This window comes from Clavibacter californiensis, assembly GCF_021952865.1.
Classification (GTDB): Bacteria; Actinomycetota; Actinomycetes; order Actinomycetales; family Microbacteriaceae; genus Clavibacter; species Clavibacter californiensis.
Map to the genome: position 1 here is coordinate 3,102,801 of NZ_CP040792.1, position 57,671 is coordinate 3,160,471.

Sequence of the window (57,671 nt, forward strand, 5' to 3'; positions counted from 1 at the left end):
GGCCTTCCCGTCGAGCTCGTAGCGGGCGCCGCGGATCCGGTTCGGCCACGGCACGAGGACCATGCCGGCGCCCATCGGCGCGACGACGTCGTCGCCGTAGGGCTCGACGAGGTCGACGCCGTCGAGGGTGAGGCCGCGGATCGCGGCGGCGAGCTGCACGACCGTGGCTCGGAGCTCGCCCGACGGGCCGGCGTGGACGAGGTGGTGCTGCTCTCCGGTGACGGGTCTCATGGGATCCACGTTACGGCCGCGCGGCCGCGGACGGCCCGCCCGCCGCGGCGACGACGCGCAGCCCGGCGTCGCGCAGCCGGCGGACCTCGTGCCGATCCGCGTCGGCGTCGGTGAGCAGCGTGTCGACGAGGTCGAGCGGCGCGACGGATCCGAGGTGCGTGCGCCCGAGCTTGGCCCCGTCGGCGACGACCACCGTGCGGGCGCTCGCGGCGACCATCCGCCGCTTCACCTCGGCCTCGGGCAGGTTCACGTTGGTGATCCCCCGCTCCACGTCGACGCCGTTGCAGCCGATGATCGCGAGGTCCGGGTGCAGGCGGTCGAGCACGACGGTGGCGAGCGGATCCACGAGGCTGTGCTGCAGCGCCCGGAGCGTGCCGCCGGTGACGACGACGGTGAAGCGCGGCATGGCCCGCTCGAGCTCGAGCGCCAGGGTGAGGCCGTTCGTGATGACGGTGACGTCGACGAGGTCCTCACGCGCCACGAGCGCGCGCGCCACCTGGAGCGTCGTGCTGCCGACGTCGAGCAGCACGCTCTGGCCGCTCTCGACGAGGTCGGCGGCGGCCCGGCCGATGGCGCGCTTGGCGTCCGCGGCCGACTCGAGCGTCACCTCGAGGCTCTGCTCACGCGCACCGAGGCCGGAGCGGAGGACCGCGCCACCGTGCACGCGCTGGACGGCGGCGGAGTCCGCGAGCGCGTCGAGGTCGGCGCGGATCGTGACGGCGGAGACGCCGGCGTCGGCCGCGAGCTCGGCGACGGTCGCGAAGCCACGGTCGGCGAGCCGCTCGAGGATGCGCGACCGGCGGGTCGCCGCGGGGACGGATGCGGTGTCGTCGGCCATCCCGCGAGCCTCGCCCACCGCTTGCAAGAACGCAAGCGGGCCCTTTCGCCGACGCAGATCCGACGCCCGCGAGCCCGTAGGATCGAGGGATCATGCATGCCGACCAGACCGTCACGACGTCGCCGTCCGGGATCACGCAGCGCCGCACGCTGCTGTCCGACGGCCGCGAGCTCGTCTACTTCGACGACGCCGACACGGCCCTCCCGCCCGAGCGCGCCGCCGACGCCCGCCCCGCGGCACCCCGCCCGCCCACCGCGACGATGCGGCAGGACGTGCTCACGGGCGAGTGGGTGTCCATCGCCGCCGCGCGCCAGAATCGCGCGCACCTCCCGCCGGCGGAGCTGGATCCCCTCGCCCCCGCGAGCCCGACCAACCCCTCCGAGATCCCGAGCATGTACGACGTCGCGGTCTTCGAGAACAAGTCGCCGTCGTTCGGCCCCGCGCTCGCGGACGCGGAGGGCGTGGACGCGCCCGTCGACGACGACGACCTCACGTCCATCGGCTTGGAGCGCACCCGCACCTCGGTCGGACGCTGCGAGGTCGTCTGCTTCAGCCCCGCGCACACCGGCTCGTTCAGCGGCCTCACGCCGTCGCGCGCCCGCACCGTGGTGGAGGCGTGGGCCGAGCGCACGCGCGCCCTCTCGGCGCTGCCCGGGGTCCGCCAGGTGTTCCCGTTCGAGAACCGCGGCGAGGCCATCGGCGTCACGCTGCACCACCCGCACGGGCAGATCTACTCGTACCCCTACATCACGCCGCGCACGCGCCGGCTGGTGGAGTCGATCGAGCGGTTCGGGCCGGGACTGTTCCGACGGATCCTCGAGACCGAGCAGGCGTCCGAGCGCGTCGTGCTCCGCGGCGAGCACTTCACGGCGTTCGTGCCGTTCGCGGCGCGCTGGCCCGTGGAGATCCACATGCTCCCCCACCGCCACGTGCCCGACCTCGCCGAGACGACCGAGGCGGAGCGCGACGAGCTCGCGACGATGTACCTGAAGCTGCTGCAGGGGATGGACCGGCTCTACGACACCCCGACGCCCTACATCTCCGCCTGGCACCAGGCCCCGGTGGACGCGCACCGCGACGAGATCCGGCTGATGCTGCAGATCACGTCGCCGCGCCGTGCGGCCGACAAGCTCAAGTTCCTGGCCGGATCCGAGGCGGCCATGGGCGCCTGGATCGGCGACGTGCCGCCGGAGAAGGCGGCCGAGATGATCCGCAAGGCAGTGGAGGACGCATGACCGACATCCGAGACGACGTGCGCGAGGGCTTCCGCGCCCGCTTCGAGCGCGAGCCGCACGGCGTATGGTCCTCGCCCGGGCGCGTGAACCTCATCGGCGAGCACACCGACTACAACGAGGGCTTCGTGTTCCCGTTCGCGATCGACCGCCGCACGGTCATCGCGCTCGCGCCGCGGGACGACGACCGGATCCGCCTCGCCAGCTCCTTCTCCGACGAGGTGGTGGAGTCGCGCCTCGCCGACCTCACCGGCGAGCGCATCGACGGGTGGCAGGCGTACCCGCTCGGCGTCGCGTGGGCGCTCGGGCAGCGCGGGGCCGACCTCGCCGCCGTCCCCGGCTTCGACGTGTTCATCGACAGCGACGTGCCCGTGGGCGCGGGGCTGTCCTCGTCGGCCGCGCTCGAGGGATCCATCGCCCTCGCGCTCGACGACATCTGGCGCCTCGGCCTCGACCGGCAGACGCTCGCCGCCGTCGGGCAGCTCGCCGAGAACGAGATCGTGGGCGCGCCGACCGGGATCATGGACCAGTCCGCGAGCCTCCTCGGTCGCCAGGACGCGGGCGTGTTCCTCGACTGCCGTTCCCTCGACGCCGAGGTCATCCCGCTCGGGCTCGAGGCGGCCGGCCTCACGATCGCCGTGATCGACACCCACGTCGCGCACGCGCACGCCGACGGCGGCTACCGCGCGCGCCGCGAGTCGTGCGAGAAGGGCGCGCGCCTGATGGGCGTGTCGTCGCTGCGCGACCTCGCGGTCGACGACCTCGTCCGCGCCCGCGAGGTGCTCGACGACGAGACGTTCCGCCGCGTGCGCCACATAGTCACCGAGAACCAGCGCGTGCTCGACACCGTGCGCGCGCTGCGCGAGGAGGGCCCGCGCGCCATCGGCGAGCTGCTCGACGCGAGCCACCGCTCGATGCGCGACGACTTCGAGATCAGCGTCCCGGAGCTCGACCTCGCGGTCGAGGTCGCGCAGAACGAGGGCGCGATCGGCGCGCGGATGACGGGCGGGGGCTTCGGCGGATCCGCGATCGCGCTCATCGACGTCGACTCGCTGTCGCGTCTCCAGGTCGCCATCGACGGCGCGTTCGCGGAGCACGGCTACACGGGGCCGACCGTCTTCACGGTCACGCCGTCGGACGGGGCGAAGGCGGAGCAGTAGGGGCGGGCCTCCCCCTAGGCTCGGCGGCATGCGACCACCGGCGGGACTGACCGAGATCGCTGACGACCGGGACGGGGACATCCGCGACATCGCGCGCGCCCTGTCCACGTGGTTCCCCGCGTCGACGCACCCCGGAGGATTCGCGTGGGAGGCATCCACGGGGCAGCTACCGGAGCGGATCGCCGTGGTCCGCGACGACGCGGGCGCCGTGATCGGCTGGGCCGCCTACTCGGCGGACGACGCACGCGTCGAGTGCGCGCCCGGCGACGACGGCACGACCGACCTCCTGGCAGCGTGGCTCCTCGACGCCGCCGGGGACGCGCCCGTGAGCATCGCCGTGCACCGCAGCCAGGACCGGCTGCGCGGGATCCTCGCGGCCCGTGGCTTCGTGGACGAGGCGATCCCGCTCGCCGGGCTCCGTCACGCCGCCCGCGACACGGGAGCGCGCCCGCCCGCGGGGTACCGCATCCGCCCGGTCGCGGAGGGCGAGGAGCAGGCCAAGGTCGACGCGCACCGCCGGGCCTGGAAGCCGGTCGAGCTGCCCTTCACCGACGGATCCGGCGAGGGCATCGACCCGGATGCCGAGAGCCGCTTCGACGCCGACGGATATGCCGCCATGCAGACCGCCGCCGTGTACCGGCGCGAGCTCGACCTCGTGGTCGAGGCCCCGGACGGCACGCTCGCGGGGACGTGCACCGCGTGGCTCGACCCGGCGACCGGCTGGGCGGAGCTCGAGCCGCTCGGCATCGTGCCCGCGCACCGCCGCCTGGGGCTCGCGCAGACCCTCGCGCTCGACGTCTGCCGCCGCGTCGGCGAGCTGGGCGGCCACGACGTCTTCATCAACGCCTCGCCGCTCCCCCACTACCGCGCCCCGTGGGACGCCTACGTCGCCGCGGGCTTCGCGCCGATGGAGCGGGGCACGCGGATGCGCCCGCGCGCCTGACCCCGCGGCCTACCCTGTCGGCATGACCGTCGATCCCCAGGCCACCGTCCGCGCGCTCCCCGGATCGCCCGCGCCCGACATCGCGCCCGACGCCCTCGTGGCGGCGGGCGCGCGCATCGTCGGGCGGGTGACGCTCGCCGCGGGATCCAGCGCGTGGTTCAACGCCGTGCTGCGCGCGGAGGCCGCCGACATCGCGATCGGCGCGGGCTCGAACCTCCAGGACAACGTGAGCTGCCATGTCGACGAGGGCTTCCCGCTCACGGTCGGCCGGGGCGTGAGCGTCGGCCACAACGCGGTGCTGCACGGCTGCACGGTCGAGGACGACTGCATCGTGGGCATGTCCGCCACCGTGATGAACGGCGCCGTCGTCGGCCGGGAGTCGCTGCTCGCGGGCGGCACCGTCGTGCTGGAGGGGCAGGTGATCCCGCCGCGCTCGCTCGTCGCGGGCGTGCCCGGCAAGGTGCGGCGCGAGCTCACCGACGAGGAGGTGGCGGGGCTCCGCGCCAATGCCGCGCACTACGTCGAGAACGCGCGGCTGCACGCGGGCGCCATCCCGACGCCGGCGGTCCTGCTCGGCGCGGCCCCGGGACGCGAGGAGGGGACGGCCTGACCGGCCGTCCCCTCCTCCGTCACCGCCGCACGCTCGAGTCGAGCGCTGTCGCGGCGAGCGCCGTCAGCCGCGGAGCTCGGCGGCGAGGCGCGCGTCGCGCTCGGCGGCCTGCACCACGTTGGCGAGCAGCATCGCGCGGGTCATCGGCCCGACGCCGCGCGGGTTCGGCGACAGGTGCCCGGCGACCTCTGCGACGGCCGGGTCGACGTCGCCCGTGAGGCGCGCCTTGCCGGTCTCGGGATCCACGACGCGCGTGATCCCCACGTCGAGCACCGCGGCGCCCGGCTTGACCCACTCCGGCAGGATGAGGTGCGCGACGCCCACGGCCGCGACCACGATGTCCGCCCGGCGGACCTCCTGCTCGAGGTCGCGCGTGCGGGAGTGCGTGAGCGTGACGGTGGCGTCGAGGCCCTTGCGCGTGAGCAGCAGGCCGAGCGGCCGGCCCACCGTGAGGCCGCGCCCGACGACGACCACGTGCTGGCCGGCGATCGGCACGTCGTAGCGCTGGAGCATCTCGACGATGCCGGCGGGCGTGCACGGCAGCGGCGAGGTCAGCTCGCCCTGCACGCCGAGCACCAGCCGCCCGAGGTTCGTCGGGTGCAGGCCGTCGGCGTCCTTGGACGGGTCGATGAGCTCGAGCATCGCGTTCTCGTCGATGCCCGCCGGGAGCGGCAGCTGCACGATGTAGCCCGTCACGGCCGGATCCGAGTTGAGCCGCTCGATCGCCAGGCGCACGTCGGCCTCGGTGGCGTCGGCCGGGAGGTCGACGCGGATGGACTCGATGCCGACCTCGGCGCAGTCACGGTGCTTGCCGGCGACGTAGGAGCGGGATCCCGGGTCGTCGCCCACGAGGAGCGTGCCGAGGCCGGGCACGAGGCCCTGCTCGCGGAGGGCGCGGATCCGCACGGCCAGCTCGGACTTGACGGCCGACGCGGTGGCGACGCCGTCGAGCACGACCGCGGTCACTGGGTGAGGCCCTCGTAGAGCGGGAAGCCGTCGGTGAGCGTGAGCACGCGCGCACGCAGGGCGGCGAGGTCGCTGCCGGGCTTCAGGGTCTCGGCGATGATGTCGGCCACCTCGGTGAACTCGGCCTCGCCGAAGCCGCGCGTCGCGAGCGCGGACGTGCCGATGCGGACGCCGGACGTCACCATCGGCGGGCGCGGGTCGAACGGCACCGAGTTGCGGTTGACCGTGATGCCGACCTCGTGCAGCGCGTCCTCCGCCTGCTTGCCGTCGATGGGCGAGTTCCGCAGATCCGCGAGCACGAGGTGCACGTCGGTGCCTCCCGTGAGGACGGAGACGCCGGCCTCGGTGGAGTCGGCCGCGACGAGGCGCTCGGCGAGGATCTGCGCGCCCTGGATGGTGCGACGCTGCCGGTCCGCGAACTCCTCGGTGGCCGCGATCTTGAACGCCGTTGCCTTGGCCGCGATGACGTGCATGAGCGGCCCGCCCTGCTGCCCCGGGAAGACGGCGGAGTTGAGCTTCTTGGCGAGCGCGGTGTCGCGGCTGAGGATCACGCCGGACCGGGGGCCCGCGAGGGTCTTGTGCACCGTGGAGGAGACGACGTCGGCGTACGGCACGGGCGAGGGGTGCACGCCCGCGGCGACGAGCCCGGCGAAGTGCGCCATGTCGACCCAGAGCTTGGCGCCGACCTCGTCGGCGATCGCGCGGAACGCGGCGAAGTCGAGGTGGCGGGGGTAGGCCGACCACCCGGCGATGATCACCTGCGGGCGGTGCGCGAGCGCCTTCTCGCGCACGACGTCCATGTCGATGAGGAAGGTGTCGGGATCCACGCCGTACGCGGCCGCGTCGTAGAGCTTGCCGGAGAAGTTGAGCTTCATGCCGTGCGTGAGGTGGCCGCCGTGCGCGAGCTCCAGGCCGAGGATCGTGTCGCCGGGCTGCGCGATGGCGGCGAGGACGGCCGCGTTCGCGGTGGCGCCCGAGTGCGGCTGGACGTTCGCGAACTCGGCGCCGAAGAGGCTCTTCGCCCGGTCGATGGCGAGCTGCTCGGCGACGTCGACGAACTCGCATCCGCCGTAGTAGCGGCGGCCCGGGTAGCCCTCCGCGTACTTGTTGGTGAGCACGGATCCCTGCGACTGCAGCACCGCGCGCGGGACGAAGTTCTCGCTGGCGATCATCTCGAGGGTGCCGCGCTGACGGCCGAGCTCCTGCTCGAGGACCGCCGCGATCTCCGGGTCGACCTCGGAGAGGGGGGCGTTGAAGGACTGGTCGACGGGCATGGGACTCCTTGAGCACGGTGGACGAATGGATGCGTCGTGGCCCAGGCGTACGGCCACCAACCGTGTGAGTCGCTCCCCGATGGTGACCCATCCGAACGCCAGTCGCGACGGGTCCGATCCTACCCGTGCGGGCGCGCGCCCGCGAGGCGCGCGTGCGCTCGCGGGCCCGCCGCCTGGCCGCGGGGCGAGGGGATCCGGTGTGCCCGAAGCGTTCGGGCGGTCATGCGCCCCGCCCGCCCGTAGGATCAGGGAGTCGGGCGACGGTGCCCGGAGGATGCCGAGGAAGGACCGAGCATGGAGAGCGCAGCGCTCAGTACCGATCCCGCGGCAGTCGGAGACGACCGCTCCCCTGACCTCGCCCCCGCTGACGCGGCCTCCGCGCCCCCGATCGACCGCGACGCCCTCGCCGCCGACCTCCGCCCGCTCGCGGGCGACGACGCCGATGCGCTGGCCGACGCGCTGGCCGCCGACCTCGGCGACACGCGCCCCCGCAGCGCCTCGGCCGCCAGCGCCCCCGCCGACCTCGACCTCGCCGGCCGCACGGGCGGCGTCTGCTACGTCGACCGCTACGCCGACGACCTCCGGGGACTCGTCGCGCGGATCCCCGCCCTCCGCGACCTCGGCCTCACGCACCTGCAGATCACCCCCGTCGCCGCGCGCGCGGACCACGGCGCCGATGCCGACGGCCTCCTCGCGCCGGGCGTGCGCGTGCGCGCCGGCCTCGGATCCGCGGCCGACCTCGGCGACCTCGCCGACGCCCTGCACGACGCCGGCCTCACGCTCGCGGTCGACCTCTCCCCCGCCGACGCCGACGCGCCCCTCGCCGACCGGATCCGCGGCGCCGTCCGCGAGGCCGTCGCCCTCGCCGCCGTCGGGGCCGACGTGATCCGCGTGGATTCCGTCGACGTCCTCGGCGAGCACCGCGACGCCGACCGGGCCGCGCTCCTCCGCGTCATCGCCACGCTCGGCCGCCGCGCCTCCCCCGCGCTCGCGCTGGCCGTCGTCGCCGATGCCGACCCGCGCGGATCCGCGGAGCTGCTGGACGGCGACGCCGTGCGCCTCGCCGACGACCCGGCGCTCACCGCGCTCGTCTGGGAGGCGCTCGCCACCCGATCCGCCGCCCTGCTCGCGCGCGCCCTCGAGCGCCGCGGCGACGTGCCCGCCGGCTCGGCCCGCACCGCGCGCGTCCGCAGCCACGACGCCCTCCGCTTCTCCTTCGACGACGGCGACGCGCGCGCCCTCGGCATCGACCCCGACGAGCACCGCCGCTTCCTCGCCGAGTACCACGTGGGCGGGTTCCCCGGCAGCCACGCGCGCGGCATCCGGCACCCGGGCGGCGCGGTCGCCGGCACCACGGCGTCCCTCGCGGGCCTCGAGCAGGACGACCCGGGCGCCGTCGAGCGGATCCTGCTCGCCCACTCCATCGCGCTCAGCACGGGCGGCCTGCCGCTGATCGTGCTCGGCGACGAGGTCGGCCAGCTGAACGACTACGGCTACGACGACGTCCCCGCCCACGCCGACGACAGCAGGTGGGTGAACCGCCCGCTCTACCCGTTCGAGCGCTACGACCAGCGCGACGACCGCACCACGAGCACGGGCGTCATCCACGCCGGGATCCGTCGGCTCGTCGCGGTCCGCCGCGCCACGCCCGCGCTCGGCGGCACGCGGGTCGTCGGCTTCGACGCGAACGACCCGCACGTGCTCGGCTACCAGCGCCCGCACGACGACGGCACGGTCCTCGTGCTCGCGAACCTCGGCGACGAGCCGGCGACGGTCTCCGCGGAGACGCTCGGCGGGTTCGCGGAGCACGCCGTGGACCTCGTGCGCGACGAGCGGCTCCGCCTCACCAAGGGGATCGTCCTCAGCCCGCGCACGTTCGTCTGGCTCCAGGCGACTCACGACCTCGCGTGACACACTCGCGGTCACTGGCGGGTCGGCACGGAGGAACGGCATGAGCGACGAGGGACGCGGCACGGACGAGCCCAGGGAGGGCGCGCGCGCCGCATCCGGGTTCGCCTGGCCCATGTGGGTCAACATCGGCTGGATCGCGCTCGGCGCGTGGCACGTGCTCGCTCCCGTCAACGACGCGTCCGGCTGGCTCGGCATGTTCCAGATCGGCGTGGGCGCGTTCGGCATCATCGCCTCGCGCCGCCGCGCGCGCCGGCTCGCCGAGGCGGAGGCCGAGGCGCTGCCGCTCGAGGCGGCCACCCGGATCCCCGCCGACGTCGACGACGAGCGCGCCCGGCTCGACGAGGCCGCCGCCGCGCACGCGGAGCTGGACGCCCGGCTGCGCGCGCTCGCGATGCAGCTCGAGCAGCCCGGCACACCCGGCGCGGATCCCGACAAGCCCGAGCCGCCGCACCAGCCGACCGGCCGGGGCCGCGGCCGTGGGCGCAGGGACCGTGCGCGCGAGGCCTGGCCCGACGACCTGCCGCCCGTCGCCCGCTGGTAGCGGCGGCCACCACTCGTCAGCTCACGCCGGTCAGCTCGCGCGCGTCACCCCGCGCGACATGATCGCCGAGGTCAGCGCCTCGATGGACGCGCGCGGCCCGGCGGGGTTGTCCATCAGCACGTAGTCCACCTCGTCGAGCTCGGGCAGGCCGAGCCGCGATGTCACCTTCACGAGGTCCGTCGGGATCAGCGCCTGCGGGAGCACCGCGACCCCCATGCCGGCGCGCACGGCGGCGAGCACGCCGTTCACGTCGCGCGTGCTGCACGTGATCCGCCAGGTGCGGCCCGCCCGCTCGAGGGCGTCCATCGCCATCTGCCTGCTGATGCTCGGCGCGCGGTACGCGATGAGCGGCACGGTGGCGCCCGGCTCCACGAGCGTGCGCTCGAGGCCCACCCACACCATCCGGTCGCGGCCCACGAGGCGCGCGGTCGGCTGCTCGTCGACCGTGGTCTTGGTGAGGATCAGGTCGAGCTGGCCCGCGAGCAGGCGCCGGTGCAGCGGCCCGCTCTGCGTCACCGTGAGCTCCAGCTCGATCTGCGGGTGCAGCTGCCGGAAGTGGCGGAGGATCCGCGGCAGCTGCGTGATGGCCAGGTCGTCCGCGGTCCCGAAGCGCAGGCGGCCGCTCACCTCGGATCCGCCGAAGTAGCTCTCCGCCGCGCGGTGCGCCGCGAGGATCGTGCGCGCGAAGCCCGCCATCGCGTCGCCCGCGTCGGTGAGTCGCATGGCGCGGGTGTCGCGCGCGATGAGCGTGCGGTCGACGGCCCGCTCGAGTCGCCGCACCTGCTGGCTCACGGTCGGCTGGCTGATCCCGAGGCGCGCTGCCGCCTGCGTGAAGCTGCGGGTGTCGGCGACGGCGAGGAAGGTCGCGAGCAGGGTCGGATCGAGCACGGCGCCTCCGGTCATTCGAGGATGTGATGGGACTCATCATGTCGAGACGGGATCCGAATGGGAAGCCGGCGGGTAGCGTCGGTCGCGGCTCGACGCCGAGCCGCATCCATGCAGAACCGACGCCACCCATACGCAACCGCCACCGCAGGAACACCGTGACCCCGCCGAACGCCTTCCCCCCGACCGCCCCGCTCCCGATCCAGACCCGCCGCCCGCCGTGGCGTCACACGCTCATCGCCCTGAGCGTGCCGAACTTCCGCCGGTTCACGGCGTCCAACGTCATCGCCATGACCTCGGGCTGGATGCAGCGCATCGCCCAGGACTGGCTCGTGCTCGAACTCACCGGCAGCGTCACCGCGGTCGGCATCACGGTCGCGATGCAGTTCGCGCCGATGCTGTTCTTCGGCCTGCTCGGCGGCGTCATCGTCGACCGGTGCTCGAAGCGGATGCTGATGATGATCACGCAGGGCACCTACGCGCTCCTCAGCGCGCTCCTCGCCGTGCTCACGCTCTCGGGCGCGGTCGAGGCGTGGCACATCTTCGCCATCGCGTTCGCGACCGGTCTCGTGACGGTGATCGACAACCCGGCGCGCCAGGTGTTCGTCACCGAGATCGTGGGGCAAAAGCACCTGCGGAACGCCATCAGCGTCAACTCGTCGGCGTTCCAGCTCGGCGGCATGGTGGGGCCCGCGCTCAGCGGTGTCCTGCTGCTCGCGGTCGGCGCCGGCTGGTCGTTCGCGATCAACGCGCTCGCGTGCGTCGTCGTGGTCCTCACGCTGTGGAGCCTGAGGACCCGCGACCTGATCCGCATCCCGCCCGCCCCGCGCCGCCGCGGCCAGCTCGCGGAGGGCCTCCGGTACGCGCGCTCGAAGCCGACCATCCTGTGGCCCGTCGTGCTCGTGGCGGTGTTCAGCGTGTTCGGGCTCACCATGCCCGTGCTCCTCGCGGCGTTCGCGAGCCAGGTCTACGACGTGGGCGCCGGAGGCTACGGGTTCTTCAACTCGATGGTCGCGATCGGCGCGCTCACGGGCGCGCTGCTCTCGACCCGTCGCGCGACCGTGCGGCTGCGGACCATCGTGGTCGGCGTCGGGATCACCGGCCTGCTGCAGGCGGCCGCGGGGCTGATGCCCGGGATCGCGCCGTTCGCGGTGCTGCTCGTCACGGTCGGCATGGCGTCGCTGCTGTTCCAGACCGCCGCGAACTCGCTCGTGCAGCTCTCCAGCAACGTCGCAATCCGCGGACGCGTGATGAGCGTCTACGTGCTCGTGCTGCTCGGCGGCCAGGCGATCGGCGGTCCGCTGATGGGCGGGATCGTCGAAGCGTGGGGTGTGCACGCCGGCATGGTCGTGTCCGGTGGGATGCCGGCGCTGGCCGCGGCGGTGGTGGCCGTGATCCTCGCCCGCCGCGGCCAGCTGACCCTCGAGGTCGTGGTGCGCCGGCACGTGCCGCGCGTGCGGATCACGCCCCGGGAGCCGGGTGCCGGCCGCCCCCGCGTCGCCGGAGCTGGCGAGGGGACGACCGGCGGCGGGCTCAGCCGCGCACGTCGATCGCGCGGTGGCGCTGCTGCACGCCGGCCGGGCCGTACGGGTAGTCGGACACCACGGGCGCGCTCACCGCGCTGAGCGACGCGATCTCGTCGGCCGTGAGCTCGAGGTCGGCCGAGGCCATGTTGTCCTCGAGCTGCTCGACGGTGCGGGCGCCGAGGATCACGCTGGTCACGGCCGGCTGCGCCTCGAGCCACGCGAGCGAGACACGGGCCGAGCTGGATCCGTGGGCGTCGGCGACCCGGCGCACCTCGTCGAGGATCGCCCACGTGCGCTCCTGGCCGTTCCGCGGCGTGAACGCCTCCATGCCGCGCGCCGGGTCCTCGCCGAGGCGGGTCGCTCCGGTGGGCATCTCGTCGCGGCGGTACTTGCCGGTGAGCCAGCCGCCCGCGAGCGGCGACCAGGGCAGCAGGCCGATGCCCGCATCCAGCGACGCCGGCACGATCTCCGACTCGATCTCGCGCACGAGCAGCGAGTACTGCGGCTGCAGTGTGACGGGCGGCGTGAACCCGAGCGCCTTCGCGAGCCCGACGGCCTTCGTCAGCTGCCAGCCCAGGTAGTTCGAGAAGCCGTAGTACGAGATCTTGCCGGCGCGGACGGCGTCGTCGAGGAAGCGCAGGGTCTCCTCGAGCGGGGTCACGGCGTCCCAGGCGTGCATCTGGTAGAGATCGATCGTGTCGACGCCGAGGCGGCGGAGCGAGTCGTCGAGCGCGCGGGTGAGGTGGCGGCGCGAGGTGCCGACGTCGTTGTTGCCCTCCCCCATCGGGAAGCGGCCCTTCGTCGCGACGACGAGCTGGTCGGCCTCGGTCGGGTGCGCCTGCAGCCAGCGGCCGACGATCTCCTCCGAGACGCCCGACGTGTAGACGTCCGCCGTGTCGATGAACGTGCCGCCGCCTTCGACGTACGCCTCGAGGATGCGCCCCGAGGTCTCCTCGTCGGCCTCCGCGCCGAAGGTCATGGTGCCGAGCGCGTAGGTCGAGACGACCGCGCCGCTGTTCCCCAGATTCCGGTAGTGCATGTGGTTCCTCCATCGGATCCGCCGCGGGCGTCGCTGCCCGCGGTCCCGTCCAGCTTGCACCGCCCGGGCACGCGGCGTGACAGCGGGCCCCACCGGGCCGCTCGGTACCATGGAGGCATGTCCGTCGACGAGCTCTCCAGCGCCGCGCAGGACTACCTCAAGCTCATCTGGTCGGCGACAGAGTGGACCGACCAGCCGATGACCGTCAGCCGCCTCGCGGAGCGCCTGGGGATCCGGCCCGCGACCGCCTCCGACGGGATCCGCCGCCTCACCGCGCAGGGCCTCGTGGAGCACCGGCCGTACGGCAGCATCGAGCTCACCGACGACGGCCGGCGCCACGCGATCCAGATGGTGCGCCGCCACCGCCTGCTCGAGACGTTCCTCGTGGAGGTGCTCGGCTACGGCTGGGACGAGGTGCACGACGAGGCCGAGGTGCTCGAGCACGCGGTCTCCGACGACTTCGTGGCGCGCATCGACCAGCACCTCGGGCACCCGTCGCGGGATCCGCACGGCGACCCCATCCCCTCGGCCGACGGCGAGCCGCACCTGCCGGACGCGACCGTTCTCGCGGACGCGGCCGCCGACCGGCCCATGCGCGTGCGCCGCATCTCCGACGAGGACCCGCGTCTGCTGCGCGAGCTCGCCGAGCACGGCATCGGGCTCGACGCGACGCTCGTGCGCGAGGCCGCATCCGGCTCTCCCGGCGCCGTGCGCGTGACGGTCGACGGATCCGCAGCGAGGCGGCTCACGCCCGCCGCCGCCTCCGCGGTCTGGGTGTCCGACGCCGGCTGACGCCCGGCCGACCCGCGTGCGTCAGCCCGTGAAGGTCAGCACCACGAGCGCGACGTTCAGCACCACCACGAGCGACACCGCGACCCACGCCGCGATGCGCGTGAGCGGCCGGTCGACGTGCTCGCCCATCACGCGGCGGTCGCCCGTCAGGCGGATCAGCGGGACGAGCGCGAACGGGATCCCGAGGCTCAGGACGACCTGGCTGGTCACGAGCGCCGTGGTCGGGTCGACGCCGACGGCGAGGATCGCGAGCGCGGGGATCAGCGTCACCACGCGGCGCGCGAGCAGCGGCACCTTCACGTGCAGCAGGCCGCCCATGATCGCCGCGCCCGCGTAGGCGCCCACGGACGTCGACGCGAGCCCCGACGCGAGCAGCCCGACCGCGAACACCACGCCGACGACCGGCCCGAGCGACGCCGTGATGGCCGCGTGCGCCCCCTCGATCGAGTCGGTGCCGGGCACGCCGCCGAGGCTCGCGGCCGCGATGAGGAGCATGGAGATGTTGACGGCGCCGGCCACGGCGAGCGCGGTGATCACGTCCCAGCGCGTCGCGGTGAGGAGCCGCCTCAGCACGCCCGGGTCCCTCTGGACGCCGTGCCGGTCGCGGCTGAGCGACGAGTGCAGGTAGACCGCGTGCGGCATCACGGTGGCGCCGAGCATGCTCGCAGCGAGCAGCACGCTGTCCGGCCCGTCGAAGCGCGGCACGAGACCGCCCGCGATGCCGGATCCCGACAGCGGGCTCACGACGAGGCCGGTGAGGAAGCCCACCGTGATCACCACGAGGAGCGCGCCGATCACGAGCTCGAACGGTCGCTGCCCGTGCCGCGACTGCACGGCGAGGAGGCCGATCGAGATGAGGCCGACGATCACGCCGCCCGCGACGAGCGGGATCCCGAACAGCAGGTGCAGCGCGATCGCCCCGCCGATGACCTCCGCGAGGTCGGTGGCCGCCGCGATCAGCTCGGCCTGCACCCAGAAGGCGCGGCGACGCGTGGCCGGCAGCCGCTGGCCGAGGAGCTCGGGGAGGCTGCGGCCCGTGACGAGCCCGAGCTTCGCCGACTGGTACTGCACGAGCACGGCGATGAGGTTCGCGGCGACGAGCACCCACACCAGCAGGTAGCCGTAGCGCGCGCCCGCGGTCAGGTTCGCGGCGACGTTGCCGGGATCCACGTACGCGATGGCCGCGACGAACGCCGGTCCCAGCAGGAGCACGAGCCGCGGGCCCGTGACGGGCCGACGCGCGCGGGCGCGCTCGGGGGCGGTGCGGGTCATGGCGGCCTCTCCATCGAAGTGTTAGCCGAGGCTAACATCCGTTCGCGCGCACGCGGAAGGGCCCGTCCGGAAGCGGACGGGCCCCAGGGTCCTGCGGGTCGTGCGGGGCGCAGCGAACGCCCGGTCGGATCAGCTCGCGCCGCGCCCCGGCGCGAGGAACGCGGAGTCGTCATCGGCCTCGCCGCGCACGATGCGCACCCACTGCGCGAGCAGCGCGGCGCCCGCCTCGTCGTGGATGAGGTCGCCCGCGGTGAGCACGGGGTACGGCGTCGCGGGGATCCCGTCGGCCGGCCGCACGTCGACGTGCGCGACCTCGTGCCCGTTCTCGTGCAGCCACCTGGCCATCGCGTAGTCGGTGCGCGAGTCGCCGACCGTGCGCCAGCGCAGCGGCAGCGGGCCGCTGTCGGCGAGGAGCTCCAGGGCGCGGGCGGCGCCGAGGTCCTTGCCGAGGCGGATCGACTCGACGTCGGTCGAGATGATCGTCGGGTCCACGCGCACCTGCACCTCGCCGTGCGCGTCCGGCACCTCGACGCCCTCGAGCACCGAGCCGAGGCCGTGCGCCGTGAGGATCTCGACGGCGCGGGCGTCGAGGTCGGGCTGCAGCCGGAGGTAGTCGGCGGACGGGACGCTCGTGAGCTGCTCGACCGAGACCATGGCGTGCTTGGTGGTGTCGAAGAACATCGAGTCGGCGAAGCGCTCGGCGACGAGCCGCTCCATGTCGCGCATGTACGCCTCGGGCAGCGCGAGCGAGCGGTCGACGTGCACCTCCCCCGCGCCGTCCGCCGTGATCGAGAACCAGGACGCACCCTTCTCGCACACGGCGTGCACGCGGGCCCCTGCGGGGAGACCTGCCGCGAGCAGCGGGCCGACGACCTGCTCGCGGATGAAGGCATCCGAGCGGCCCGTGTTGAAGACGACCGGGACGCCCGCGGCCGCGAGCTCCACGAGGTCGGCGGCGATGCTCGGGATGGCGAGGGTGCGGGTGATCGGGCTGGCGATGGGGCCGTCGACGTCGAGGAGGAGGCCGAGGGGCGCGGGGGTCGTGGTCACGGCTCCCATCCTCCCGCAGGCACGAGGCACCCTGTTGCGACTGGGGAGGGCGGACGGCCTCCCCAGGCCGAGGGCGCCCCGATGCGACTGGGGACACCGACGGCCTCCCGCAGGTGCCCGGCCTCAGGCAGCCTCGCGCGCGGCAGCCGCGCGACCCCGGGCGGCCCGGCCCGCGGATCCCACGACGAGCACGACCGCCACCGCCATCACCGCGAGGAACGCCCCCGGCAGCGACGCGATGCCGAGCCCGTCGAGCAGCGCGCCGCCCACGAGGGCGCCGCCGCCGATCCCGACGTTGAACGCGGTCGTGTAGAAGGAGCTCGCGGTGTCGCGGAACGACGGGTGCGCGGCGTGCAGCATGCGGGTCTGGAGCAGGGTCGGGATCGCGCCGAACGCGAGGCCCCAGAGGAGGAAGCCGGGGATCGCGACGACCCAGAGGCCGGGCACGAACGCGAGGGCGCTGACGCCCGCCGCCGCCGCCGCGAGCCCCGCGAGCACGCCCAGCTGCGGTCGGCTCGCGAACACGGTGCCGGCGATGAGGAGCCCGACCGCGCCGGCGATCCCGTAGCCGAAGAGCATGGCGCTGAGCTGCTGCTCGGGGATCCCCATCACGCGCGTGACGAACGGGTCGACGTACGTGTAGAAGCCGTAGTGGCCGATCATGATCACCATCGCCGTGAGGCACACGAGGAGCACGCCGCCGAGGCCCTGCCCGGCCATGCGCTGCCGGATCCCGACGCGACCACCCGCGGGCGCGTCGACCGGCGCCTCGCGCTCGGGCCGCCCCACCGCCGGCAGGAAGCGCCAGACCAGCACGATGCCGAGGAGCGTGAGCACCCCGATCCCCGCGAACGCCGCCCGCCAGCCGAACGCCTGCCCGGCCGCGGTGCCGAGCGGCACGCCGAGCACGAACGCGAGGCTTCCGCCGCCGACCGTCAGCGCGACCGCCCGGCCGATGAGCGCGGGCGGCACCAGGTGCGCCGAGTACGCGCCGACGACCGCCCAGAACAGGCCGTGCGCGAGGCCGCCGAGCACGCGCGTCGCGGTGACGAGCTCGAACGTCGGCGCGAGGGCGGTGAGGAGGTTGCTCGTCGCGAAGACCGCGAGCACCCCGAGCAGCAGCGCGTGCCGCGGGACGCGGCGGGTGAGGGCCGCGAGCGGCGCGCTGGAGACGACCACCGCGACCGCGAACACCGAGACGAGCAGGCCCACGCGCGACTCCTCGACGCCGAGGTCGCCGCTCATCTCGCTGAGGAGGCCCGTGGGCAGCATCTCGCTCGTGACGCTGAGGAACACGCACGCGGCGAGCGTGAGGATCCCGACCCAGGGGAAGCGGAAGGACGGGTCGACGCCCGGTGCCGGGCGCCGACGACCGGAGCGCTCGGCGCGCTCGAGGTCGGGCAGGAAGATGGGGGAGGTGTTCGTCATGGAGACCCACAGGACGTCGACGGCGGGAGTGCTCCCGGGGCCGGCGGGATCCGCTCAGCCAGGGAATAGCCTAGACGGATGACCGATCAGGCCACCCCCGCGCGTCCGCCGCACCGCGTCCTCGTCTTCTCCTGCGACGACCGACCGGGCATCGTGCACGCCATCGCGGGCGCGATCGTCGAGGCCGGCGGCGACATCACCGAGTCGCAGCAGTTCTCGAGCGCCGACACGGGCCGGTTCTTCATGCGGCTGCAGATCCAGAGCGCGGCCGACGACGACCGGCTGGCCGACGCGCTGGCCGCCGTGGTCGAGCGGTACGACGCCACGTGGCACCTCGACGAGGTGGGCCGGCCGCTGCGCACGCTCGTGCTGGGATCCACCGCCGAGCACTGCGTCAACGACCTGCTGTTCCGGCAGCGCGCGGGCCAGCTGCCCGTCGAGATCCCGCTGGTGCTCAGCAACCACGGGAGGCTGGCCGATCTCGCGGGCTTCTACGGCGTGCCGTTCGAGCACGTGCCCGTCACCGACGACGCGTCGAAGCGGGCGTTCGAGGAGCGCGTGATCCGCGCGGTCGAGGAGCACGACATCGAGCTGGTGGTGCTCGCGCGCTACATGCAGATCCTCTCCCCCGAGCTCTGCGCGCGCCTCGGCGGCCGGATCATCAACATCCACCACTCCTTCCTGCCCGGCTTCAAGGGCGCGAACCCCTACAAGCAGGCGCACGCGCGGGGCGTCAAGCTCATCGGCGCGACCGCCCACTTCGTCACGAGCGACCTCGACGAGGGCCCGATCGTGGAGCAGAACGTCGTGCGGGTCGACCACTCGCGCAGCGCCCGCGAGCTCATGGCCATCGGCCAGGACGAGGAGTCGCGCACTCTCACGCAGGCCGTGCGCTGGTTCGCGGAGCACCGCGTGCTGCTCGACGGCGCGCGGACGATCATCTTCCGCTGACGCGCCGACCGGGACGCACGCGGCCGGGACACGCCTGGCCCGGACGCCGAGAGGGGCGGGCGCCTCCCGGCACCCGCCCCTCCGCGGTGGTCCTACGTCAGCCGGATCAGCGGCTCACGTAGAGGTACTTCGGCGCGCTGGCCTTCGCCGCGTTGGCGGCGTCGCCCGCGTAGGTCGCGGTCACGGTGTACCGGCCCTTCGCGTACGTCGGCAGCTCCACGCGGCCGGTGCCCGCGGCATCCAGGGCGACCTCGTACGAGTCCGAGCCGACCTTCACGGTGACGGTGCCCGTGGGCGCCGCCTTCGCCTGGCTGTCGACCTTGACCGTGACGACGGCCTTCTGCGCGCTCGTGAGCACGGGCGGCTTGACGCTCAGCGTCACGGTGCTCGCGAGCTTGATCACGACGGCCTCGCTGGTCGCGGTGCCCGAGGGGCCCGTGGCCGGCTTCGCCGTCACGACGACCGTGATCGACTTGCCCGCCACCGACGGCGAGACCTTGTAGGTCGCGCGCGTCTGGCCGGCGAGGGCCTTCCCGTCCGCGTACCACTGGTAGGAGAACTTGAGGCCCTCCTGGTCCCACGTGCCGGGTGACGCCGTGAGCGTCTGGCCGGCGGTGGGCGTGCCGGTGATCACGGGCGGTGCGGTCGCCGCCGGCGCCGGGATCGCGCCCGACTCGACGCGCACGTACGTCGACGACTCGGTGCCGGAGTAGGCGACCCGACCGAGGTACGCGGTCTCGGGCGCGAGCCCGCTCCACGACGCCGTGTACGTGATCGGCTGGCTCTGCACCGCGTCGAGCGGGTTCGGGGACACCGTGAACGCGCCCCCGTCCGTCGACTCGGACAGGTCGAACTGCGTGATGGTGAAGTCCTGCGTCGTCGCGCCCGCGGGGATCGAGAAGACCGACACGACCACGACGTAGTCACCGGCCTCCGGGGTCTCGATGGTCACGGACTCGTCGGCGGACTCCGTCGCCGAGTCGAACTGCTCGACCGGCTTCCCGCCCTCGATGCGGAACACCGAGAGGTCGAGGTCGGCCTTGTCGTCGGCCGAGTCGAGGTCGATCCGGGTCGCCAGCTGGCCGGCGGGGACGGTGGTCGCGTACTGCAGCTCGGCCTTGGCCGGCCCCGTGCCCGAGATGGGCGAGGACGCGTCCTTCGGGTTCGGGTAGACGCGGCCGGCGGTCAGGCCCTCCGCGGCGAGCGCGATCGGCCCGGTGGTGCCGGGCGTCACGGTGACGTCGACGGATCCCGTGATCCCCTTCCCCTGCACCTCGTCCGGTGCGGCGATGGAGACCGGGTTCACCGCGATCGGGCTGCGCACCGTGGTGTCGCCGTCCGTCCAGGTGAGGGATCCGGTGGCGTAGGCGTCGATGTCGGCCGTGGTGCGCGTGAACGCGACCTCGTACGACTTCGTCTGCCCCGCCTCGGTGAACTCGAGCGTCTTCGGGGTCACCTCGGCCGTGACGCCCGCGAGGCCCTGCACGCTCGCCGTGTAGGACCCGGCGCGCGTGGACGTGACCTCGCGCGTCACGGTCTCGGAGCCGGTGAGGGCGCCGATCGCGATGCTCGCCAGGTTGAGCTCCGACGGGTCGACCGGGTCGATGCCCGACGCGTAGCCGGTGGCCGCGAGGTACGCGAGCCAGTCGGCGCGGTCGTTGAGGTACAGCAGGCCGGGGTCGAGGTACCGGCGCGCGTCGACGTGGCCGGCGCCCTGGGTGAAGGGATCCGTGACCTTGCCGCCGTCCTCGTCCACCGTGTCGTACGCGGTGGTCATCATCGCCGACTTGATCTCGGCGGGCGTCGCCTTCGGGTGCTCGCCGAGGTACAGCAGCGCGAGGCCGGCCACGTGCGGGGCCGCCATCGAGGTGCCGGAGAGGAGCGCGAACGTCGGCTCCTCTCCCTCGGCGTTGTTCGTCGCGGCGATGATCGAGACGCCGGGCGCGGTGACGTCGGGCTTCAGGATGTCGCTGCCGTCCGCGAGCACCGGGCCGCGCGAGCTGAAGCCCGCGACCTGGGGCGTCGGGGCGGAGACGCCCGTCGTGTTGTCGGGCACCAGCGTGACGGTCGCGCCGGGCGTCGCCGCGTAGGCGGAGACGGCCGCGTAGACGTCCGCGTCGAGGTGGACGGTCGGCACGGAGTGCGTGTCGGCGTCGACCGAGTTCGGAGTCGGGTTGACCAGCACCATGCCGATGCCGCCCGCGCGCTCGACCTCGGCCGACTTCGCGACCCGGTCGAACGTGCCGCGCTCGCACAGCACGATCTTCCCTGCGGCCTTCGCGGGATCCAGCGCGCCGGGCCCGCAGAGGGCCGGCGTGGTGGCGCCGGCCGCGGCGACGGAGGCCGCCGTGACGAACGAGCCCGTGACGGGCTTCGTGACCGTGATCGACGAGCCCGCGAAGGCCTGCCCGTCGCCGAGCTGCGCCGTGGCCTCGAAGTTGCCCGCGACCGTGCTCGCGGCGACCGTGGTGATCCACGGCGACGCGTTGTCGAGGGTCGAGGCGTCGGGGCCGGAGTTGCCCGCGGAGGCCGACACGAAGATGCCCGCGCTGGCCGCGCCGAGGAACGCGCTGTCGGTCGCGGAGAACGTGGTCTGCGCGGATCCGCCGCCGATGGAGTAGTTGATGACGTCGACGCCGTCCTTCGTCGCCTGCTCGATGGCCGCGACGAGGTCGGCACCGGCGCAGCCGTCGTCCGTCTGCACGGCGGGGTCGGGACCCGACCAGCAGACCTTGTACGCCGCGATCTTGGCGGCGGGCGCGACGCCCGAGATCTCCCCGAGGTCGTTGCCGTCGATGGTGGCCGTCACGCCCGCCTCGCCGGCGGCGGTGGAGGCGGTGTGCGAGCCGTGGCCGTCGCCGTCGCGCGGGGAGACGTACTCGCCCGTCGCCGCGGTGCCGATGTTCTTCTGGCCGAAGCCCGTCACGAAGTAGCGCGCGCCCACGATCTTGGTGGAGCAGTCGGCCGCCGTGAACTGCTCGCCGGTCTGGCAGGCACCCCGGAAGGTGGTGCCGTCGCCCTTGGCGTACGCGATCGCGGATCCGTCGCGGTACGGCTCGGCGCCCGCCGTCGTGCCGAGCGGCTCGCCCGCGAACGCGGGGTTCTCGGGGGCGATGCCGGTGTCGATGACGCCGATGACGGCGCCCTCGCCCGCCTTCTCCTGACCGCCCGTCTTGGCCCAGACGCCGTCGGCGCCCGAGAGCCCGAGGAAGTCGGCCGCCGGGGTGGACGTGGGGTGGTAGATCCGGTCGGGCTCCACGGAGGCGACCTCCCGGTCGCCGGAGAGCTTCGACGCCTGCTCGGCCGTGAGGTCGGCGGAGAAGCCGTTGACCGTGAGGGAGTAGGAGTACTCGATGTCGGCGCCGACGCTGGCGGCCACATCCTCCTGCTGGTCGCGGAGGTAGTCGGTGTACGCGACGACCGGGCCGGCCTTCGCGTCGAGCTGCGCGCCCGACCGGGCCTGGGTCGCGGGGAGCCCGTCGACCCCGCCCTGGTAGGTCGCGGCGGCGTCGTCCGCGAGGGTGACGATGTAGCGGCCGTCCTCGAGCGCCGATGCCGGCGTCGCCACGGTAGGCGCAGGGGCGGCCATGGCCCCTGCTGCTCCGAACGTGACGAGGCCGGCGGCGACGAGGGCGGTGGCGGCGACGGAGGCCGTCGCCCTACGCAGGGATGATGCGCGGTCGGACTCCGAGCGGAGCCGGGGGGAGCGTGGGATCACGAACACGTCCTTCAGATGGGGATGAGTGGCCCGCGCGCACCCCTTGCGACACGCGCGAATTCTCAACATACCCCGGGTATTCGCCCTGAGAACGGATCGGTGTTACCGCCGTGTAACAGTTGCGGCCGGTGGCGGATCCCCACCAGGACGGCCATCCCGCTGCGACCTCGGGCCGCCCGCCGCATCGGCCCACCGCCTTCCGCACGGATGCCTTTCAGGCACGGCCACCCCATCTCGTGTAGGGGTCGGATGCCGCGCGCACGACGGAGGGCGGGTGCCATCCGGCACCCGCCCTCCTGTGGTCGCTCGCGCGATCAGCGCGATCCGCGCGGCTCGCGCGATCAGCGCACGACGATCCTCTGCGCGCGGCTCGAGCCCCCGCCGACGAGGTCGTCGCCCGCGTACGACGCCTGCACCGTGCGGCTCCCCGGTGCGATGCCCGTGAGGTCCGCGCACCCGTCGCCCGAGCCGTCGAGGGGCACGTCGTGCTCCACGCCGTCCACGGTCACCCGCACCACCCCGGTGGCGGCCTGCTTCGCGGCCGACGTCACCGACACCTGCACGTGCACGCTCCCGCTCGCCGCGCCCCGCGGGTGCGTCGCCTGCAGGTGCACCGTCGCGACGTCCCGCGCGGTGATGGTCGGGCTCGTGGCGACGCCCGTCTGCCCGTCGGATGCGGTGGCCGTCACCTGGGCGGCGAGCGCCGTGCCCGCGACCGCCGAGGTCACGCGGAAGGTGGATCCCGTCGCCCCGGCGATCGGCGTGCCGTTGGACAGCCACTGCGTGGCCAGCGTGACGCCCTGCGGCGTCCACGCCCCCGTCGACGCCGTCAGCGTCCGCCCGACGTCGGGAGTGCCGCTGACCACGGGCGGCGCGCTCGACACGGGCGCGGCCGCCGCGGCCGGAGTCGTGACGTCGACCAGCGTCGTGGCGTCGGATCCCGCGTAGGACACCAGCCCGACGTAGTGCGCCCCCGCGTCGAGGCCCGACCACGACGCGCTGTACGTCGCCTTCCGTCCCGTCGTGACGGGCAGCTGCCGGGGCGTCACCCCGAAGGACCCCTGGCCGCCCGACGCGGTCACGTCGTAGCGGGTCAGGTCGACGTCCACCTGCTCTGCCGGCGCCGCGACCGACTCCGTGGCCACCGACACGACGTACTGGCCCGCCGGGGCGTCCGGCACGACGATGCGCTCCGCGGCGGACGTGTTCGCCTCCAGGTCCAGCAGCGTGCGCGACCCGTCGGCGGCGACGCTCTCGAGCTGCATGGTCAGGTCGGATGCGCCGTCCCGCGGGGTCGCGTCGAGGACGAGCCCCTTCTCCCCCGCCGCGACGGTGATCGGCAGCGCGAACTGCTGCTCCGCCGCCATGGTCGCGGTGGGGCCCGACGGCGGGTCGGAGGGGTCGTGGAGCACGTGCCCCGCCGCCAGCCCCGCGGCCGTGAGGCCGATCCTGCCCGTGACGCCGGCGTCCACGGACACCGCCGCCTTCCCTGTGGTCCCGCTGCCCGACACCGACGCCGGCGCGTCGACCGCCTCCGGATGCACGGCCATCGGGCTGCGGACGGTGCCGCCGGGACCGGTCCAGGTGAGCGACCCGGTCGTCCAGCCGCCCGTCGGGACCCCGGCCTTCGCCGTGATGCGCACCTGGAAGGAGCGCGTCTGACCCGCCGCCGTGAAGGTCAGCTTCGCCGGGCTGATCCGCACGTCGGCACCGTCCACCCCCTGCACGGACGAGGTCCAGGTGCCCGCCGACTGCGAGGTCACGGTCCGCGTCACGGTCGTGCTCCCGATGAGCTTCCCGACCGCGATGCTCGGCAGGTTCAGCTGCGACACCGGCACCGCCGCCGCGGGATGCGGCAGCTCCAGGCCGGTCTGCGCGGCGTACCCCGCCCAGTCCTCCGGTCCGCTCGGGTACACGAGGCCCGGGTGCAGGAAGCGCGCCGGCGCGATCTGCCCGGCGCCCTGCGCGAAGGGATCCGCGGTGGCCTTCCCCTGGACGTCGAGGGTGTCCGTCGCCGTGGTCATCATCGCGGACTTGATCTCCGACGGCGACGCCTTCGGGTGCACGCCGAGGTAGTCGAGCGCGAACCCGGCGATGTGCGGCGAGGACATCGAGGTCCCCGACAGCGTGGCGAAGCCCGGCTTCCCGGAGATGTCCGCGTACGCGGCGGGGATGCCGACGCCCGGCGCCGTGATGTCGGGCTTGATGATGTCCGAGCCGTCCGCCGTCTCGGGTCCGCGGGAGCTGAACCCGGCGACCTGCGGCGCCGGCTTCTCGACGCCCGTCGTGTTGCCGGGCGTGAGGGTCGCGGTGGCGCCGGCCTTCGCGGCGTACGCGACGACCGCGGGACGCGCGTCGACGTCGAGGTGGACGGTCGGCACCGAGTGCGTGTCGAGGTCCTGGGAGGTCGCCGTCGTGTTCGTCAGGACCATCCCGATCCCGCCGGCCCGGAGGACCTCGGCGCTCTTGGCCACGCGGGCGCTGCCGCCGCGGTCGCACTGAACGATGCGTCCCTTCGTCTTGGCCGGGTCGAGAGTGCCCGTCCCGCACAGCTCGGGCTTCGCGGCGCCCGCGAGGCCCACCGCCGAAGCGCGGACGAACGGGCCGGAGACCTTCGTGGGGATCGTGACGGATGCGCCCGCGAACTGCTGCCCGGATCCGAGCGTCAGCGTCGCGGAGTAGTTGGCCGGGACGCTGCTCGCGGCGACCGTGGTGATCCACGGGTCCAGGTTCGACACCGAGCCCGCCGCGGACCCCTCGTTCCCCGCGGCCGCGGCCACGAAGACCCCGGCGCTCGCCGCCCCCAGCAGGGCGCGCTGCTCGAAGTCCGGGGACTTCCCGCTCCCACCCAGCGACATGTTGATCACGTCGGCGCCGTCGGCCGTCGCCTGGTCGATGGCCGCGACGATGTCGGAGATGACGCAGCCGTCGTCGGTCTCCTTCGTCAGGTCGGGTCCGGCCCAGCAGACCTTGTACGCGGCGATCTTCGCCGCGGGCGCGATGCCGGCGATGGTGTCGAGGGTCCTGCCCTGGATCACGGCGGTGACGCCCGCGTCCCCTGCCGCGGTGCCCGCCGTGTGGGATCCGTGGCCCTCCGTGTCGCGCGTGGACCTCTTCTCCTGCGGCCCCAGGGGCTGACCGCTCGCGTCGCGTCCGGCGACGAAGGAGCGCGCGCCCACGATCTTCGTGGAGCAGTCGGACGCCGCGAACCCGTCGCCCGTCTCGCACGTCCCGTGGAACACGCTCCCGTCTGCCTTGCGGAACGCGATGCCCGTGCCATCGAGGTACGGCTCGCTCCCGGGCGTCGTCCCGAGGGGCGATCCCGCAAACGACGCGTTGTCCGGGGCGATGCCCGTGTCGATGTCGGCGAGGACGGTCCCCGCACCGGCGCGGTCGGCCCCGCCGACGGCGTCCCAGAGGCCCCCGCTCTGCTCGAGCCCCAGGAAGCGCGAGTCGGGGTTCGACTGCGGGTGCACGGTCTGGTCGCGCTCGACGCTCAGCACGTCGGCGGACCGGCCGAGCGCGCGGACCTGCTCGGCGGTGAGCTCGGCCGAGAAGCCGTTCGTGGTGAGGGAGTACTCGTGCGTCGGCGTCACGCCGGCCGCGTCGGCGACCGAGCGATGCGCCGCGGCGAGGTGGTCGGCGTAGCGCTCGACGGCGTCCGACTGCGCGTCGAGACGGGCCCCGGCGTCGACCTTGGTGCGGGCGAGCCCGTCGAGGGTCCCGTCGTAGGTCGCGGCCGGCTGCTCCTTGAGCGTGACGAGGTAGTGGCCGTCCGTCGCGTCGAGCGGCACGGCCGCGTGCGGCAGGGCGGCCGCATCGGCCGCGGAGCCTCCGGCGGCGACGAGCGCGAACGCGAGGGCGCAGGCGGCAAGGGGATGTCCGGCGCGGAGCCGGCGCCTCCCGTCCGGCGGGAGCGGGTCTCGATGGATGGGCATGGCTGTTCCCTCCTGTCGCCGGCGTCTGCCGGCTGGTGGATCCGCGGGGCACGAGATGCGCAGGACGGCACGAGGCCCCTCGCGGAACCGCGTCATCGACGCGATGGGCAGAACCGTAGGGAGGAAGCGACGGCGCCCGTCTGCCCTCTGCACACGCCAGGGGCGGTCCGTACGCAGAGAGGCCCCGCCCCCGGATCGGGGGCGGGGCCTCTCGGCGTGCGGCGGCGTCGCCAGACGCCCGCGGGATCAGGCCAGGCGCGTCTGCAGGTTGTCCGCGAGCGACGCGAGGAACTCCTCGGTCGTCTGGTACGGCTGGTCGGGTCCGACGAGGAGCGCGAGGTCCTTCGTCATCTTGCCGCTCTCGACCGTCGTGATGACGACGTCCTCGAGGGTGTCCGCGAAGGTCTTCAGCGCGTCGTTGCCGTCGAGCTTGGCGCGGTGCGCGAGGCCACGGGTCCAGGCGTAGATGGACGCGATCGGGTTCGTCGACGTGGGCTTGCCCTGCTGGTGCTGGCGGTAGTGGCGCGTGACGGTGCCGTGCGCGGCCTCCGCCTCGACGACCTTGCCGTCGGGCGTGGTGAGCACGCTCGTCATGAGGCCGAGCGAGCCGAAGCCCTGCGCGACGGTGTCGGACTGCACGTCGCCGTCGTAGTTCTTGCAGGCCCAGACGTAGCCGCCCTCCCACTTGAGCGAGGCGGCGACCATGTCGTCGATGAGGCGGTGCTCGTACGTGAGGCCGGCGGCGGCGAACTGGTCGGCGTACTCGGCCTCGAAGACCTCCTGGAACAGGTCCTTGAAGCGGCCGTCGTAGGCCTTGAGGATCGTGTTCTTCGTGGAGAGGTACACGGGGTAGTTCCGGGCGAGGCCGTACGAGAGCGACGCGCGCGCGAAGTCGCGGATCGAGTCGTCGAGGTTGTACATGCCCATGGCGACGCCGGATCCGGGGCTCTGGAACACCTCGAACTGCTGCGGCTCGGAGCCGTCCTTGGGCGTGAAGGTCATCGTGAGCGTGCCCTCGCCCTCGAAGCGGAAGTCGGTGGCGCGGTACTGGTCGCCGAACGCGTGGCGGCCGACGATGATCGGCTTGTTCCAGCCGGGCACGAGGCGCGGGATGTTGCTGATGATGATGGGCTCGCGGAAGATCGTGCCGCCCAGGATGTTGCGGATGGTGCCGTTCGGCGAGCGCCACATCTTCTTCAGGCCGAACTCCTCGACGCGCGCCTCGTCGGGCGTGATGGTCGCGCACTTGACGCCGACGCCGTGCTTCTTGATGGCGTTCGCCGCGTCGATCGTGATCTGGTCGTCGGTCTCGTCGCGCTTCTCGATGCCCAGGTCGTAGTACTCGAGGTCGATGTCGAGGTACGGGTGGATGAGCGTGTCCTTGATGGACTGCCAGATGATGCGCGTCATCTCGTCGCCGTCGAGCTCGACGACGGTCCCCTCTACCTTGATCTTCTCCACGAAGTCCTCCTCATGCTCGTCGGTCGCCTCCGTGCGCGTCTCCGTCGGCGCGCGCCGGGTCCGGCTCGTCGCCGGTGGATCCGTGGGCCAGCCTACCCGGCGGGCCCTGTCTCTCGACATCGAGACATCGGCGGGTCCGGGTCGCATCCGCGCCCCGGCGCCGCGCCCCGACGCCGCCTCGGACCTGCCCGGCGCACCTGGCCCGACGGAGGCCCGCCCGATACCCTGTGCCCATGAGCGACATGACACTCGAAGAGCTGAGCGCCCGCACGATCGTGGCGGCCAACACGCTGACGCTCAAGCCGGGCCAGGAGGCCTTCGTCGCCCCCGTGTCGCACTCCATCGCCGAGGCCTACGTCAACCCGACCACCGCATGGCCGCGCGTGGTCCTGGAGGACGACGAGGTCGTCGGGTTCATCATGGGCAACTTCGACCCCGAGGCCCACGAGGAGATCTTCCGCAGCTGCATCTGGCGCATCAACGTCGACGCCGATGCGCAGGGCCACGGCGTGGGCCGGTTCGCGGTGCTCGCGCTCGCGGACGAGGCGCGCTCGCGCGGCTTCGACCGGCTCACCGTCGTGTGGGAGCCGGGTGAGGACGGACCGGAGGAGTTCTTCACCCACGTCGGCTTCGAGGTCATCGGCGAGACCCAGTACGGCGAGGCCATCGGCGCGCTGGCGCTCTAGCGCGTGGCCGTCTTCGCCACCCCGGGCGAGTTCACCGACCGCGTGCTCGAGGTCGTCGCCGAGATCCCGTCGGGCCGCGTCATGACGTACGGCGACGTCGCCGCCGTCTTCGGCCGACGCGGTGCCCGAGCGGTCGGCATGGTGCTGCGCTACCACGGCGCCGGGCTGCCCTGGTGGCGCGTGCTCCGGGCCGGCGGGCACCCGCCGACCGGGCTCGCCGACGAGGCCCGTCCCCGCTACGAGGCCGAGGGCACGCCGCTGGTCGACGCCCCCACCGACGCGGGCTATCGCGTCGACCTCGAGGCGGCACGCTGGTTCCCGTGATTCGCTGACCGCTCGCCGCTCGCCTCGTGGCCGCCGTCCCCCTGGCGGCCGAGCGCAGGTCATGCTGCGGGACCAGGGTCGGGGCCTCGCGGCCGATGCGCGGCGGGCGCGGCCCCGCTGGACTGGGAGCATGCCCCGTCGCCCGTCCGCCCGCTCCCTCGCCGCCGCCCCGCTCACGATCCTCGTCGTCCTGATCCTCACCGGCTGCGGCGCCGCGAGCACCGTCGGCGGGATGACCACGCCCGCGGATGCGCGCGTCTACGCCACGGCGGCGGACGCCGACGGACGCATCCCGACGTGGATCCCCGCGGACGCGACCGACATCCGCATCAAGACCTCGCTACGGGGCGAGGGCGCGATCCTCGGGTTCCGCTCCGCGACGCCGGCGGACCGGCTGGGCTGCGACGCCGCGCCCGCCGACGCTCCCCCACCGACCGTGCAGGACACCTGGTGGCCGGATCCGTCCCCCGCCGCGGCCATGGCGTGCGGCGACGGCTGGCTGGCCGCCGCGGACGGCGACGCCGTGCACGCGTGGCTGCCCGCGGGCTCCCCCGCGCTCGACCTCTGACGGCACGGTGTCCGGACGCGGCGCGGCCCGACGCCTCCCCGCGGGGAGGCGCCGGGCCGTGACCGCGCGCCGAAGCTAGACCAGCGACTCCCGCCACGCCGCGTGCAGCTGCGAGAACCGGCCGGTGCCCTGGATGAGCGACTCCGGCGTCCCGTCCTCGACGATGCGCCCCTGCTCCATCACGAGCACGCGGTCCGCGATCGCGACGGTCGAGAGCCGGTGCGCGATGATGATCGCCGTCCGGTCCGCGAGCAGCGTGGTGAGGCCCTGCTGCACGAGCCGCTCGCTCGGGATGTCGAGCGAGCTCGTCGCCTCGTCGAGGATCAGCACCGCCGGGTCCGCGAGGAACGCGCGCGCGAACGAGATCAGCTGACGCTGACCCGCAGACACCCGGCCCCCGCGCTTGTTCACGTCGGTGTCGTAGCCATCGGGCAGCGACTCGATGAACGTGTGCGCCCCCACGGCCTCCGCGGCCGCCTGGATCTCGCCCCGGGTCGCGTCCGGCTTGCCGATCGCGATGTTGTCGGCGACGGATCCGGAGAAGAGGTAGGCCTCCTGCGTCACCATGACGATGGCGCGCCGGAGGTCCTTCGGGTGCAGGTCGCGGAGGTCGATCCCGTCGAGCGCCACGCGGCCGCCGGACGGGTCGTAGAACCGGGAGATCAGCTTCGCGAGCGTCGTCTTGCCCGCCCCGGTGGATCCCACGAGCGCGATGGTCTGCCCCGCCGGCATGTCGAGGTCGAAGCGCGGCAGGATCGTCTTGCCCTTCCCGTAGCCGAACTCGACGCCCTCGAAGGAGACGTGACCGGTGGACTCCCACAGGTCGACCGGCGTCACGGGATCCGGCACGCTCGGCTCCTCCTCGAGCACGCCCGAGATCTTCTCGAGCGCGGCCGAGGCCGACTGGTAGCTGTTGTAGAACATCGCCATGTCCTGCGCCGGCCCGAAGAACTGCCGCGTGTAGAGCACCACCGCGAGCAGCGCGCCGATGCCGAGCTGCCCGTCCGCGACGCGCAGGCCGCCCACCAGGAGCACCACGGCGACCGTGACGTTGCCGATGAGGATGAGGCCCGGGTCGAAGATGCCGAAGACCTGGATCACGCGCATGTTGGTGTCGCGGTACCCCTCGACGTGCTCGGAGAACTCCTCCGCGTTGCGCTTCTCCTTGCGGAACGCCTTCACCGCGCGGATGCCCGTCATGGTCTCGACGAAGTGCACGATCAGCCGCGCGGACTTCACGCGGGTCTGGCGGAACAGCGCCTGCGACTTCACGGCGAACCAGAGGCTCAGGAAGAACAGCGGCACGAGCGCCGCGAGCAGCACGAGGCCGGAGACCCAGTCGAACGAGAACAGCGCGATCGCGGTGAACGCCATGTAGAGCGCGCCCTGCACGAGCTGGTTGATGCCGCCGTTGAGGAGCTCCCGGATCGAGTCGAGGTCGCTCGTCTGGCGGGAGATGATCCGGCCGGACGTGTACGTCTCGTGGAACTCCAGGCTCAGCTTCTGCGTGTGCAGGAACATGCGCTTGCGGAGGTCGAGCAGGATCTCCTGCGCGATGCGCGCGGACATCACCTGGTACTTCGCCACCAGCACGGCGCCCGTGACCGCGACCAGGACGTACGCCCCGATGACGAGCGCGAGCATCGTGGGGTCGCCCGTGCCCAGCAGCGACGGCAGCGCACGGTCGAGCCCGACGCCGATGAGGGCGGGGCCCGCGACGTTCGCGGCGGTGGCCACGAGGATCGTCGCGGCCGTGAGGATCAGCGTCCGCTTGACCGGCTGGATGGTGCTGACGAGCAGCCTGGTCGAGCGACGGCGGATCTGCTTGCTCTCCTCGCGGGAGAAGTCGTCGCGCTCCTCGCCGGTGACTCCGGTGACGCTCATGCGCCCACCTCCTCGCGCACGGTGTTCCCTTCCACGTCCAGGCTCGAGATGACGAACCGGTAGTGCTCGCTCGTGGCGAGCAGGTCGGAGTGCCGGCCGACCGCGGTGATGCGGCCGTCCTGCATGAGCGCCACCCGGTCCGCGAGCATCACGGTCGAGGGGCGGTGCGCGACGATCAGCGCGGTGGTGGAGGCGAGCACGCGGCGCAGCGCCGCCTCGACGAGCGCCTCCGTGTCGACGTCGAGCGCCGACAGCGGGTCGTCGAGGACGAGCACGTCGGGTGCCGCGGCGACCGCGCGCGCGAGGGCGAGCCGCTGCCGCTGCCCGCCGGACAGGCTGAGCCCCTCCTCGCCGACGGTCGTGTCGACGCCGTCGGGCAGGTCGCGCACGAAGCCGGCCTGCGCGATGTCGAGCGCCTCCTGCAGCACGCGCTCCGCCTCGGGGCCGCCGTCGGCGAGGTCGGGGCGGCCGAGCAGCACGTTGTCGCGGACGCTGGAGGAGAACAGCGTCGCGTCCTCGAAGGCCATGGCGATCCGGCTCCGCAGCTCCTCGAGGCCCAGGTCGCGGATGTCCACGCCGTCCAGCTCGATGCTCCCGCCGGTGACGTCGTAGAGCCGGGTCGTGAGCGCCGTGAGCGTGGACTTGCCGCAGCCGGTGACGCCGACGAGCGCCATGGTCTCCCCGGGCTGCAGGTCGAGGTCGACGCCGTCGATGAGGTCGGCCTGGTCGGCGGCCGCGTCCTGGTAGCGGAAGCGGGCGCCCCGGAAGACGAGGTGGCCGCGGGGCTCCCGGATCCGCACGGGGTCCGCGGGATCCGTGATCACGTCCTCCTCGTCCATCACCTCGAAGTAGCGGTCGATGGCCGTCCGCGCGTCGAAGGTCATCGACAGCAGGAAGCCCACCGACTCGATCGGCCACCGCAGCACCGCGGCGGTCGCGAAGAAGGCCACGAGGTCGCCCACCGAGATCTGCCCGCCGGCCGCCAGCAGCACGCCGCCGAGCAGAGCGAGTGCGAAGGTCAGGTCGGGCACCAGCAGCAGCCAGAGCCAGATGCCGGCGATGGCCTTCGCCTTCTTGATCTCCGTGCCGCGCAGCTCCTCCGCCTGCTCGGCGAACGCGTCGTGCATGTGCTTGCCGCGCCCGAACGCCTTCAGCACGCGGATCCCGTGCACCGACTGCTCGACGCTCGTGGCGAGGTCGCCGGACTGGTCCTGGCTGAGACGCGCCACGGACGAGTACTTCTGCTCGAAGAGGTAGCCGTAGACCCACAGCGGGATCGAGCACACGAGGAAGCCGAGGCCGAGGCGCCAGTCGATGGAGACCAGGAAGCCGATGCCCACCAGGATCGTGAGGATGTTGACGATGAACAGCACGAGGCCGAACGCCATCCAGCGGCGGATGAGGTTCAGGTCGCTGACCATGCGCGACAGCAGCTGGCCGCTCTGCCACCGGTCGTGGAACGCCACGGGCAGCCGCTGCAGCTTCCTGTAGAACGCGTTCCGCATGTCCGCCTCCATGAGCGTGCCGGGCTTCAGCACGAACCAGCGGCGGAGCGCGATCATGGCGGCCTCGAGGATCCCGAGGCCGAGGATGAGGAGCACCGCGGGCGCCACGGCGGCCGAGTCGCCGTCGCCGAGCGGGCCGTCCACGAGGCCGCGGAGGATCTGCGGGATGACGAGCGACAGCAGCGAGCCGACGAGCGCGACCACCATGCCCGCGATGATGCTGGGCATGGCGGGCCGGGCGAACGGCAGCAGCCGCATGAGCACGGCGATGGTGCCGGGCCGAGGGCCGTGCCGCTCGGACGGCGCCTGGTCGGACGATGCGGGCGGTGAGGTGGACACGTGTCATTCCTTCTGTGATCGGCCGATGCGCGGCCGGGAGTGCGGGGCGACCGCGCGCGTCAGCACGCGCACAGCGGAGAATTGGGGGTGGATGGATCTCGGGGCGGGCCGAGCAGCCGCCCGGCGAGACGTGAGCGGTGGAGCAGACCGGGGATCCGGTCGGGCGCCGCGGGTACGAAAGGCGATCCGCATGCAGACGCGGACGGTCGGTGAGCCCGAGCCGCGCGTCCGAGCCGACCGCTCCCGCTCGCCCGCCGCGCGCCCGACGTCGGGGCGCCGACCGGGGAGGTCAGCTTGCGGCGCGGGAGGCCGGGGACGCGGTCACGGCCGCCTCGTCGATCCGGTGCGAGACGGTGCGTGCGTATGTCGTCGATGTCGTGGTCATGACACCCTCCCTGGCTGCGTATGCGATTCACGTGTGGGCCGCACCGGACGACCACGTGAATGGCAGCCCCAGGCAGCCTTCCAGGATATGGACCAGCAGCCGGACGCACAAGAGCCCGGCCCGCATCCGAGGATGCGGGCCGGGCTCGAGCGGTGCGGTGCTGACGCGTCCCGCGCTGCGGACGCGCGGGACGAGGACGTCAGCCGATGCGGACCGACAGGCAGGTGACGCAGCCCTCGAGCTTCTCGAACTCGCTGATGTCGACGGCGACGACCTCGTAGCCCAGACCGCGGAGCAGGTCAGCCGTGCGAGGAGCGGCGGCCGACAGCAGCAGGGTGTCGTCGTCGAGCGCGACGACGGCCACGCCCTCCGCCTCCGGGACGGGGAGGAAGGACGGGAACAGCCGCGGCGCGTCGACCAGCGGCTCGTACCCGATGACCGTGCCGTCCGGCAGTGCCGTGACCTGCGACTTGAGGTGCAAGGTCCGGCTGACGGGGACGCCGACCACGGCGTATCCGAGGGGCCGGGCGATCTCGCGCAGCCGCTGGATCCCCGCCGCGTTGGTCCGGCTGCTCGCACCGACGTAGAGCGTGCGCCCGACCTCCAGCACGTCACCACCGTCGAGGGTCGCGGGCAGGTCGATGGACGTCACCGACAGGTCCATGTCCTCGAGCGCACGCTCGACGCCGGTGCGCTCCCCGCGGCGCGAGTCCGCCCCGGACGTGAGCAGGACGGCTGTGGTGCCGAGGACGAGCACGGCGTCCTCCACGAACACGGAGTCCGGGTGGTCGTCGGCCGGCGGCACCTCGCGGGTCGACCATCCGCGCTCCTCGAGCGCGAGCACGTAGCGCTCCCACTGCTGGTCCGCGAGCTCGGCATCCACGGGCCGGCGGTCCAGGTGCGTCAGCTCGCCTTCGGCGAGCCGCGATGACGGGATCCGAACGAGGGCGATGCGCTCCCGCTCGACCTCCCCGTCCCCCGCGGCGACGAGTCGGGCCCAGAGCCGACGGCCCAGGAGGATGGACGCCAGCGCGACGCCGAGGATGAACATCAGGTTGAGGCCGAGGAGCGTCTCGAGCAGCGGGCCGACGATGTCGCCGCTGACGGTGGCGCCCTGCCCCAGGGCGCCGACGAGGCTCCCGGCGAGCGCGCCGACCACCGCCGCAGCGACGGATCCGAGGATCGACGTCCACAGCCGCCGGTGCATGCCCACCCCCGCGAGTGCGGCGAGGAGGACGAAGGCGACGAGCGTGTGCACCGTCCAGTAGTCCAGGAGCGTCACCAGCACGGCAGCGCTCGGCTGGTTGGAGCTGAAGAGCGTCAGGACGCTGAAGAGCAGGCCGATGATGGCCGAGACGCCCGCGGACACGAGGGCCGCGGAGAGCGCCCTGCCGAGGGGAGCGTTCGACATCCCTGTGCGCGGTGAACGCACCGCCGATGGGCGGACGCCGGCGGACGTCGCTCGAGTGGTCGACGGTCCACCGTCAGCGGAGTCGACGGGCTGGCCGGGTGTGCGGTCGTTCTCGCGGGATTCGGTCACGAACCACGACGATAACGGCAGCCCTTATGACCGGCATGTGAGCGGGCTGACAGGCACGCGCCCCGAGCGACGGGGGTAGCTCGCGTGTTAACGCAGGAAGGCCCGCCGCACGATGTGCGACGGGCCTCCCCGATCATTCTCAAGTTAAGTCCGGCGGTGTCCTACTCTCCCACAGGGTCCCCCCTGCAGTACCATCGGCGCTGAGAGTCTTAGCTTCCGGGTTCGGAATGTGACCGGGCGTTTCCCTCTCGCTATGGCCGCCGAAACACCCCATACACACCCCCAACGAGGGCATGAAATCTGTGATGAATCGACCAGTCAAGCTGGTTGTTCAATTAGCACCCGACCGTATATCGGGAACCACATAGTGGACGCAAGCAAAGTGTTTTCAAGATATCGGCTTATTAGTACAGGTCAGCTCCACGAGTCTTTAGTCCTCGCTTCCACATCCTGCCTATCAACCCGGTAGTCTAGCCGGGAGCCTTCACCCTGAAAGGGATGGAAATCTCATCTCGAAGCCGGCTTCCCGCTTAGATGCTTTCAGCGGTTATCCGTTCCGAACGTAGCTAATCAGCGGTGCTCCTGGCGGAACAACTGACACACCAGAGGTTCGTCCATCCCGGTCCTCTCGTACTAGGGATAGATCTTCTCAAATTTCCTACGCGCGCAGCGGATAGGGACCGAACTGTCTCACGACGTTCTAAACCCAGCTCGCGTACCGCTTTAATGGGCGAACAGCCCAACCCTTGGGACCTACTCCAGCCCCAGGATGCGACGAGCCGACATCGAGGTGCCAAACCATGCCGTCGATATGGACTCTTGGGCAAGATCAGCCTGTTATCCCCGAGGTACCTTTTATCCGTTGAGCGACAGCGCTTCCACAAGCCACTGCCGGATCACTAGTCCCGACTTTCGTCCCTGCTCGACTTGTCAGTCTCACAGTCAAGCTCCCTTGTGCACTTACACTCGACACCTGATTACCAACCAGGTTGAGGGAACCTTTGGGCGCCTCCGTTACTCTTTAGGAGGCAACCGCCCCAGTTAAACTACCCACCAGGCACTGTCCCTGAACCGGATTACGGTTCGAAGTTAGATATCCAGAGTGACCAGAGTGGTATTTCAACAATGACTCCACCCGAACTAGCGTCCGAGCTTCACAGTCTCCCACCTATCCTACACAAGCCACACCGAACACCAATACCAAGCTGTAGTAAAGGTCACGGGGTCTTTCCGTCCTGCTGCGCGTAACGAGCATCTTTACTCGTAGTGCAATTTCGCCGAGTTCGCGGTTGAGACAGCTGGGAAGTCGTTACGCCATTCGTGCAGGTCGGAACTTACCCGACAAGGAATTTCGCTACCTTAGGATGGTTATAGTTACCACCGCCGTTTACTGGGGCTTAAATTCTCAGCTTCGCACTTGCGTGCTAACCGTTCCTCTTAACCTTCCAGCACCGGGCAGGCGTCAGTCCGTATACATCGTCTTGCGACTTAGCACGGACCTGTGTTTTTAGTAAACAGTCGCTTCCCACTGGTCTCTGCGGCCTTCAAACGCTTCAGGAGTAAATCCCTACACGCCTCAGGCCCCCCTTCTCCCGAAGTTACGGGGGCATTTTGCCGAGTTCCTTAACCACGATTCTCTCGATCTCCTTAGTATTCTCTACCTGACCACCTGAGTCGGTTTGGGGTACGGGCGATTGGAACCTCGCGTCGATGCTTTTCTCGGCAGCATAGGATCACTGATTTCGTCCGTGAGGACTACCCATCGGGTCTCAGGCTACATAGAAGACGGATTTGCCTATCTTCTGCCCTACATCCTTAGACCGGGACAACCATCGCCCGGCTCAGCTACCTTCCTGCGTCACACCTGTTAATACGCTAAACGCCCCAGCGTAGGGTCGTGTGCTAGGCCAAGACCGTCACCCCGAAGGGATCGAATCAAGGATTCAGACACTTAGCATTACTGGATTGTCTTGGGCGGTTCTTCATCGGTACGGGAATATCAACCCGTTGTCCATCGACTACGCCTGTCGGCCTCGCCTTAGGTCCCGACTTACCCAGGGCGGATTAGCCTGGCCCTGGAACCCTTGGTCTTTCGGAGGACGGGTTTCTCACCCGTCTTTCGCTACTCATGCCTGCATTCTCACTCGTGTGGCCTCCACGGCTGGTTCACACCGCCGCTTCGCTGGCCACACGACGCTCTCCTACCCATCCATACGGCTGGACCACGAAGGCCTGCCTATAATATAAATGCCACAACTTCGGTGGCGTGCTTGAGCCCCGTTACATTGTCGGCGCGGAATCACTTGACCAGTGAGCTATTACGCACTCTTTCAAGGGTGGCTGCTTCTAAGCCAACCTCCTGGTTGTCTATGCAACTCCACATCCTTTCCCACTTAGCACGCGCTTAGGGACCTTAGATGGTGGTCTGGGTTGTTTCCCTCTCGACGATGAAGCTTATCCCCCACCGTCTCACTGCTGCGCTCTCACTTACCGGCATTCGGAGTTTGGCTGAAGTCAGTAACCTTTTGGGGCCCATCGTCCATCCAGTAGCTCTACCTCCGGCAAGAAACACGCAACGCTGCACCTAAATGCATTTCGGAGAGAACCAGCTATCACGAAGTTTGATTGGCCTTTCACCCCTATCCACAGCTCATCCCCTCCATTTTCAACTGAAGTGGGTTCGGTCCTCCACGACGTCTTACCGTCGCTTCAACCTGGCCATGGATAGATCACTTCGCTTCGGGTCTAGAACATGCGACTCATACGCCCTATTAAGACTCGCTTTCGCTACGGCTGCCCCTCACGGGTTAACCTCGCCACATATCACTAACTCGCAGGCTCATTCTTCAAAAGGCACGCTGTCACACCAACAAGGGTGCTCCAACGGTTTGTAAGCAAACGGTTTCAGGTACTATTTCACTCCCCTCCCGGGGTACTTTTCACCTTTCCCTCACGGTACTTGTCCGCTATCGGTCATCTGGGAGTATTTAGGCTTATCAGGTGGTCCTGACAGATTCACACGGGATTTCTCGGGCCCCGTGCTACTTGGGATACTCTCCGGACAGGCGACGACATTTCGACTACGGGGTTCGCACCCTCTGTGACTGGCCTTTCAAGACCATTCGTCTATATCGCGCTCATTGCCCTCACAGCTCGGTAGAACTGTACGGAAAGTCCCGCAACCCCGACCATGCAACTCCTACCGGATATCACACATGATCGGTTTGGCCTCTTCCGGTTTCGCTCGCCACTACTAACGGAATCGCTTTTGCTTTCTCTTCCTGTGGGTACTGAGATGTTTCACTTCCCCACGTTCCCTCTACCCGCCCTATATATTCAGGCGGGAGTCACCAGGTCACCCAAAGGGCCTGGCGGGGTTTCCCCATTCGGAGATCCTCGGATCACAGCTCTATTATCAGCTCCCCGAGGCTTATCGCAGATTTATACGTCCTTCTTCGGCTCCAGATGCCAAGGCATCCACCGTTTGCTCTTAGAATCTTGAAATCACATGAGATTGAATCGTTTCGCCTCCCCTAGAGGAGACAGAATTGACCAATGATCTATAAATAGATCTTTGTGATCCACCGGTAAACCGGTGAATCTAAGATGCTCGCGTCCACTGTGTAGTTCTCAATATACGGGCGGTACCCCACCACCATCCACAACAGGACGACGGAAAGGGTCCGACAAGAAACCAGACACACCCGAAAGGTGCGGCCCGGTCCCTCAGGACCCAACAGCGTGCAACATGCCCTCGACACACCAGACCACGTTCCCACCCCACAAGGAGGCGTACTAGCAGCCCGACACATCAGCCGGCATCAATGTCAATGTTCCACCCATGAGCGCCACCGCCAGAACAGATGCCTGACGCGTGACTTGGCACCATTGATCTCCCTGTATACAGAGGAGAGGCGCACATGCTCCTTAGAAAGGAGGTGATCCAGCCGCACCTTCCGGTACGGCTACCTTGTTACGACTTAGTCCTAATCACCGATCCCACCTTCGACAGCTCCTCCCTTGCGGTTAGGCCACTGGCTTCGGGTGTTACCGACTTTCATGACTTGACGGGCGGTGTGTACAAGGCCCGGGAACGTATTCACCGCAGCGTTGCTGATCTGCGATTACTAGCGACTCCGACTTCATGAGGTCGAGTTGCAGACCTCAATCCGAACTGAGACCGGCTTTTTGGGATTCGCTCCACCTTACGGTATCGCAGCCCTTTGTACCGGCCATTGTAGCATGCGTGAAGCCCAAGACATAAGGGGCATGATGATTTGACGTCATCCCCACCTTCCTCCGAGTTGACCCCGGCAGTCTCCTATGAGTTCCCACCATTACGTGCTGGCAACATAGAACGAGGGTTGCGCTCGTTGCGGGACTTAACCCAACATCTCACGACACGAGCTGACGACAACCATGCACCACCTGTATACCGACCTTGCGGGGCACACATTTCTGCATGTTTCCGGTATATGTCAAGCCTTGGTAAGGTTCTTCGCGTTGCATCGAATTAATCCGCATGCTCCGCCGCTTGTGCGGGCCCCCGTCAATTCCTTTGAGTTTTAGCCTTGCGGCCGTACTCCCCAGGCGGGGAACTTAATGCGTTAGCTGCGACACGGAGACCGTGGAATGGTCCCCACATCTAGTTCCCAACGTTTACGGCATGGACTACCAGGGTATCTAATCCTGTTCGCTCCCCATGCTTTCGCTCCTCAGCGTCAGTTACGGCCCAGAGATCTGCCTTCGCCATCGGTGTTCCTCCTGATATCTGCGCATTCCACCGCTACACCAGGAATTCCAATCTCCCCTACCGCACTCTAGTCTGCCCGTACCCACTGCAGACCCGAGGTTGAGCCTCGGGATTTCACAGCAGACGCGACAAACCGCCTACGAGCTCTTTACGCCCAATAATTCCGGACAACGCTTGCACCCTACGTATTACCGCGGCTGCTGGCACGTAGTTAGCCGGTGCTTTTTCTGCAGGTACCGTCACTTTCGCTTCTTCCCTACTAAAAGAGGTTTACAACCCGAAGGCCGTCATCCCTCACGCGGCGTTGCTGCATCAGGCTTTCGCCCATTGTGCAATATTCCCCACTGCTGCCTCCCGTAGGAGTCTGGGCCGTGTCTCAGTCCCAGTGTGGCCGGTCACCCTCTCAGGCCGGCTACCCGTCGTAGGCTTGGTGAGCCATTACCTCACCAACAACCTGATAGGCCGCGAGTCCATCCCCAACCGAAATTCTTTCCACGACCAGACCATGCGGCCAGTCGTCATATCCGGTATTAGCTACCATTTCTAGCAGTTATCCCAGAGTCGGGGGCAGGTTACTCACGTGTTACTCACCCGTTCGCCACTGATCCGCCAGAGCAAGCTCTGACATCACCGTTCGACTTGCATGTGTTAAGCACGCCGCCAGCGTTCGTCCTGAGCCAGGATCAAACTCTCCATAAATGCTTAAACGCACGACCACCCGAAAGCGATCGGCACATCTAAAGCCAGACGTGAACGGGAATCGAACACGAACCAGCAAGTTTGAAACCGACAGAACAAATCATTACTGACTTGCTTGTTTGTTTAAATGTATTCCAAAGGAATCCGAAACGAGCATCCGAAGGACACCCGCAACGGGCATTTGGCATTTGACATTGTGCACGCTGTTGAGTTCTCAAGGAACGGACGCTCCCGACACCGACCATCACAGCCAGCCATCGGAGCTCACACTCCACCGCTCCCCGTGGGAGTGATCCAGACCAGAAGGCCCAGCACTCACGTCAGAAGCAGAATCAGACCCTAGCTCAGTTGATGGTAAACACGCAACCCTTCAGGGCCACGGCAACTTCTGTTTCACCAGGATCCAGAACACCAGAACAGCTCCGGAAGCTTCTCAGCTCCCCGCCCGTTCCGGCGACAAGAGGAGACATTACGCGGACCACCCCACCCCCGCAAAACCACGCACATCCCGGGCGTGTCGCGACGGCCTGCCTCGACGGCATGGCGGCGGCCCCGGGGTGCGCCGCCATGCCGGTCAGTGGAAGAAGTGGCGCTCGCCCGTGAAGTACATGGCGACGCCTGCGGTGCGGGCGGCCTCGACGACCTCCTCGTCGCGCACGGATCCGCCGGGCTGGACCACGGCGCGGACGCCGGCGTCGAGCAGGACCTGCAGCCCGTCGGCGAACGGGAAGAAGGCGTCGGACGCCGCCACCGATCCGGACGCCCGGTCGCCCGCGCGCTGGACGGCGAGTTGGCACGAGTCCACCCGGTTGACCTGTCCCATGCCCACTCCCACGGACGCACCGTGGTGGGCGAGCAGGATCGCGTTCGACTTCACCGCCCGGCAGGCCTTCCACGCGAACTCGAGGTCCGCGAGCGTCTGGTCGTCCACGGGCTCGCCGGTCGCCAGGGTCCACGACGCCGAGAGGCGCGCGCCGTCGGTCGGGAACGCGTCACCGGACTGGACCAGGTACCCGCCCGAGATCTGCCGCGCCTCCAGGAGCTCGCGGTGGTAGCCCTCCGGGAGCGTCAGCAACCGCAGGTTCTTCTTCGTCTTCAGGAGCGTGAGCGCGGCGTCGTCGAACCCGGGGGCGACGAGGACCTCGGTGAAGATCTCCTTCACCGTCTCCGCCATCCCCAGGGTGACCGTGCGGTTCGCCGCGATGACGCCCCCGAACGCCGAGACCGGATCGCAATCGTGCGCGCTGCGGTGCGCGGAGGCGATCGCGTCCACCGCGCGGGGCGCTGCCACGGCGATGCCGCAGGGGTTCGCGTGCTTGATGATGGCGACCGCCGGCTCCGCGAAGTCGTAGGCGGCGCGGACCGCCGCATCCGCGTCGACGAAGTTGTTGTAGGACATCTCCTTGCCGTGCAGCTGCACCGCCTGGGCGATGCCCGCGCCGTCCGGCCGTCGGTAGAGCGCCGCGTCCTGGTGGGAGTTCTCGCCGTACCTGAGCACCTGGGCGAGCTCGCCCGCGACGTCCCAGCTGGTGGGCCAGGCGGGGGCATCCGGCTCGGAGGACCCCGTGCCGACGACCGTCGACCGGAAGTAGTCCGCGACGGCCCGGTCGTAGTCGGCCGTGTGCGCGAACGCCGCTGCCGCGAGACGTCGTCTCTGCTCGAGGGTGGTCCCCCCCTCGCGCACGGACGCGATCACCTCGCCGTAGCTCGACGGGGACACGACGATGGCCACGTTGGCATGGTTCTTGGCGGACGCGCGCACCATGGCGGGGCCGCCGATGTCGATCTGCTCGATCACGTCCGACGCGGGGGCTCCCGACGCCACCGTCTCCACGAACGGGTAGAGGTTCACGACCACGAGCTGGAACGGGGAGATGCCGAGCTCCGCGAGCTGCACCTCGTGCGACTCGAGCCGGAGGTCGGCGAGCAGACCGGCGTGCACCGCAGGATGCAGCGTCTTGACGCGTCCGTCCAGCGCCTCCGGGAATCCGGTCACGTCCTGCACCGGCGTGACCGGGAAGCCCGCGTCCGCGATGGTGCTGGCGGTGGATCCGGTGGAGACGATCTCGACCCCGGCCTCCACGAGCGCAGCGGCCAGCTCGAGCAGACCCGTCTTGTCGCTGACGGAGACGAGGGCGCGCGCCACCTCGATGCCGTCTCGATCGCGGAACAGGGACGGGTCGTGACGGGGTCCGCTCATGCCGGGGACAGCTCCTTGAGGTCGATGGTGCCGAGGGATATCGCGCGCACCGTGTCGACGAGGAGCCTGCGCTCCACGACCTTGATGCGCTCGTGCAGGGTGTGCTCGGTGTCGTCCGGCTCCACGGGCACGCGCTCCTGCGCGAGCACCGGCCCGGTGTCGACCCCGGTGTCGACGACGATGATGGAGGCCCCGGAGCTCGTGGCCCCGGCGGCGATGGCGTCCCGGACCGCGTGGGCCCCGGGGAACTCCGGGAGGTACGCCGGATGGGTGTTCACGATGTGGGGCGCGAAGGCCGCCACGGCGCGCGGCGGGAGGAGCCGCATGAATCCGCTGAGGACCACCAGGTCGGGCTCCCACCCGGCGATCGCCGCCGCCAGCTCGTCGCCCCAGGAGGCGCGATCGGGGAAGCTCGCGAACGGCACGGTGAAGGTGGGGATGCCCCGCTCCTCGGCGAAGCGGAGGCCGTCGGCGTCGCGATCGGCTCCCACCGCGATGACGCGCGCCGGGTACTCCGCGTGGTCGGCCGCCTCGAGGAGGGCGCGGAGGTTCGTCCCGCTGCCGGAGATGAGGACGACCACGTTGAGCACGCGCACAGCCTATCCGCGTCCCTCGGGGCTGCGCCGGACGAGGGGGGCCATGAGGCCCGAGACGAACATGCCCGCGACGGACGCCACGCCGAGCTCGAAGAACGCGACGAGGAGGATCCATCCGCCCGCCGGGCCGACGTCGGCCAGGCGCCCGGGTCCGGCGGCACCGCCGGAGAGGACCGCGAGCAGGGCGAGCACCCCCGCGCCGACGAGCCCCATGCCGAGACCCGCGACAAGGAACCACGGCCAGCGGCGCGCCTCGGGCTCGGGGATCCGGGCGACCCGCGGGGACAGCGCGACCGCGGCGACGAAGGACACGACGACCGGCACCAGGATCCCCAGGTACCCGAGGTCGAACGCACCCTGCGGCAGGATGCCCAGGACCGGGACGGACGGGATCGGGCCGACGGTCGTGCCGAGCGGTGAGACGGACGATCCGGTGCCGAGGGCGAAGCCGGGTCCGATGAGCCACGACGCAGCCCACATCACCAGGTTCGGCAGGAGCGCGATCTGTGCGAGCGTGAGGGCGACGCCGCCGACGATCCCCGTCTGCAGCGTCTCGTAGAGGGTGATCACGGTCGCGTACTGCAGACCGAGCAGCACCGCGACGACCACGGCGGAGATCGCGACGACGCCGAAGGCCGCGGCCGCTCCCCCGCGGACGGCCGTGGCCGCCACGGAGGCCGCGCCGTTAGGGAGGCGGTCGAGGGCATCGCGAACGCCCCGGATGGAACCGGCCGCCCGCCCGGACGACAGGGATCCCCACCACCTACGGGCCCGCGCGCGATCGGCGCGTGCGATGCCGCCGACGAGGAGGCCCAGCGCGAGGACCAGGGTCGGGAGGACGGTTCCGCGGACGACGGCCGGGGAGACGCCGTCATGCTGCGCCGCGAGCGCGAGGCCGAGGGACAGCACGGCGGTCGTGGCGACGGCGGAGAGCGCGCCGACGCCGGGGTGGTCGGTCTCGACGATGCGGCGGCCGGCGCGGATCCCGAGGAGCAGCGTGAGGAGCGCGAAGCCCAGGGGCGCCAGCGTGAGCACGAACGGCGCGTCGACGCCCGGAAGGCCGAGGGACGAGGCGAGCGACGGATCCAGCGACGCCGTGAGCGGCACACCATGACCGAGGAGCCACAGGTCGACCGCGGTGCGCGCGAAGACGCCCCAGTCGATCTGCAGGTCGTACTGGCCGGCCCACAACGCCGTGAGCGGCACGAGGGGCAGGGCGACGCCGACCCCCACCACCAGGAGCGCCTCGAGTGCCGCGAACAGGGCGGTTGCGTGTCGGTTCATGCCTCGACGACCCTACCGGCCGGGCCATGCGCGACCCGTCCGGTGCCGGGCGCGCCGGGGCATCCGCGGGTCGATCCGCACAGGGAGGACCCGGGAACGACGACGGCCCGCATCCACAGGGGATGCGGGCCGTCGTCGTGCGCTCGCGAGCGCGGGGTCGCTACAGGGCGGCGAAGACCTCGCGGAGGAGGTTCGCCGTCTCGGTCGGCGTCTTGCCGACCTTGACGCCGGAGGCCTCGAGGGCCTCCTTCTTGCCCTGGGCCGTCCCGCTGCCGCCGGAGACGATGGCGCCTGCGTGGCCCATGGTCTTGCCCTCGGGGGCGGTGAAGCCCGCGACGTACGCGACGACCGGCTTGGTGACGTGCGCCTTGATGTACTCGGCCGCGCGCTCCTCGGCGTCGCCGCCGATCTCGCCGATCATGACGATGGCGCGCGTCTCCGGATCGGCCTCGAACGCCTCGAGGGCGTCGATGTGCGTGGTGCCGATGATCGGGTCGCCGCCGATGCCGATGGCGGTCGAGATGCCCAGGTCGCGCAGCTCGAACATCATCTGGTACGTGAGGGTGCCCGACTTCGACACGAGGCCGATGGGGCCTGCCTCCGTGATGGTGGCGGGGATGATGCCGGCGTTCGACTTGCCGGGGCTGATGATGCCGGGGCAGTTCGGGCCGACGATGCGCGTCTTCCCGCCCGTGCTCTTGGCGTGCGACCAGAACTCGGCGGAGTCCTTGACGGGGATCCCCTCGGTGATGACGACCGCGAGCGGGATGGCCGCGTCGATCGCCTCCACCACCGCGCTCTTGGCGAAGGCCGGCGGGACGAAGATGACCGACACGTCGGCACCCGTCTCGGCCATGGCCTCGGCGACCGAGCCGAAGATCGGGAGCTCGACGCCCTCGATGGTGACCGTGCTGCCGGCCTTGCGCGGGTTGACGCCGCCGACGACCTTGCTGCCGGACGCGAGCATGCGGCCCGCGTGCTTGGTGCCCTCGGAGCCGGTGAGGCCCTGGACGATGATCCTGCTGTTCTCGTCGAGAAGAATCGACATCTATCTGTTCCTGTTCTCTCTCGGGAGTTAAGCGGCGGCCAGCTCGGCGGCCTTGTCGGCCGCCTCGTCCATGGTGCCGACGACGGTGACGAGCGGGTGGGCGCGCTCCTCGAGGATGCGGCGGCCCTCCTCGACGTTGTTGCCGTCGAGACGGACGACGAGCGGCTTGGTGGCGGCGTCGCCCAGCTTGTCGAGCGCGCCGACGATGCCGTTAGCGACCGCGTCGCACGACGTGATGCCGCCGAAGACGTTGACGAAGACGCTCGTGACCTGCTCGTCGCCGAGGATGACGTCGAGACCGGCGGCCATGACCTCGGCCGACGCTCCGCCCCCGATGTCGAGGAAGTTCGCCGGACGCACACCGCCGTGCTGCTCGCCGGCGTAGCTGACGACGTCGAGCGTCGACATGACGAGGCCCGCGCCGTTGCCGATGATGCCGACCTGGCCGTCGAGCTTCACGTAGTTGAGGTCGGACTCCTTGGCCTTGGCCTCGAGCGGGTCCGCGGCGGCCGCGTCCTCGAGGGCAGCGTGGCCCTCGTGGCGGAAGCCGGCGTTCTCGTCGAGCGTGACCTTGCCGTCGAGCGCGATGATGTCGCCCGACTCGGTGAGCACGAGCGGGTTGACCTCGACGAGGGTCGCGTCCTCGTCGCGGTAGACCCACCAGAGGCGCTCGAAGACGGGCGCGACCTTGGCGATGAGCTCCTCGGGGAACGAGGCGGCGCGCGCGATCTCCTCGGCCTTGGCGGCGTCGATGCCGGCGACCGGGTCGATCTCGATGCGGGCGAGCGCCTCGGGACGCGTGACCGCGAGCTCCTCGATCTCCATGCCGCCCTCGTAGCTGGCGAGGCAGAGGTAGGAGCGCTCGGCGCGGTCGAGGAGGATCGAGAAGTAGAACTCCTGCGCGATGCGGGCGCCGGCCGCGACCATCACGCGGTGCACGGTGTGGCCCTTGATGTCGAGTCCGAGGATGCCCTCGGCGGCCTCGAACGCCGCGTCGGCGCTCTGGGCGACCTTGACGCCTCCGGCCTTGCCGCGGCCGCCGGTCTTCACCTGCGCCTTCACGACCACGGTGCCGCCCAGCTTCTCGGCCGCGGCGCGCACCTCCTCGGCGGTGTCGGCGACGATCCCCGGGAGGACCGGGACGCCGTAGGACTCGAAGAGGTCCCTGGCCTGGTATTCGAAAAGATCCACGCGTGTCATCCCATCCGCACCCGCGCTCGGCGGTGATGTGCGTCGTTCGAGGCTGCGGTGCCACGACCGTCTGGCGGCGGCACCCGGTGTGTTGCGGCTGGCCGACGCGCCCGCCGCCCACCTGCGTGGGCCGACCCGCCGCGTCGACGACCGTGGAGAGCCTATCGGGTCGCGGGTCGGCCGACCCGGGTGGGGAGCGGCCGTGCGCCGATGCCCCCTGGGGAGGGAGACTGGCGGGATGAGCCCGAGGATGCATCCCGCGCGCCGGCGCGACGGGTCGATCCGGGACATCGCGGGCGAGGGCATCCTCCTGGCGGCGGGAGCGCGGGCGATCCTGCTGCAGGTCGCCGACCCGTCCGTCGCGCGCGGCGTCGCGGAGCACAGCGACTTCGCGACGCGCCCGCTCGACCGGCTCGAAGGCACGCTCGAATACATCTACGCCGTGGTGTTCGGCTCCCCCGAGGAAGTCGCGCGCGCACGGCGGATCGTCGGACGCGCGCACGCTCCGGTCCGGTCGGTGGTGCCCGCGGTGGACGGCTCCGCGCCGGCCTACTCCGCCTACGACCCGGAGCTGCAGCTCTGGGTGGCGGCGACGGTCTACCAGTCGGCCGTCACGATGTTCGAGCTCTGCTTCGGCCCGCTGCACGAGGAGGCCGCGGACAGGATCCACCGGCAGTACGCGGTCCTCGGCACGGCGCTGCAGGTGCCGGAGGGGATGTGGCCCGAGGACCGCGCGGCGTTCCGCGCCTACTGGGACGAGCGGATCGCGACGCTCGAGCCGACGGCGGATGCGCGTCGGATCGCCCGGACCCTGCTGGAGGGCCGCGGCGCGCCCGCGGCGGCCCGCGCGTTCATGCCGCTCCTCGCGCTGGTGACGGCCGGGCTCCTGCCGCCGCGGATCCGGGCCGGCTTCGGGATGCGGTGGGACGCGCGGATCGAGCGCCGCCACGCGCGCCTCCTCGCCCCCGTCCTCGCCGTGTACCGGGCGCTGCCGCGCGTCGTCCGCGAGGCGCCGCGCGCGATCGTCACCCGCAGGTACCTCCGCCGCGACGCCGGGTAGCCGTCGCCCGGCCGCTCCTGCACATGTGCACGGCCGCGGATCCCGTCCCCGGCTCGCCGACCTGCGTGCCGCGGCGCCGCGGTCGACCCGCATTGTGCGGCCATGACTCGGAACCCCTCGGACCCGCACCCCTCTCCTTCATCAGCGCGATCCACGAATGACCGCCCGCCCCGTCGTCCGCGCATCGCACGGCTCGTGTCGGCGCTCGTCGGCGTCGGCCTCGCGTTCGGGCTCGCGGCGAGCGCCGTGCCGCCCGCGCAGGCTATGAGCGCTGTCTCGCACGGAGTCGGCTTCGCATCGGGGCCGGATGGCCGCTGGCTGGGCTCGTACCGGATGGACGACGGTCGGCTCGGCTTCTGCATCGACGTCGGGCTCGCCGCGCCGCCCGGGCACGCGTACTCCCCGGTCGGGGACGCGGGTGCATCACCCGAGGACCGGGCACGGCTCGCCTACGTCTCGAGGCGCTGGGCCGGATCCGCGGATCCTGACACCGCCGCGGCGGGGCAGCTCGCCACGTGGAGCATCACGGGCCTCGGCGCGCACGACCTCTCCTGGTACGCGGCGCGCGCCGGCGATCACGCGGGCGCAGTCGAGTCCCGCGCGCGCGACATGCTGGCAGAGACCACGGCCCGCGCGTCGCGCTCGGTGTCCGCGTCCGCGACGGTGACCCTCGGCGACGACGGGCGCGGGTCCGTGCGCGTCGACCTGCGGGCCGACCTCGTGACGGGCTGGCCCGCGGACGTGCCGGCCGGATCCGAGACCGGCACCGTCACGCTCGACGGCGCCGTGTTCGACGACGGGAGCACGACCGCGCAGGTGGCGAACGGCGCAGCGGTGCCGCTGCGGGCGACCGGATCGTCGGCGGCGCTGCACGTGACGGCGAGCGCCGTCTTCTCCTCCCTCCCGTACGGCGACGCCCTCGACGCGGTGGGCGATGACGGGGCGTCGCAGCGGATGATCCTGGCCCGGCCCGCGGACGCCCGAGCGGAGGCGCGGGCGGACGCGCAGGCGCCGAGCCCGCTCCCCTTCGCCCCGCGTGTCGTCACGCGCACCTCGCGCGCCGTGGCGTCCGTCGGCGACGAGCTGACGGACTCGCTCCAGGTGTCCGCGGATCCCGCGGCGCCCGCCGAACATGGGAGACCGGCGACCTCGGCTGGCTGGGGGCTGACCCGCGGAGACGACGGGGCCCTGGTGCCCGTGCCCGTCACCGTCCGCAGCAGGCTCCTCGGCCCCTTCACGGAGCAGGTCGGACCCGAGCGCGAGGACATCCCCGCCGGCGCCCCGGAGGTCTGCGAGGTCGTGACCCGCATCGACCACGGCCCGGGGGACTACACCTCGCCCGCCTGCCGCCTCGCGGCCGGCGGCTTCTACACCTGGGTGGAGTCCATCTCACCCGAGGACACGGCCGTGCCAGCCGGGCGGGCACGGGTCCTGCCCTGGCAGTCGACCTTCGGCGCATCCACCGAGACGACGCAGGTCCCGCAGCCGCCGCGGATCACGACGACCATCGGGGCGTCGGAGATCACGACGGGCAGCTGCCAGACCGACACGCTGCACGCGACGTCGTTCGTCGGGGTGAGCCCCGTCCCCGTGCGCATCCGCCTCGCGGGTCCGTTCGCGACCGCGCCCGCCGAGGGCGAGGCGGTGGCCGTCCCGGAGGGTGGAGCCTCAGGAGGGCTGGAGTCCGACGTCGATGTCTCCGATGACGGGGATGCGACCACGCCCTGCATGCGCGTCCTGTCGCCCGGGTGGTACGTCGCCGTCCTCGACAGTCCGGGGCGTCCCGCCGGCGACACGGACGGGGCGGCCATCGCGCCGTTCGCCGACCACACGGCGCACGCGAGCGAGACCTTCCACGCGGGACCGCCGCCCGCCGTCGACGTCCCCGCATCGCATGGGCACGCCCAGCTGGCCATGACGGGCGGAGCACCGGGCATCGACGTGCCGGGACCCGGGGCGACGCAGCGGATCGGCGCGCTGCCGCTCGCGTGCGCCGCGACCGCCATCGGTGCGCTGGGTGTCGCCGGCATCGGCGTTCGTCACGCTGGACGCCGCCGCCGTGTCCCGGCTAGAGCTTCTCGATGGGCGCGATCTTGATGAGCAGCCGCTTGCGACCGGCCGGTCCGTCGAACTGCACCTCGGCGATGCGCTTGCGTCCCTCACCCGTGACGCCGGTCACGCGGCCGTCGCCGAAGTCGGTGTGGCGGATGCGGTCGCCGAACGCGAGCTCGAGGTCGCCGTTGTCGCGCACCTGGCCGGTGACCGTGTTGGCCCACTGGGTCTTGGGCCGGGGTGGCGGCGGCAGCGCCGGATCCTCGAAGCCGCTCGACGAGCGCGAGCGCGAGCCATACCCACCTCCCTCGCGCCGGGCGTTGAGGGCGCGGGGTTGGGTGCCACCGCGGGACGTGGCCATGCCGGGCGACTGCTTCCAGTCGATGAGCTCGGCGGGGATCTCCTGCAGGTACCGGCTGGGCATGGCGACGTTGACCTCGCCGAACTGGGCCCGTGTCATCGCCAGGGATATGAAGAGGCGCCGTCGAGCGCGCGTGATGCCGACGTAGAAGAGGCGCCGCTCCTCCGCCGGGCCGCCGGGCTCGTTGGCCGACATGCGGTGCGGCAGCAGGTCCTCCTCCACGCCGGTGAGGAAGACCGAGTCGTACTCCAGGCCCTTCGCCGTGTGGAGGGTCATGAGGGACACGGTGCCGCTCGAGTCGTCGAGCTCATCCGCCGCGGCGACGAGCGAGACCTCCGTCAGGAAGTCCACCAGCTGGCCCTCCGGGTTGTTGCGCGAGAACTCCTTCGTGACGGCGACGAGCTCCTCGACGTTCTCCGCGCGGGCCTCGTCCTGCGCGTCCTTGCTCGCCCGGAGCGCTTGCACCAGGCCGCTCTTCTCCAGCAGCGTGGTCACCAGGTCGCCGACGGAGGTGCGTCCCTCTGGGCGGTCGGGATCCAGCAGGAGCGCCACCTCGTCGAGCATGCGGGAGAGAGTGAGGATCGCCTGCGTCACCTTGGGCCCGAGTCCCAGCTCGGACGCACGGCGCATCGCCTCCCGGAAGGTGACGCCGTGCGACTCGGCGAAGTTCGCGAGGGCGGTCTCCGTGGCCGGGCCGATGCCGCGCTTCGGGGTGTTCAGGATGCGGCGCAGCGCCAGCACGTCCGCGGGGTTGGCGACGGCGATCAGGTACGCCATGGCGTCCTTGATCTCCGCCCGCTCGTAGAACTTCGTGCCGCCCATGATCCGGTAGGGCACGGCCGAGCGGATGAGGATCTCCTCGAGCGCTCGCGTCTGCGCGTTCGTGCGATAGAAGACCGCGATCTCCGAGTAGGCGGTGCCCTCCTCGTGCAGCTTCTGGATCTCGTCGGCGACGAACTGCGCCTCGTCGTGCCCCGAGTACCCCGTGAATCCGACGATCTTGTCGCCGTCGCCGATGGAGGTCCACAGCTTCTTGTCCTTGCGGTCGAAGTTGTTCGAGATGACGGCGTTGGCGGCGGTGAGTATGTTCTGGGTCGACCGGTAGTTCTGCTCGAGGAGCACGACCTTCGACTGCGGGAAGTCGCGCTCGAACTCGGTGATGTTGCGGATGTCGGCGCCGCGGAAGGCGTAGATGGACTGGTCGCTGTCGCCCACGACGGTGAGCGAGGCCCCGTCGATCCCGCCCATGCCGTTCGTGGACATGCGGGTGTCGACGGGCACGTCCTCGGGGGCCACGGCACGCGTCAGCTCGCGGATGAGCGAGTACTGGGCGTGGTTCGTGTCCTGGTACTCGTCCACGAGCACGTGCCGGAAGCGCCGCTGGTACAGCGCCGCCACCTTGGGGAAGGCGCGGAAGAGGTAGACGGTCTGGCCTATGAGGTCGTCGAAGTCGAAGGCGTTGGCGGCAGCGAGGGAGCGCGTGTACTGCCGGAAGATCTCCACGAACATGGCCTCGGCCGGATCGTTGAAGTTCGCCGTGCGCGCGAACGTGTCCGCGTCCGACAGCTCGTTCTTGAGCTTCGAGATGCGGCCCGACACCGACGAGACGGTGAAGCCGAGCGTGTCCGCGTCGAGCTGCTTGATGATCCGCTTGATGAGCACGCGGCTGTCGGCGGAGTCGTAGATGGTGAAGTTCTGCGTGAAGCCGAACGCCTCCGCCTCGCGTCGGAGGATGCGCACGCACGCGGAGTGGAAGGTCGAGATCCACATGCCCTCGGACGCCTGCCCGAGGAGCGACTCGACGCGCTCGCGCATCTCGGCGGCGGCCTTGTTCGTGAAGGTGATGGCGAGGATCTGGCTCGGCCACGCCTCCCGGGACTCGATGAGGCTCGCGATGCGGTGCGTGAGCACGCGCGTCTTGCCGGAACCGGCGCCCGCCACGATGAGCAGCGCGGGACCCCGGTAGACGACGGCCTCCCGCTGCTCCGGGTTGAGGCCCTCCAGCAGCGGATCCTCCGGAGCCCCCGGCCCTCCAGCGGCACCCGACCGGCCGTCGAGGATGATCGGCGTGCTGGAGGGGGAGATGGCGGCGGGGTCGGAACTCATGTCGGCATCGATCCTAGGCGCTGCCCCCGACGCGGAGTCGGGCGCCGACCGGAGCCGGTCGCCGACGCCGAGCCGGGCCCCGACGCGGAGCCGGGCCGGTGCGGACGCAAGGCCGGTGCGGACGCAGGGCCGTGCCGATGAGACGCGCCCTAGCTCCCCGCGGCCGAGGCCCTCTCCCCCACGAGCCGGACCGCGAGATCCGGATGGTCGACGAATACGCCGTCGACACCCGCGTCGAGAAGCCGACCCCAGTGCGTGCCGAAGTCGCCGTGCGCGGACTTCGCATCGGGGCTGCGGAGGGACCGGGGCAGGAACGCGTTCTCGGGGCGCAGCGTCCAGGTGAAGACGGACAGGCCGGCCCGGTGAGCGCGCTCGACGAGGTCGGACACGGGAGCGGACTCGTCAGCTGAGCCGAAGCCGTCGGCCCGGCAGATGCGCTCGACGCCCACGCTGATCCCATCCACCTCGGCGGCGAGCGCCGCGAGTCCCGCGTCGGTCAGCTGCTCCTCGAACGTGACGGCCGAGTCGCCGTGACGCGCGACCTCGTCGATCGCCGCGCCGCGCCCCTCGAGGAGGTACACGAGGCGCGCCGCGATGCCGTGCGCCCGGACGCCGAGGAGCGCGCTCCGCTCGAAGGACTCGATCGTGAGGCGCGACGCGTCGTCCGCCCACCCGTGCTCGCGGAGGTCGCGGGCGAGCAGCTCGTCGAGCGGCATGCCGAGCGCGGCGAAGTGCGTGGCGTGCTTGATCTCCGCGACCATGCCGAGCGGGCGACCGTGACGCGCCGACTCCTGGTCGATGATCCGCAGCAGGTCGGACAGGGAGAGCACGGTCTCCTCGTCGTCGTGGGCCGCGCTGTCCGGCCGGGCCGAGGGCACCCGCTCCCGGCAGCGGAGCGTGCGGATCTCGGCCCACGTCATGTCCTCCGTGAACCAGCCCGCGCGCTCCACGCCGTCGACGACGCGCGTGGCACGGCGGTCGGCGAACTCCGGGCGATCGGCGACGTCGGTCGTGCCCGACAGCTCGTTCTCGTGCCGGATGACGAGTACCCCGTCGGAGGAGGCGACGAGGTCGGGTTCGACGGCGTCCGCGCCCTGCGCGAAGCCGAGCCGCACGGCGGCGGCGGAGTGCTCGGGGCGGTAGCCGCTGGCTCCGCGATGGGCGATGACGAGGGGGCGGGGGCGAGGGGCGTGATCCACGCCGGGCACGCTACATGCGCCGGGTGGACGGCGAGCGCGTACTCATCTGAGGAAATGCACGGCCCACGCGAGTGGTCTCCCAGCCTGGCCAGCTAAATTGGTCATCAATCACGTTCAACCACCATTGAGAGTAGAAGGACCATGGCCAACCCCACGTTCTCCAACAACCCGGTCTTCAACGGCCGGGGTGCGACGCCCACGAGGGATGTGACCCCGGAGAGCCTCGACGAGCTGTACGCCCGCCCGTCCGCGACGGCCTCCGAGACCGACCGGATGACCTTCGAGGACACGACCGTCAAGACGGTCAGCCTGCTCGCCATCGTCGTCGTGCTCGGCGCCGTCGCGTGGCTCTCGGGCCCGCTCGCCCTCCCCCTCGCCATGCTCCGGCGCCATCGGCGGCCTCGTGCTCGGCCTCGTCAACTCCTTCAAGAAGGAGCCGTCCGTCCCGCTCATCGTCGCGTACGCCGCGTTCGAGGGGCTATTCGTCGGCGGCATCTCGCGCGTCTTCGACAGCCTCTACCCCGGCGTCGCCACCCAGGCCGTCCTCGGCACCGCGGGCCGTTCTTCGCAACCGTCCTCCTGCTCTTCCGCAGCGGCAAGATCCGCGCCTCCGCCAAGGCCACCAAGATCTTCATGATCGCCATGGTCGGCTACCTGGTGTTCTCGCTCGCCAACTTCGCGCTCACGGCCTTCGGGGTCTTCGACAGCCCGTTCGGCCTGCGCAGCGAGACCATCGCGGGCATCCCGCTCGGCGTCATCGTCGGTCTCTTCGTGGTGTTGCTGGCGTCGTACTCGCTGGTGCTCGACTTCGACTTCATCCAGCGCGGCGTCCGCGCCGGCGCTCCCCGCAAGTACGGCTGGACCGCGGCCTTCGGCCTCGTCGTCACCATCGTGTGGCTGTACGTCGAGCTGCTCCGCATCTTCGCGATCCTGCGCGGCAACAACTAGCACCACAGCAGGTCCCTGGCACAGCACCGCGGACCGGCAGCACGACGAAGGCCGCTCCCCTCGGGGAGCGGCCTTCGTCGTGTCAGCGCCGGAGCGCGAGCGGGAGGATCACTCCCACTCGATGGTGCCCGGCGGCTTGGACGTGACGTCGAGCACGACGCGGTTCACGCCGTCGACCTCGTTCGTGATGCGGTTCGAGATGCGCGCCAGCACGTCGTACGGCAGGCGGGTCCAGTCAGCGGTCATCGCGTCCTCGCTGGAGACGGGGCGCAGCACGATGGGGTGGCCGTAGGTGCGGCCGTCGCCCTGCACGCCGACCGAGCGCACATCCGCGAGCAGCACGACGGGGCACTGCCAGATCTCACTGTCGAGGCCCGCGGCGGTGAGCTCGGCGCGCGCGATGGCGTCCGCCTTGCGGAGCAGCTCGAGGCGCTCGGCCGTGACCTCGCCGACGATGCGGATGCCGAGGCCGGGCCCGGGGAACGGCTGGCGACCCACGATGACCTCGGGGAGGCCGAGCTCGCGGCCGATGGCGCGCACCTCGTCCTTGAACAGGGTGCGGAGCGGCTCGACGAGCTCGAACTTGAGGTCCTCGGGGAGGCCGCCGACGTTGTGGTGGCTCTTGATGTTCGCGGTGCCCGTGCCGCCGCCCGACTCCACCACGTCCGGGTAGAGCGTGCCCTGCACGAGGAACCGGATGGGCTCGCCGTCGGCCTTCGCCTCGAGCACGAGCGCCTCCGCGGCGCCCTCGAACGACCGGATGAACTCGCGGCCGATGATCTTGCGCTTGGCCTCAGGGTCCGTGACGCCCGCGAGTCCGTCGAGGAACTGGTCGGCCGCGTCGACCGTGACGAGGCGGACGCCCGTGGCGGCCACGTAGTCCTCCTCGACCTGGCGGCGCTCGTCCTGGCGGAGGAGGCCGTGGTCGACGAAGACGCAGGTGAGCTGGTCGCCGACCGCGCGGTGCACGATCGCCGCGGCGACCGCGGAGTCGACGCCGCCGGAGAGGCCGCAGATGACGCGGGCGTCGCCGACCTGGGCGCGGATCCGCTCGACCTGCTCGGCGATGACGTTGCCGCTGTTCCAGTCGCCGGGGATGCCGGCGGCGCGGTGCAGGAAGTTCTCGAGCACGGCCTGGCCGTGCGCGGAGTGCTTGACCTCGGGGTGCCACTGCACGCCGTAGAGGCGGCGCTCGTCGCTCGCGAAGGCGGCGACGGGCGTGGACGCGCTCGAGGCGAGGACCTCGAAGCCCTCGGGCGCCTTCGACACGGAGTCGCCGTGGCTCATCCACACGGTCTGGTCGTCGGGCTGGCCGTCGAGCAGGGTGCTGCCGGGCGTGAGCGTGACCGCGGTGGATCCGTACTCGCGCGCTCCCGTGTGCGCGACCTCGCCGCCGAGCGCGCGGGCCATGACCTGGAAGCCGTAGCAGATGCCGAGGACGGGGACGCCGAGCTCGAGGATCCCCTCGTCGAGGCCGGGCGAGCCCTCCTCGTAGACGCTGGACGGGCCGCCGCTGAGGACGATGCCGGACGGGTCCTTCGCGCGGATCTCCTCGGCCGTGATCGTGGACGGCACGATCTCCGAGTAGACGTTGGCCTCGCGGACGCGGCGGGCGATCAGCTGCGCGTACTGGGCGCCGAAGTCGACGACGAGGACGGGGCGCTGGTTCGTGGGGTTGTCGACGCTCAAGGGGTGGCCTCCGTGGTGGTGGTCGGGTCGATGGGTCGGGGGTCCGCGTCGTCGCGGTCGTCGCGGTCGTCGCGGTCGTCGCGGTCGTCGCGGTCGTCGCGGTCGTCGCGGTCGTCGGCGGACGTGCTCGCACGGCGGGGAGCCTCGAGCTTCGCGATGACCTCCCGCACCCGGCGGGCGATGCGCGCCTCGACGACCGCGACGACCGCGACGACCGCGACGACCGCGACGACCGCGACGACGCGGACCCCCGACCCATCGACCCGACCACCACCACGGAGGCCACCCCTTGAGCGTCGACAACCCCACGAACCAGCGCCCCGTCCTCGTCGTCGACTTCGGCGCCCAGTACGCGCAGCTGATCGCCCGCCGCGTCCGCGAGGCCAACGTCTACTCGGAGATCGTGCCGTCCACGATCACGGCCGAGGAGATCCGCGCGAAGGACCCGTCCGGCATCGTCCTCAGCGGCGGCCCGTCCAGCGTCTACGAGGAGGGCTCGCCCGGCCTCGACGAGGGGATCCTCGAGCTCGGCGTCCCCGTCCTCGGCATCTGCTACGGCTTCCAGGTCATGGCCCGCGCGCTCGGCGGCGAGGTCGCGCACACGGGAGCGCGCGAGTACGGATCCACCGCGGTCACGCTCACGCCCGGCAGCACCCTGCTCGACGGCCAGCCCGACGACCAGACCGTGTGGATGAGCCACGGCGACTCCGTGTCGAAGGCGCCCGAGGGCTTCGAGGTCCTCGCCTCGAGCGCGTCCACGCCCGTCGCCGCCTTCGCGAGCGACGAGCGCCGCCTCTACGGCGTGCAGTGGCACCCCGAGGTCAAGCACTCCGCGCACGGCCAGGCCGTGCTCGAGAACTTCCTGCACCGCGCCGCCGGCATCCCCGGCGACTGGAACAGCGGCAACGTCATCGCCGAGCAGGTCGAGCGGATCCGCGCCCAGGTCGGCGACGCCCGCGTCATCTGCGGCCTCTCCGGCGGCGTCGACTCCGCGGTCGCCGCGGCGATCGTGCACCGCGCGGTCGGCGACCAGCTCACCTGCGTCTTCGTCGACCACGGCCTCCTCCGCCAGGACGAGCGCCGCCAGGTCGAGGAGGACTACGTGGCCGCCACGGGCGTCCGCCTCGTCACGGTCGACGCGGCCGACCAGTTCCTCGACGGACTCGCGGGCGTCACGGACCCTGAGGCCAAGCGCAAGATCATCGGCCGCGAGTTCATCCGGTCGTTCGAGGGCGCCGCGGAGGCGCTCGTGCTCGAGGCGAAGGCCGACGGCGAGCCCATCCGGTTCCTCGTGCAGGGCACGCTCTACCCGGACGTGGTGGAGTCGGGCGGCGGCACGGGCACCGCGAACATCAAGAGCCACCACAACGTCGGCGGCCTCCCCGAGGACCTCAAGTTCGAGCTCGTCGAGCCGCTCCGCACCCTGTTCAAGGACGAGGTGCGCGCCATCGGCCGCGAGCTCGGCCTCCCCGAGGTCATCGTGGGTCG

Annotated in this window: 39 protein-coding genes, 3 rRNA genes, 1 pseudogene and 1 riboswitch (2 of these 44 cut by a window edge); of the genes and pseudogenes, 16 read left to right on the plus strand and 27 right to left on the minus strand. The window is 71.3% G+C overall.

The window, feature by feature from the left end:
- Together FGD68_RS14885 and FGD68_RS14890 are read right to left on the minus strand one after the other, a co-directional pair.
- Positions 1 to 231 carry the 5' end (the start) of an aldose 1-epimerase family protein gene (locus tag FGD68_RS14885; RefSeq protein ID WP_119373652.1) on the minus strand. The gene continues 690 nt to the left of window position 1, outside the view, so 231 of the gene's 921 nt are visible here — the first part of the coding sequence; it begins with the start codon at positions 229 to 231; its stop codon lies off the left edge, out of view.
- Between the two features lie 10 nt (positions 232 to 241).
- Entirely contained in the window at positions 242 to 1,069 is an 828-nt protein-coding gene (locus tag FGD68_RS14890; RefSeq protein WP_104237423.1) for a DeoR/GlpR family DNA-binding transcription regulator, read from the minus strand.
- A 92-nt stretch (positions 1,070 to 1,161) separates the two neighbouring features.
- Here FGD68_RS14890 and galT point away from each other — a divergent pair, with 92 nt between their 5' ends.
- Genes galT through FGD68_RS14910 form a run of 4 tightly spaced genes read left to right on the plus strand, consistent with a single transcriptional unit; the run spans position 1,162 to position 5,014 of the window.
- Positions 1,162 to 2,304: a galactose-1-phosphate uridylyltransferase gene (galT, locus tag FGD68_RS14895; protein ID WP_119373111.1), complete on the plus strand. Its 1,143-nt coding sequence runs from the start codon at positions 1,162 to 1,164 to the stop codon at positions 2,302 to 2,304.
- Entirely contained in the window at positions 2,301 to 3,461 is a 1,161-nt protein-coding gene (galK, locus tag FGD68_RS14900) for a galactokinase (RefSeq protein ID WP_119373112.1), read from the plus strand. Before galT ends, galK begins: the two co-directional genes overlap by 4 nt.
- Before the next feature lie 28 nt (positions 3,462 to 3,489).
- On the plus strand, positions 3,490 to 4,404 hold the full coding sequence (locus tag FGD68_RS14905) for a GNAT family N-acetyltransferase (protein ID WP_119373113.1): 915 nt from the start codon (positions 3,490 to 3,492) through the stop codon (positions 4,402 to 4,404).
- A gap of 22 nt (positions 4,405 to 4,426) precedes the next feature.
- A complete protein-coding gene (locus tag FGD68_RS14910) occupies positions 4,427 to 5,014 on the plus strand; it encodes a gamma carbonic anhydrase family protein (protein WP_119373114.1) in 588 nt (195 codons plus the stop codon).
- 63 nt (positions 5,015 to 5,077) lie between these two features.
- On the opposite strand, the gene FGD68_RS14915 is transcribed toward FGD68_RS14910, so the two are convergent.
- Both FGD68_RS14915 and glyA read right to left on the minus strand, forming a co-directional pair.
- Complete coding sequence (locus FGD68_RS14915) at positions 5,078 to 5,980, minus strand: bifunctional methylenetetrahydrofolate dehydrogenase/methenyltetrahydrofolate cyclohydrolase (RefSeq protein ID WP_119373115.1); 903 nt, start codon at positions 5,978 to 5,980, stop codon at positions 5,078 to 5,080.
- Positions 5,977 to 7,254, minus strand: a complete 1,278-nt coding sequence (gene glyA / locus FGD68_RS14920) for a serine hydroxymethyltransferase (protein ID WP_119373116.1) — start codon at positions 7,252 to 7,254, stop codon at positions 5,977 to 5,979. The genes FGD68_RS14915 and glyA overlap by 4 nt, the downstream gene beginning before the upstream one ends.
- Positions 7,255 to 7,286: 32 nt before the next feature.
- A riboswitch (ZMP/ZTP riboswitch) is annotated at positions 7,287 to 7,370 on the minus strand.
- A gap of 178 nt (positions 7,371 to 7,548) precedes the next feature.
- Here glyA and FGD68_RS14925 point away from each other — a divergent pair.
- Complete coding sequence (locus FGD68_RS14925) at positions 7,549 to 9,165, plus strand: DUF3459 domain-containing protein (protein WP_237609619.1); 1,617 nt, start codon at positions 7,549 to 7,551, stop codon at positions 9,163 to 9,165.
- 40 nt (positions 9,166 to 9,205) lie between these two features.
- Positions 9,206 to 9,706 (plus strand): hypothetical protein, encoded by a 501-nt coding sequence (locus FGD68_RS14930; protein ID WP_237609620.1) that lies wholly within the window; start codon positions 9,206 to 9,208, stop codon positions 9,704 to 9,706.
- Between the two features lie 30 nt (positions 9,707 to 9,736).
- Here the strand turns inward: FGD68_RS14930 and FGD68_RS14935 are convergent, their stop codons facing one another.
- Positions 9,737 to 10,594, minus strand: a complete 858-nt coding sequence (locus tag FGD68_RS14935; protein ID WP_104237240.1) for a LysR substrate-binding domain-containing protein — start codon at positions 10,592 to 10,594, stop codon at positions 9,737 to 9,739.
- Positions 10,595 to 10,749: 155 nt separating this feature from the next.
- Here FGD68_RS14935 and FGD68_RS14940 point away from each other — a divergent pair, with 155 nt between their 5' ends.
- On the plus strand, positions 10,750 to 12,216 hold the full coding sequence (locus FGD68_RS14940; RefSeq protein WP_237609621.1) for an MFS transporter: 1,467 nt from the start codon (positions 10,750 to 10,752) through the stop codon (positions 12,214 to 12,216).
- Here the strand turns inward: FGD68_RS14940 and FGD68_RS14945 are convergent.
- Positions 12,125 to 13,156 carry an aldo/keto reductase gene (locus tag FGD68_RS14945; protein WP_119373476.1) on the minus strand — a complete coding sequence of 344 codons (1,032 nt, stop codon included), beginning with the start codon at positions 13,154 to 13,156 and terminating at the stop codon, positions 12,125 to 12,127. The two genes, FGD68_RS14940 and FGD68_RS14945, sit on opposite strands and share 92 nt — an antisense overlap.
- Before the next feature lie 117 nt (positions 13,157 to 13,273).
- On the opposite strand from FGD68_RS14945, the gene FGD68_RS14950 reads away from it, so the two are divergent.
- Positions 13,274 to 13,948: a metal-dependent transcriptional regulator gene (locus FGD68_RS14950; RefSeq protein WP_104237243.1), complete on the plus strand. Its 675-nt coding sequence runs from the start codon at positions 13,274 to 13,276 to the stop codon at positions 13,946 to 13,948.
- 21 nt (positions 13,949 to 13,969) lie between these two features.
- Here the strand turns inward: FGD68_RS14950 and FGD68_RS14955 are convergent, their stop codons facing one another.
- The 3 genes from FGD68_RS14955 to FGD68_RS14965 form a co-directional block, all read right to left on the minus strand.
- Complete coding sequence (locus FGD68_RS14955) at positions 13,970 to 15,220, minus strand: Nramp family divalent metal transporter (protein WP_119373475.1); 1,251 nt, start codon at positions 15,218 to 15,220, stop codon at positions 13,970 to 13,972.
- Positions 15,221 to 15,349: 129 nt separating this feature from the next.
- Entirely contained in the window at positions 15,350 to 16,279 is a 930-nt protein-coding gene (locus FGD68_RS14960; RefSeq protein WP_119373474.1) for a Cof-type HAD-IIB family hydrolase, read from the minus strand.
- Positions 16,280 to 16,393: 114 nt separating this feature from the next.
- Positions 16,394 to 17,698, minus strand: coding sequence for an MFS transporter (locus FGD68_RS14965; RefSeq protein WP_237609622.1), 1,305 nt, complete (start codon positions 17,696 to 17,698; stop codon positions 16,394 to 16,396).
- A 78-nt stretch (positions 17,699 to 17,776) separates the two neighbouring features.
- Here FGD68_RS14965 and purU point away from each other — a divergent pair, with 78 nt between their 5' ends.
- Complete coding sequence (purU, locus tag FGD68_RS14970) at positions 17,777 to 18,649, plus strand: formyltetrahydrofolate deformylase (RefSeq protein ID WP_119372695.1); 873 nt, start codon at positions 17,777 to 17,779, stop codon at positions 18,647 to 18,649.
- Positions 18,650 to 18,755: 106 nt separating this feature from the next.
- On the opposite strand, the gene FGD68_RS14975 is transcribed toward purU, so the two are convergent.
- From FGD68_RS14975 to FGD68_RS14985, 3 genes are all read right to left on the minus strand, one after another.
- Complete coding sequence (locus FGD68_RS14975; protein WP_119372694.1) at positions 18,756 to 22,373, minus strand: S8 family serine peptidase; 3,618 nt, start codon at positions 22,371 to 22,373, stop codon at positions 18,756 to 18,758.
- A 335-nt stretch (positions 22,374 to 22,708) separates the two neighbouring features.
- The gene (locus FGD68_RS14980; RefSeq protein ID WP_119372693.1) at positions 22,709 to 26,305 is read right to left on the minus strand and encodes a S8 family serine peptidase; all 3,597 of its coding nucleotides are present in this window, start codon (positions 26,303 to 26,305) and stop codon (positions 22,709 to 22,711) included.
- Between the two features lie 246 nt (positions 26,306 to 26,551).
- A complete protein-coding gene (locus FGD68_RS14985) occupies positions 26,552 to 27,766 on the minus strand; it encodes an NADP-dependent isocitrate dehydrogenase (protein WP_104237250.1) in 1,215 nt (404 codons plus the stop codon).
- 233 nt (positions 27,767 to 27,999) lie between these two features.
- On the opposite strand from FGD68_RS14985, the gene FGD68_RS14990 reads away from it, so the two are divergent.
- From FGD68_RS14990 to FGD68_RS15000, 3 genes are all read left to right on the plus strand, one after another.
- Positions 28,000 to 28,452, plus strand: coding sequence for a GNAT family N-acetyltransferase (locus FGD68_RS14990; RefSeq protein WP_119372692.1), 453 nt, complete (start codon positions 28,000 to 28,002; stop codon positions 28,450 to 28,452).
- Positions 28,453 to 28,455: 3 nt separating this feature from the next.
- A complete protein-coding gene (locus FGD68_RS14995) occupies positions 28,456 to 28,776 on the plus strand; it encodes an MGMT family protein (protein WP_012039228.1) in 321 nt (106 codons plus the stop codon).
- A gap of 130 nt (positions 28,777 to 28,906) precedes the next feature.
- The gene (locus FGD68_RS15000) at positions 28,907 to 29,344 is read left to right on the plus strand and encodes a hypothetical protein (RefSeq protein WP_237609624.1); all 438 of its coding nucleotides are present in this window, start codon (positions 28,907 to 28,909) and stop codon (positions 29,342 to 29,344) included.
- A gap of 75 nt (positions 29,345 to 29,419) precedes the next feature.
- On the opposite strand, the gene FGD68_RS15005 is transcribed toward FGD68_RS15000, so the two are convergent.
- From FGD68_RS15005 to sucC, 11 genes are all read right to left on the minus strand, one after another.
- Entirely contained in the window at positions 29,420 to 31,228 is a 1,809-nt protein-coding gene (locus FGD68_RS15005; protein WP_104237254.1) for an ABC transporter ATP-binding protein, read from the minus strand.
- A complete protein-coding gene (locus tag FGD68_RS15010) occupies positions 31,225 to 32,991 on the minus strand; it encodes an ABC transporter ATP-binding protein (RefSeq protein ID WP_237610013.1) in 1,767 nt (588 codons plus the stop codon). Before FGD68_RS15010 ends, FGD68_RS15005 begins: the two co-directional genes overlap by 4 nt.
- A 665-nt stretch (positions 32,992 to 33,656) precedes the next feature.
- Entirely contained in the window at positions 33,657 to 34,868 is a 1,212-nt protein-coding gene (gene ddaH / locus FGD68_RS15015) for a dimethylargininase (protein WP_315851000.1), read from the minus strand.
- 277 nt (positions 34,869 to 35,145) lie between these two features.
- Positions 35,146 to 35,262: ribosomal RNA gene (gene rrf, locus FGD68_RS15020) — 5S ribosomal RNA — on the minus strand.
- A gap of 119 nt (positions 35,263 to 35,381) precedes the next feature.
- Positions 35,382 to 38,501: ribosomal RNA gene (locus tag FGD68_RS15025) — 23S ribosomal RNA — on the minus strand.
- 427 nt (positions 38,502 to 38,928) lie between these two features.
- A 16S ribosomal RNA gene (locus FGD68_RS15030) occupies positions 38,929 to 40,449 on the minus strand.
- Together the 16S, 23S and 5S rRNA genes form the textbook arrangement of a ribosomal RNA operon.
- A 574-nt stretch (positions 40,450 to 41,023) precedes the next feature.
- Positions 41,024 to 42,649 carry a bifunctional phosphoribosylaminoimidazolecarboxamide formyltransferase/IMP cyclohydrolase gene (gene purH, locus FGD68_RS15035; RefSeq protein ID WP_119373146.1) on the minus strand — a complete coding sequence of 542 codons (1,626 nt, stop codon included), beginning with the start codon at positions 42,647 to 42,649 and terminating at the stop codon, positions 41,024 to 41,026.
- On the minus strand, positions 42,646 to 43,239 hold the full coding sequence (gene purN / locus FGD68_RS15040; protein WP_182480920.1) for a phosphoribosylglycinamide formyltransferase: 594 nt from the start codon (positions 43,237 to 43,239) through the stop codon (positions 42,646 to 42,648). The genes purH and purN overlap by 4 nt, the downstream gene beginning before the upstream one ends.
- A 9-nt stretch (positions 43,240 to 43,248) precedes the next feature.
- The gene (locus FGD68_RS15045; RefSeq protein ID WP_119373148.1) at positions 43,249 to 44,529 is read right to left on the minus strand and encodes a cell division protein PerM; all 1,281 of its coding nucleotides are present in this window, start codon (positions 44,527 to 44,529) and stop codon (positions 43,249 to 43,251) included.
- A gap of 160 nt (positions 44,530 to 44,689) precedes the next feature.
- A complete protein-coding gene (gene sucD / locus FGD68_RS15050; RefSeq protein ID WP_012039236.1) occupies positions 44,690 to 45,577 on the minus strand; it encodes a succinate--CoA ligase subunit alpha in 888 nt (295 codons plus the stop codon).
- 27 nt (positions 45,578 to 45,604) lie between these two features.
- The gene (gene sucC, locus FGD68_RS15055) at positions 45,605 to 46,768 is read right to left on the minus strand and encodes an ADP-forming succinate--CoA ligase subunit beta (RefSeq protein ID WP_043584273.1); all 1,164 of its coding nucleotides are present in this window, start codon (positions 46,766 to 46,768) and stop codon (positions 45,605 to 45,607) included.
- Positions 46,769 to 47,006: 238 nt separating this feature from the next.
- Here sucC and FGD68_RS15060 point away from each other — a divergent pair, with 238 nt between their 5' ends.
- Positions 47,007 to 47,828 (plus strand): oxygenase MpaB family protein, encoded by an 822-nt coding sequence (locus FGD68_RS15060; protein ID WP_237609625.1) that lies wholly within the window; start codon positions 47,007 to 47,009, stop codon positions 47,826 to 47,828.
- 195 nt (positions 47,829 to 48,023) lie between these two features.
- On the plus strand, positions 48,024 to 49,925 hold the full coding sequence (locus FGD68_RS15065) for a hypothetical protein (protein WP_237609626.1): 1,902 nt from the start codon (positions 48,024 to 48,026) through the stop codon (positions 49,923 to 49,925).
- Here FGD68_RS15065 and FGD68_RS15070 read toward each other — a convergent pair.
- Together FGD68_RS15070 and FGD68_RS15075 are read right to left on the minus strand one after the other, a co-directional pair.
- Positions 49,897 to 52,347, minus strand: coding sequence for an ATP-dependent helicase (locus FGD68_RS15070; protein WP_119373434.1), 2,451 nt, complete (start codon positions 52,345 to 52,347; stop codon positions 49,897 to 49,899). The genes FGD68_RS15065 and FGD68_RS15070 overlap by 29 nt on opposite strands.
- A 149-nt stretch (positions 52,348 to 52,496) precedes the next feature.
- Positions 52,497 to 53,555 carry a glycerophosphodiester phosphodiesterase family protein gene (locus tag FGD68_RS15075; RefSeq protein WP_119373327.1) on the minus strand — a complete coding sequence of 353 codons (1,059 nt, stop codon included), beginning with the start codon at positions 53,553 to 53,555 and terminating at the stop codon, positions 52,497 to 52,499.
- A 132-nt stretch (positions 53,556 to 53,687) separates the two neighbouring features.
- On the opposite strand from FGD68_RS15075, the pseudogene FGD68_RS15080 reads away from it, so the two are divergent.
- A pseudogene (locus tag FGD68_RS15080) lies at positions 53,688 to 54,494 on the plus strand (Bax inhibitor-1/YccA family protein).
- 108 nt (positions 54,495 to 54,602) lie between these two features.
- Here FGD68_RS15080 and guaA (FGD68_RS15085) read toward each other — a convergent pair.
- Positions 54,603 to 56,183 (minus strand): glutamine-hydrolyzing GMP synthase, encoded by a 1,581-nt coding sequence (gene guaA / locus FGD68_RS15085; RefSeq protein ID WP_119373325.1) that lies wholly within the window; start codon positions 56,181 to 56,183, stop codon positions 54,603 to 54,605.
- On the minus strand, positions 56,180 to 56,353 hold the full coding sequence (locus FGD68_RS15090) for a hypothetical protein (RefSeq protein WP_237609627.1): 174 nt from the start codon (positions 56,351 to 56,353) through the stop codon (positions 56,180 to 56,182). Before FGD68_RS15090 ends, guaA (FGD68_RS15085) begins: the two co-directional genes overlap by 4 nt.
- A gap of 119 nt (positions 56,354 to 56,472) precedes the next feature.
- On the opposite strand from FGD68_RS15090, the gene guaA (FGD68_RS15095) reads away from it, so the two are divergent.
- Positions 56,473 to 57,671: the 5' portion of a glutamine-hydrolyzing GMP synthase gene (guaA, locus tag FGD68_RS15095; protein WP_119373325.1), read on the plus strand. The gene runs 382 nt beyond the window's last position; the window shows 1,199 of its 1,581 coding nt (coding positions 1-1,199); it begins with the start codon at positions 56,473 to 56,475; its stop codon lies beyond the right edge, outside the window.

Coding starts and splice junctions, on each gene's coding strand:
- galT (WP_119373111.1), top strand. CDS start 1,162: ATGCATGCCGACCAGACCGTCACGACGTCGCCGTCCGGGATCACGCAG.
- purU (WP_119372695.1), top strand. CDS start 17,777: ATGACCGATCAGGCCACCCCCGCGCGTCCGCCGCACCGCGTCCTCGTC.
- FGD68_RS15005 (WP_104237254.1), bottom strand. CDS start 31,228: ATGAGCGTCACCGGAGTCACCGGCGAGGAGCGCGACGACTTCTCCCGC.
- FGD68_RS14950 (WP_104237243.1), top strand. CDS start 13,274: ATGTCCGTCGACGAGCTCTCCAGCGCCGCGCAGGACTACCTCAAGCTC.
- FGD68_RS14980 (WP_119372693.1), bottom strand. CDS start 26,305: ATGCCCATCCATCGAGACCCGCTCCCGCCGGACGGGAGGCGCCGGCTC.
- FGD68_RS15070 (WP_119373434.1), bottom strand. CDS start 52,347: ATGAGTTCCGACCCCGCCGCCATCTCCCCCTCCAGCACGCCGATCATC.
- FGD68_RS15000 (WP_237609624.1), top strand. CDS start 28,907: ATGCCCCGTCGCCCGTCCGCCCGCTCCCTCGCCGCCGCCCCGCTCACG.
- FGD68_RS14905 (WP_119373113.1), top strand. CDS start 3,490: ATGCGACCACCGGCGGGACTGACCGAGATCGCTGACGACCGGGACGGG.
- FGD68_RS14930 (WP_237609620.1), top strand. CDS start 9,206: ATGAGCGACGAGGGACGCGGCACGGACGAGCCCAGGGAGGGCGCGCGC.
- FGD68_RS14965 (WP_237609622.1), bottom strand. CDS start 17,698: ATGACGAACACCTCCCCCATCTTCCTGCCCGACCTCGAGCGCGCCGAG.
- FGD68_RS14925 (WP_237609619.1), top strand. CDS start 7,549: ATGGAGAGCGCAGCGCTCAGTACCGATCCCGCGGCAGTCGGAGACGAC.
- FGD68_RS14945 (WP_119373476.1), bottom strand. CDS start 13,156: ATGCACTACCGGAATCTGGGGAACAGCGGCGCGGTCGTCTCGACCTAC.
- FGD68_RS15060 (WP_237609625.1), top strand. CDS start 47,007: ATGAGCCCGAGGATGCATCCCGCGCGCCGGCGCGACGGGTCGATCCGG.
- FGD68_RS14890 (WP_104237423.1), bottom strand. CDS start 1,069: ATGGCCGACGACACCGCATCCGTCCCCGCGGCGACCCGCCGGTCGCGC.
- sucD (WP_012039236.1), bottom strand. CDS start 45,577: ATGTCGATTCTTCTCGACGAGAACAGCAGGATCATCGTCCAGGGCCTC.
- FGD68_RS15045 (WP_119373148.1), bottom strand. CDS start 44,529: ATGAACCGACACGCAACCGCCCTGTTCGCGGCACTCGAGGCGCTCCTG.
- purH (WP_119373146.1), bottom strand. CDS start 42,649: ATGAGCGGACCCCGTCACGACCCGTCCCTGTTCCGCGATCGAGACGGC.
- FGD68_RS14910 (WP_119373114.1), top strand. CDS start 4,427: ATGACCGTCGATCCCCAGGCCACCGTCCGCGCGCTCCCCGGATCGCCC.
- galK (WP_119373112.1), top strand. CDS start 2,301: ATGACCGACATCCGAGACGACGTGCGCGAGGGCTTCCGCGCCCGCTTC.
- glyA (WP_119373116.1), bottom strand. CDS start 7,254: ATGCCCGTCGACCAGTCCTTCAACGCCCCCCTCTCCGAGGTCGACCCG.
- ddaH (WP_315851000.1), bottom strand. CDS start 34,868: ATGTCGAACGCTCCCCTCGGCAGGGCGCTCTCCGCGGCCCTCGTGTCC.
- FGD68_RS14955 (WP_119373475.1), bottom strand. CDS start 15,220: ATGACCCGCACCGCCCCCGAGCGCGCCCGCGCGCGTCGGCCCGTCACG.
- FGD68_RS14990 (WP_119372692.1), top strand. CDS start 28,000: ATGAGCGACATGACACTCGAAGAGCTGAGCGCCCGCACGATCGTGGCG.
- FGD68_RS15010 (WP_237610013.1), bottom strand. CDS start 32,991: ATGCGGCTGCTGCCGTTCGCCCGGCCCGCCATGCCCAGCATCATCGCG.
- FGD68_RS14960 (WP_119373474.1), bottom strand. CDS start 16,279: ATGGGAGCCGTGACCACGACCCCCGCGCCCCTCGGCCTCCTCCTCGAC.